Below are 57671 nucleotides of genomic sequence, written 5' to 3'. Positions count from 1 at the left end.
AACAAGCTTTAGCAACCACTTTGGTAACCCCAACATTGATGTTTACGAAACTGAAAATGAGGTTGTAGCAACCTGTGATATCCCAGGTCTAGAAAAGAAAGAAGACGTAACTATTGACATTGACAACAATTTGCTCCTCATTAGCGGTGCTGTAAACAAAGTTAACGAAATGAAGGAAGAACACCTCCATAGACAAGAACGTTTTTTCGGACGTTTTCAACGTTCTATCAGCCTGCCAACTCGTGTTTCATCAGAAGGTGTTAAAGCCACTTATAAGAATGGTGTCCTTGAGATTCGTATGCCTAAATTTCCATCCGATACTAAAAAAAGAATAGACGTTGATTTTCATTAAACGACTAAGCCTGTGCACAAACAGATCTTGCAATTCCTTAAATCAAGGGATCTTCTAGGAAGTAACATGAAACTATTGAATAAATTATAAAACAAGGGATAACTGTATGCATAAAATACTCAGTTATCCCTTGTGATTTTTTAGTACCCTACGGATGATGATCCGCTCCTTCTTATTATCTTGCGGTCAAGCCAAACTTTTTCATCTTGTTAATCACAGTAGTATGGGAAACACCCAGTGCTTTAGCAGCTTTACGAGCCGTACCATAGGTTTTGAGTGCTAATTGCAATACATCTAACTCAGCCTGGGCCGCAGTTGCTTTTAGGCTGGTAGCAGTCAAAACTTCTTCCATCTGACGTCCCGTTCTGGAGCTAACCAGGCGAGCCTCGTCCAAAACAATATGCTCTTGCCGAATTTCACCGTTCTCTACCAGGTTAATGGCCCTCTCGATGACATTTTCTAATTCCCGTACGTTACCTGTCCAATGATTTTTGGTAAGCATACGCAGAGCCCCGGCAGAAATGCCGGTAATTTTTTTATCCTGGTAGGAATGATATTTTTTCAAAAAATGCTGTACTAAAAAGGGAATATCCTCTGGACGTTCTCGCAGAGGCGGTAAGCGAAGGGGAAAGACATTCAGTCGATAGTATAAATCCTCCCGAAATTGTCCCTGCAACATCATTTCTTCTAAATTGCGGTTGGTGGCAGCTATGACTCTTACATTAACCGGGGTTTCATGACGATCGCCAATTCGCCTTACCTTACCATCTTGCAGAACACGAAGTAACTTTGCCTGCAGGTGAGGTGAAAGCTCACCTATCTCATCCAGAAACAAGGTTCCTTCATGGGCAAATTCAAACAGTCCCTGCTTTCCTCCCTTTTTAGCTCCGGTAAAAGCACCGTCAGCATAACCAAATAATTCACTTTCCAGCAGGGAATCGGGTAAGGCAGCGCAGTTCAAAGGGACAAAGGGCTTGTGCCGCCGCATACTTTCCATATGGATAGCCCTGGCAAACAACTCTTTACCAGTGCCACTTTCACCACGGATCACCACCGTGGAATCGCTCTTAGCCACCCGCCGGGCCATCATTAAAACCTTTTCCAAAACTTCGCTGCCATAAATTATATCCTCAAAAGTAAACATTGAGGGTTTGGTTACAGAATACACTAAATCTCGAACCTGGTTCATATCCTTAAGGGCAGATACCATACCAATGATCCTACCCGACTCGTCTTTTACCGGGCGACCAGTACTTAAATAATGATGCCTGCCCCGGGTAGTTGTAATGATTATTTCTTTGTTATCGTAGCCTTCGCCATTTTCCAAGCTTTTGATCATGGGAATATCCATTGAAATTACTTCTGCCACATCACGTCCTATGGCCTGCTCTGCAGATAGTAAAAGAATTTTTTCGCAGGCCGGGTTAAATACGGTGATCCGCCTTTTGTGGTCCACAGCAATAATACCATCGCTGACAGAATCGAGTACGGCTTTTAGCTGTCTTTCTCGCTCTTCATAGGGCATTACTTCAATTGTCTCTACTTGCTTTACGCCGGCGATACTTCTAAGTTCCCCGAGCAGTGCCAGCTCTTCCCTCTGGCCCAATGCCTCTATCTCCAGAAACATATGATTCGGTAAGACCTGCAGGGAAACGATGTTAATATTCTTTGGCGAAACCACCTGGGATACATCGTAGACAATCCCCACCCGATCATGAAACTCAATCCGCAGGCGTAAAGTTTCCAAGAGCACCACCCCTTCTGTCATTATTCTTAGATTCGACACCTGTATAAATGCATCCTGCTAGCGAAAAATATTCCACCGGGAAATTGACATTCCAACTAGTAAAGCATATACTAAAAATAGATATGATAATGATTTTCATTAATGATTGCAGTAACAAATAAAGAGCTTTTACTAGCTAATACAGACAAGGAAATTGAACTTTGCTTTGCTAATTTATTGATAACGATTTTCATATTCAAAAGGAGTGTATTTCTGATGACATTAGATCGTATTAAAAGAGGCCAAAGCTTTAAGATAAGCCATATTTTGAACGATACCGTGCGCTCTCAGGCTATTCGTTTCGGCATTGCCGAAGGAGAATGGCTCACCTGCGAAGAGGTAGTGCCTGCTGGTCCCATCGTAATCCGCAAAAACCGTCAGCAAATTGCATTGGGTCGCCAATTAGCTAAAGAAATTAACATTAGCCTTAATTAAACCTGATTAACTTTGACTGACTAGCTAAGGAGTGACCTTATGTCTCACTGTCATGGATGTAGTATTCAAATAAATATTCCCGAAGGAGCCCGGCGAATTGTTCTGGCTGGTAACCCCAATGCCGGAAAGTCTGTATTTTTCAATTATCTCACTGGTATGTATGTAGATGTTTCCAATTATCCCGGGACCACCCTGGAAATATCCCATGGTCGTTATAAAGGAGATGTTGTTATCGACACTCCCGGGGTTTACGGCATTTCTTCTTTTAATGATGAAGAAAGAGTGGCGCGGGATGTTATCCTCTCGGCAGATATGGTGATTAATGTCGTCAATGCAGTTTATTTGGAACGGGATTTATTTCTCACCCAACAAATTATTGATACCGGGGTGCCAGTATTGGTGGCCCTGAACATGGTGGATGAAGCAGCTAGACAAGGCCTTCATGTAGACCATCAGTTGTTAAGCCAGCTTCTAGGTGTTCCGGTAATCCCCACGGTAGCCGTTAAAAAACAGGGGTTAGAAGAGGTCAAGCAACAGCTCTGGCAATCCCGCCGGGGTCATGCCGATGAACTTTTACAGCAAGAATTAGACAAGCTACTAAGCAAGGTGAGCAATCCAGGAGAGGCCCTGCTTATTTTAGAAGGAGACGCCGCCGTAGCGGAAAGACATGGTCTACAGCCTTTGGATCGGCGGGAAGAAATTTACCTACAGCGTCGCCAAAGAGTAAACCAGCTGGTAGGGCAAGTTGTAAAGGATAGTAGTAAAACCGCCTCCTTGACCAATAGCCTTAGCCGCATGATGATAAAACCCCTGACAGGGATACCTATCCTGCTGCTGGCTCTTTATGCTATGTATCAAATTATTGGTGTATTTGTAGCAGGGACTGTGGTAGGCTTAACGGAAGAAACGATCATGATTGGTCATTTTGAACCAGCCATCAGAAGTTTGGTGGGTAGTTTTATCAGTGAAGAAAGTATTCCAGGAACCATCTTAATTGGCGAGTTTGGCGTTTTAACCATGACCTTCACCTATGTATTTGGCCTTTTGATGCCCCTGGTGATGGGTTTTTACTTCTTCCTCTCACTGTTTGAGGACTCCGGTTATTTACCCCGTCTAGCTACCTTAGTAGACCGTCTACTAACCAGCATTGGTCTGAACGGGCGGGCTGTGATACCTTTAATTTTAGGTCTCGGTTGTGTAACAATGGCTACCATTACGACTCGTTTGCTAGGTTCTGAAAGGGAGAGGCGAATCGCCATTTTCCTCTTGGGTTTAACCATTCCTTGCTCTGCCCAATTAGGTGTCATTGCCGGTATGCTGGCAGCGGTGGGACCAGAATTTGTGGCCCTCTATACGCTGGTCATTCTGTCTGTGTTGGTGGTGACAGGAACTCTAATGAACACACTGCTGTCCGGGCAATCTTCGAACCTATTAATTGACCTGCCTCCCTTGCGGTTTCCAAGGCTGCCTAATGTGCTAACCAAAACCGGTATTAAATCTTACCAGTTTCTTAAAGAGGCTTTCCCCCTCTTTGCCCTGGGTGCTCTGATCATTAGTGTCTTTCAAGTAAGCGGTATCCTTACACTATTACAAAATTCCTTGGCTCCCCTTACAGTAGGTTGGTTGGGGTTACCAAAAGAAGCCGCTACTGCTTTTATTATGGGACTTATCCGCCGGGATTTCGGTGCCGCAGGTTTGGCAGACATGCCTTTAACATCGATCCAAACAGTAGTTTCTTTGACCACCATTACTCTCTTTGTCCCTTGCATCGCTTCTATCCTGGTTATGTTTAAGGAGCGCACCAAAAAAGAAGCTGCTATCATGTGGCTGAGCACCTGGGTAATTGCCTTCTTCATCGGAGGTATTGTAGCTCAGTTGTCTCAATGGCTGGGAGTTTCCACTCCCCTTGAAGTCGTTTCGGTAATAGGCGCTGTTTTAGCGTTAGCAGCCATCACAGTCCTGTCTGCTCGTTTTCTTAAAAAATCTCAGCTGCCCCGAAGTTCAAGATCAAAGGAAGTTGCCTAATGAAAGCACTGGAGAAAACTTCTTGCGACCATAGGAAAACTTGTCCTCGTTGTCATTGCCCTGTTGATATGCTGACACTGGTTTGTCCCAGATGCCGGGAACCCATTCCTAGCAGTTGTTCCGGTAATTGTTCGAAATGCGGGCAAACCAAGGATAAAAAATAATATAGCCGTATTAAAAAGGGACTTCTTCTTAGAAAAACTAAGGAAAAGTCCCTTTCGCTTACTTATAACCTTTAGCCAATAACAATATTTGCAAGGTATGGTGTTATCCATTATTTTCCTTAGGTTCTTGGGCCAACACGCTTTTGATAGCCTCGGTAATTTCCTCATATCCTGTACAGCGGCATAGGTTTGACTGTAGCCATTCCCGGATCGTTTCATCCCCGGCATCAGGATGAATTACTGATAGGGCATGGCAGTTCATAATGAAACCAGAAGTACAATAACCACACTGAAAGGCAAATTTATCTATAAAAGCTCGCTGAATGGGAGAATCTTTAAGACCTTCAATGGTTGTAATTTCATGACCAAGAGCCTCCACTGCCAGCATTAGGCAGGATTTTATCGGCTGTCCGTCAATCAGTACCGTACAAGCTCCGCAATCACCATTTTTGCAACTTGGTTTGCTCCCGGTTAATCCTAGCTGTTCTCTAAGGACATGGAGAAGGGTGTCAGCAGGTCTCGCCATCACTAACCTCTTTTCCCCGTTAACAGCAAGCTCTATTAAATCCATTTTGACCAAGTTAACCATCCCTAGCCCTCCAGCCTTTTTACGATATCGGAAAGCATATTTTTCAAAACAAATTCGCGGTAATCAGCGGACCCTTCCATATCGTTAATAATCTCTGCTGGAAGTTTTTCTGCCACTTGATGAATTTTTTCGTCCCAGGGAAGACTGGGGTTATTCAGGAATGACTCCACTTCTGTTGATCTGAAAGGAAAACTGCATACGCCACTGAAGGCGAAGTTAATCTGGTTCTTCTTTTTTAGTGCAGCAATAGACACCACAGGATAGCCTATTCGATCCTGGGGATAATGAACAAGGCCATCCATAGTCTGTTTCGTGCTGGTAAAAGGTACTCTTGTTACTTCCTGATCGATCACCAGCTGCACTACAATCTCGCCTGGCTCTAGAAGCAGTGTCTGGTGAAATACCTGATTTAGTCCAACCTTTTTTAGCCCCTGCTTACCCCATATAATAATTTCACTATCACTGACAAGGAGTGCTAGCACCGCTTCACGGTAAGGTATTCTCGAACAAATATTGCCCCCCAGAGTAATTTTATTTCGCATTGTATGGTCAGCAACCCGCCCACTGCACCAGCTTAAGAGAGGAAACACATTTGATTCCTGGATTTGACTTAAGGTTTTTGCCGCCCCAATTACTAACTTACCGTTTTTCTGCTCTAACATGTTACATTCCGCAATTTTCTTAATATCAATGACAGCCCGGGGAAAAAGTTGATAAAGTCTGGAAAAACTGATTATTTCCGTACCGCCAGCATAATACATAGGTTCTTTCCCCTGGGCTGCTAATTCAGCAAAGAGTCCTCCAGCCTCTGCTAAAGAGGAGGGTTGATAATAGGCAAAATCAAAGGGAATCATCTAGCTTCCCCCTTTTGGCTTGCCAAATAGTTTCCGGCGTCAATGGGGTTTGATTCAATTCAACCTGGGCAGCAGTGGTAAGAGCGTTGGCAAGGGCTGCCGGTATACCGATAATTCCATGTTCGGCAATACCACGTAAACCATAGGGAGCAACAATAAGAGGCGTTTCAACGAAGTCTACTAAATAAGTAGGATTTTCTCCAAACCGCATCAGATGATAGGTCCTTAATTGAGGATTTTTTCTCTCTCCTCCCTCACCATATAGACAACTCTCCCTACTGCCATAGCCCAACCCCATACACATCCCCCCTGTAATGGTACCTCGGGCCCCTTTAGGATTGAGCACTTTACCGGCATCAATCACAGTTGCTGCCTTTAGTATCTTATAGGTGTAATTTTGCGTATCAAACTCCACCTCCACTGCCTGTGCTCCAACAGTCCAGGCCGGACCAAGTTTACCTTTCCCAGTATCCTTATCCATATGTACTAGATGGTGCATAATAAAACTTCCCCGCCCGATGACCTGTCCCCCGATGGAATTGCCCTCGGGATATTCGTAACCATTACCGATTTCGTTAATCTCAATATAAATTTCCGGGTCCTCTTTTAAATAGACTTTACCACCACCAACCTCAAGGACTTCCGGGGGACACCGGAGAACTATGCTGGCAATACTCCTAAGTTGTTCTACTAAATCCTCAGCTGCATCTAAAACGGCATTACCAACCATGAAATTCGTCATACTGGCCACCGTTTTCCAATGGCTTGGGCTGATCCCGGTATTAACATCCATCACTACATGAATCTTATTTACATCCATGCTTAACTTCTCAGCGAGAATTTGGGCCAGACTGGTTTTAGAACCAGAGCCGATTTCCACCGTACCAACATTTAAATTTAATGTACCATCTTCATTAATGGTGATAATGGCACCGGAAGTAGCATCAGGTGGGCTACTGGAAGTTTTCCAGAGACAGCTGATACCTTTGGCTACCACTTTGTTGCTGCCGGTTTCTCTCCTTACTCCTTCCTGCCAGTTCATCATGCTTTTTATTTTGGTCAGGCAAGCAGGTAAATTTCCGATGCTACTTTTATTTAACCGAACCATGGTAGGTGTGGTATCTTCAGATTTTAGGGCATTTTTTAATCTCAGTTCTAAAGGGTCAATACCCAAGGCAAAGGCCAATTTATCCATTGTCCTTTCAATGGCGAAAACATAGGATAACCTGCCAAAACCCCTGAATGCTGTAACATAGGTGTGGTTCGTATAGACACCATAAGCATCACACCAAACATGATCAATGTGATAAGGGCCTGTACAATCCGCCGCCATAGCACGGGTCATCTGGGAACCAGAATCAACATAGGCACCAACATCTACCTCCAGAGTAATTTCCAGGGCTTTCATTGTGCCATCTCTGGTAGCACCAATTTTTACCCGGGCCTCAAGTCCCAAATGGCCGGGTGAACTGGTCATGTCCTGTTCCCTTGATTCAATAAGTTTTACTGCCCTACCGTGGACTGCCTGGGAGGCAAGGTAAGCAATTATTTCCAATTGGACGTTGGTTTTCCCGCCAAATCCGCCTCCCACCAGGGGGGTGTTAACAATAACCTGAGTATCAGCAAGGTTAAAACAACGACAAAGTATTTTTCGGACATCAAAGGGTGCCTGGGTAGAAGCATGGATGATCACCTGACCATCTGCTTTAATCTCAGCAATAGCGTTTCTGGGTTCCATAGCAATATGATTGGACTGGGGCAGGGAGAAGTTTGATTCTACGATGACTTCGCTTTGTCTCCAACCCTCTGGCAAATCTCCCTTGCGGATCTTAACGTGCTGGGCAATATTGGTACCTGCTTTAGAAAATATTTCATTTGGCTTTACTTGTTTATAAAACGCTACATTTTCATGTACCAGCGGTGCCCCCTCTTTTAAAGCAGATGCAAGAGAATTAACTACCGGCAAAGGATTATACTCAACTTTTACCTTACCGGCTGCTTCTTTGGCTACTGCTTCACTGTTGGCAATGACAACAGCAAGGGGTTCGCCAAAATATCTGACCTTTTCCTTGGCCAGTGGTGGATGATCCTCAATAACCGGCCCGCAAAGTAGATGATAGGAATCCCCGGTGATAACTGCCTGAACCCCAACAACCTTGAATGCTTCCGAAGTGTCAATAGACTTAATTTCTGCATGTGCATATAGGCTTGTTACCAGCCAGGCATAAAGCAATTTGGGGGAAAGGTAATCTGTATTGTATATTGCCAAACCAGTCACCTTGTCTTGCGATTCCTTTCTGGGGACACTGACACCAATACCAACTTTTTGCAAGAAACTCCCTCCCATTATTGCCGGATCAACGTTATTTTTTAAGGACCCCATCCAGATTTTGATTATAATCCGTTTTCAAAACAAAGGTCTTACAACAGGATTCATCAGCTTTTCCTGCAGGTGTTTCTTTTATCTGAGTTGCATAGGGAGCATCAATCATATCTGACAGGTTCTGGGCCATTGTATCTGAAGTAATTAAAATTTCCGTAGCCTTACACTGGTTTCCCTTACTCCAATAATGGCAGTTACTGATACTGCAACAAATAGTATAGGTCATATAGCTCTTCTCCTATGAAGTATTTAATAGTTAGGCAACAATTTTTTGTATTATTTACCAAAGGGACTAGGAAAATTCACTTCTTCTAAAAAAATATTGTGGGAAACCCACACATGACATATCTGGCAAGCCTTTATATTCTCGGGAGTCTGCCATTAAATCATGGCAGAGTAGCTTACCCTGCACAGCCCTCAAGATATTTTCTAGTAGTTACTTACATAAGAAACCTCTTATTGCTAAAAAACCCAAAGACAGCAGGTTTCCCTACTGTCTTTGGGTTGTCCGTTTTTAACAGTTTAGTCTCAAATGATGGGATGATTTTGAGCGGTTTGACTGCTCTCATTGGTTAAGTCAATATGAATCACTTTATTTCTACCGGAATTTTTGGCTTGGTAAAGTCCCTCATCCGCTACCCTGAGAAGTTTTTCTGCCACCCGTTGGATCGGTTCATCCCGTGAGGGAATAAGGGTAGCTGCACCAATACTAACTGTTATCTGGATTTTGTTATTTTTTGCATCAAAGAGGAAAGTACTCACTGCTTGCCGGATTCGTTCTGCAATTTCCTTTGCCTGCTTACCATTGACAAAGGGAATAACAACAATAAATTCTTCTCCGCCAAAACGCCCCACTACATCGCTCCCACGTTTGCAATAGCAAAGTAGATCAGCAAATTCCTTCAGCACTACATCTCCGGCGGCATGTCCGAAGGTATCATTGACTCTTTTAAAACGATCTAAATCCAAGCTTAGAACAGAAACACTCTTTTGCAAAGAACCACCTAAATGAATCAGTCGATACAGTTCTTGATTAATATATCTTCTATTATATAATCCAGTCAATTCGTCAGTAATTGAGATTCTGGCCAACTTATCTTTTTCTTTATGGAGATGTTCTGCATCCAACTCTAACTGTTGTATTAGGTGATTTAACTGGTTATTTTTCTCCAACAAGCTGTTAGACATATGATTAATTGACTTGGCCAGTTCTTGGAATTCCTTGTTGGCTCGGAGATCGATAATAGATCTAAAATTCCCCTCTGCAATGTGGTTGACTTCATTTGCCAAACGTTCCAAGGGTTGGCTCAAGCGCCGGGAGTAAAACATGGCGTATAGAATAAATAAGCCAACAATCGCAACGGATGCAGCAGCTACTTTTAGGTAGGTTTCCAATCCGTACTCCAGCAGCGCCGTATGGTATTCCTTTTCCACCACCAAGCCCATTTGTATTTCCGGCAGCCAGCGATAAACACCAAATACCTTTCTATCGAGATAATTTTTATAGATAGACTGACCGCTGATACCTTTAGAGATCCGTTCAATTGGATCTTTTTTCATCTCTAGCTTTAATGCCGTGGCCTGCTGAGCAAATTTAGATTGGCTAATCATCAATCCTTTTTCGTTAACTAAATAGGATTCCCCGTGATTGCCTGGGAAATTTTGCTCTACCAATTTGGTGATAACCTCAATATGGACAGTACCAATTAATACGCCAACAATTTTATTTTTGCTTTTAACAGGAGTGGCAAAAACCAGCACAGGGTTATTTTTATGACGGCTAATTAGCAATTCACTGACATAGGTTTTTCCTTTCATTGCTTGTTGGAAATATTCCCGGTCAGTAACTGAAATGCTTTTTCCTATCCCTTGATTTGTCGGTTCAACCTGAACTACACCCTTCGGATTAACTAATACCAGTGCCCGAAAGTTTGAGTCCATTTTTAAAGCATTACGCAATAAACCTGTCGTAGCTTGATATTCCACAGTATCTAACAAATCATTTTGGGCTAAACCCTCAATAAAATTTTTGCGGCCAATAACCCAATTATCAATAGCCTTTTCCTGGGCATCAGACAGATACTCCAGTGTATTAAAGGTCGATTGTTCCACTACTTGCTTAGTTTGGACAAAACTAAAGAAACCTACCACCAAAGCAGGCACGATAATAAACACCAAAAAACAGCAGAGCATAGAATTACGTATGGGCTGATTGTAAATCAACTTTTCCAACATTGGTATTACACCTCTTAAAGTACCTGTCAATTTATTATACCATTGTATACGAACTTGAAGGAAGAATTGATCGAGTTTTGGCAATAAATGCTGCAAAAAACTAAGTCTCTGCCTTAGACATATCTATAGAATACATATCGGCAGAAACTTAGTTTTTCTTTTGCACAAAAAAGGACTGCAGAGCAGTCCCTTAGCTGATTACCTTTTTTCTTTACATTCTCCACAGTAGCCATAAATCTTTAGTTCGTGGTCGGTAACTATAAAATTATAGTCTATACCTACTTGTTTCTCTAGATCTTCTAACAAATCTTCATTTATCTCGGTAATTTTGCCACAGGAAAGACAAATGGCGTGATGGTGGTGGTGCCCGTCGGCATTATCTCCGTACTCGTAGCGCTTACGCCCATCACCAAAATCAACACTATGAATAATTTCGTGTTCCAAGAAAAGTTCTAATGTTCGATAAACGGTTGCTAAGCCCACATCTGGTGCTTTTTTTTTCACTAGTGAATAGACATCTTCTGCACTGAGGTGTTGATCTTTACTCTCCAGCAAGACTTCCAGGATTTGTTGTCGCTGGGTTGTTAATTTATAATCCTTAGCCTTGAGCTTGTCTGCAATCTCGTTAACAATTTTTTTCACCCCAACACCCCCGCAACTTTTTTCCAGTATATTACTTTCTACGAGGGGTGTCAATTAGGTTATTTTTTGCAAATAATCAGCATATTGACGACGTCTGGCTTGTCTTTGCCGACGGATTTTTAGTAAACGTCTGCGCCGTCTCAACCAAAGCAAAAATAAAAACGGCGGCAACCCCCAGGATAGTATTGGCTTAAAAACGGCAAACCAATCACGTTGTACATCCTCTGCCGCCACTAAATTTATTGCGGCCACGGGTCGTTCTCCATCTTTTAAAACAACTTTGCCCAATATTTGTCCCTTAACCACTGGTGCTAAAATCTCTTCCTGAGGCTCAAAATTAATTTGTAAATCACTAGCCCCCTGTTTAGGAAAGGTGTGGAAGTAGTTTTCACTGGCCACCAAATTAACGGAGGTTTTGCCATATTTGACAGGCAAATTAGTCATTACTTTACCGGCATAAACCAATTGGCGGTTTTGGAAATTGTTAAAACCATAATCCAATAGGATCTTGGCATCGGTCCAAAGGTTGTTTCCTTCGGTGCGTAGTACTACGGCAATTAATTCTCTGCCATCCCGCTCTGCAGATGCAATAATACATTGTCCAGCCTCCACGGTATAGCCGGTTTTTAATCCCGTAGCACCCTGGTATCCAAATACCTTGCTCCAAAGCAATTTGTTATGGTTAAATAGATATTTTTGTGCTTCAGGGTCTGTTCTGGGAATTTCATGGTGAACGGTGGTGACAATTTGTCGCAGTTCTTTGTTCCTCATAGCCTCTCGTCCGATGAGAGCCATATCGTAGGCTGTGGAGTAATGGTCTTTATTGGGCATCCCATGTGGGTTGGTAAAATGGGTGTTTTTGGCCCCCAGTTGCTTCGCTCTTTCATTGGAGATTTTGGCAAACTCTTCTACAGAACCTGACACATGCTCCGCAATGGCCACACCGGCATCATTGGCGGAATTTAGCATCAAGGCATACAACAGTTCTTCCAAAGTAAGTTTTTCACCCTCGGCCAACCAGATGGAGGTCCCCCCCGCATGAATAGGATTGGCCCCGATGGTTACTACATCACTAGCTTTTGCCTTTTCCAAGGCTACCAAAGCAGTTAATACTTTGGTGGTACTGGCAGGGTACATCTTTTTATGTGCATCTTTCCCATAAAGCAGCATCCCGGTCTGAGCATCAATGAGAGCCGCTGCTTCACCCATCACCTGAGGTTCTTCCGCCTCGGCTTGGGGAGGCAGAGCAACTAACAACATTACAGAAAGTAACAGATAGACAAGTCTTTTACGCACAACATCACCTTGTAAGCAATTATATTCAATGAGCGCTTGCGCATTCTGTGTGATCGCGCCACGCGCTCGTTTGTCAAACTCCACCAAGGGCGTTTATCACTTCTCACCCCTTACACTGAATCCCAACATAGCAACCATTGCTAGTAAAATAGTACCGGCCAACATCATAAGTGGAAAAGCTGAAGATAAGTTGTTGCTAAAGAAGTGTAGCAATTGATTAATGACTCCCCCAATGAAAAAGGCAATGCAAATGACTCCTACCCAAATGGCAGTGCCTTCTTTCCAACCCCGCTCTTTATAGATTACCATAGCCGAGGCAATACAGGGAACAAATAATGTAATCGTAGTGAGAGCCACTAGCTTTTGTACATCTCCCATGGGAAAAGAGAACAAGCCCGCAGTACCAAATTCCCTCCGAATAACTCCCATGATAAAACCACTAGCTGCTTCTTTGGGCAATCCCAACCAATACACCGTCAGAGGCTTCAAAGCATTCTCGATTTTGCCTAAAGAACCGGAAATATCCAATAAACCTAGACACAGGGTTCCCAAGGCAAATAATGGGGCTGCTTCTTTAATAAATTCAGAGCTTTTACCCCAACTCTTTTTCAAGACATTCGATATTCGTGGCAATCTTAACGGAGGTAAATCAATCCAAAGAGAGGAAGATTGACCCGGTATCAACCTATTTAATAGGGTACCACCAATAACAAACACACTAATAATGATCAGTGCATAAACCACAGCAAAATCTGCTCCTAAGCCAGCTAACATACTAGCAATAATCGCTAACTGAGCGGAGCAGGGAATCGTTAACGCTAAAATAATGGTAGCAATGCGCCGCTCTCTATCAGTAGCCAGCAAGCGGGTGGACATCAATGCCATGGTAACACAACCAAAGCCTAACACCAAGGGAATTACAGCTTGACCATTTAAGCCAAAGGACATTAACACCCGGTCCAGCAGGGTAGCAATTCTCGGCAGGTACCCGGTATCCTCCAAGACAGCCAGCACCAGGTTAAACCCCAACACCAGTGGAAACAACAGACCAAATAAATAAGTCACTGTCATGGTGATCACACCAAAATGGCCCACCAAAATTTGACTTACCGTAGAATCCGGAGAGACAAAATGGCCCACCACTGCCCTAACAGTAGGCTCGTAGTACTGCCCCATTAAGACCTCTTCGGTAAAACCTACCACCGTCTGAGCCACAAAAACACCAATTAACAGGTAAAGTCCCCACAGTGTTAAAGCTAGCAAGGGGATACCCGTAATGGGCTGAATCATCCAGCGTCCCAGAACGGCGTTCCAGACCTCTTGCCTGCTAGTTTCCCTTACAGACAGGGCAATCACTTCATTGATAAAGCGCCGTCTGGCTCCATAAATCTGTTCCCGGTATACTCCTGGCGCCAGACCATTTCTGGCTGCCACAAGCGAGTCACCTTCCAAAATTAAAAGTTTTTCCGAACGCGCTATATGAGTGGGGAGTTCTGCCAACTTTTCCTCTACTAAAGGAAGCACCCGACCCACTTTGGCCTGGCAGATAGCTTCTTTTAGCTTATCCATCCCCTTACCATCCACGGCCACCGTGGACAAGACTGGTACACCCAACAGTTCCCTTAATGCCTTAAGATCTACCTTAATACCCTGCTGCAAAGCCTCGTCCATCATATTCAAAACCACCAGCACAGGGAGTCCGGTATCAATAAGCTGCTGTGTCAAGAATAAATCCCGCTCCAGGTGAACAGCATCAACGATATTAACCAAAATATCTCCATGCAAAACAATATCCCGGGTAATCTTCTCCTCCTCATTAAAGGAGGAGATGCCGTAAATACCCGGGGTATCTGTGATTGCATCATCGCCGCAGCGTCCGCATATGACATTGGAGGTGGTACCGGGGAAATTCGCCACATCAACATATCGCCCGGTTAAATAATTAAAAAACACGGATTTTCCCACATTGGGATTTCCCACCAGCACAATGTTTTTGCCGGTAATACAACCCCGATGAGAATTTTTATGTTCCATGCTGTTACCTCTTGAATTTTTATTGGTAAGTAGTATATTAAATAACTAGCAAACAGTCAATGGTTATAAGTTAATTGGTTGAACGGCTATGCTTTTGGCTAGTTGCCGTCCAATGGCAATTTGTTGCTTAAACATACCTAGCACCACTGGCCCTGCCGGGACAACCTCTTCGCAGGTAATAATAGTGCCTTCAGCAATCCCAAAACGAATGGCCTGAGCCCTTACCACATCATCGGGAATACTTGTAATTTTTAGTTTTTGTCCCCTCGTGCATTTGTCCAGTGTCATGACAATCCCCCCAAAGATAATGGTTCTCAGTGTCAAACCAATTATATATTGGCTTTGTTACTATGCGCAAGAGATTTTTGTTTAAATTATGCTTTAGAGGGGACAATAGGTGCAAAAGGAGAATCAAAATGAGTGAAATAAATATAGCAGGTTTGACCGTAGCGTCTTTGTCCGAGGAACAATTGGCAACTCTTAATAGTACGCAAGCACAACTTAATCAAATGGCTACTACTGATAAAGAAATTTATTTATTGGCAGTTACTCAGGACAAGGTGTAATTAATTGTTAGTTGTCAGCCTATAGCTTATGAAACTGTAGCAGCTAAGAGGGAGGCTTGCCGCCTCCCTCTTACTCTATAGTTTACTCTGGACAGTATTCCAGAAGTCTTGATCTTCAAAGCCCATGCGCCACATGCCCACACCGGCTAGATTGTAGGATTTTACCAGACCTAATTTAATACCCAAACTATATTTGTTTTCAAACCACACCTCATGTTTTTCGGTACCCTTCCAATAATAAAAATAGGGTGTAGAACTGGCATTGTCCCAACGCACTTGGGCACCGGTGCTTTGAATTATTTGGTTAACTGAATTCCATTTTACAGCGCTACACTTAGCAGCAGACCAATCATAACCGTAAGCTGCCAAACCCAGTAAAATCTTTTGAGAAGGCATTTGGCTTACCGCATAGTCTAAAACATTTTGCACCCAGGGAAGAGACGCAATAGCACCCGCTTTTCCACCAAACCAGTGTTCATCATAGGTCATCAGCATTACATAATCGCATACACTACCTAATTCTTTGTAGTCGTAAGCGCCAGACCAATTATCATTGGGTAAATCACTGGTCTTGGCCGGTACTGCTGCGGTAAGCAGGTAGTTGCCGGATTTCAGGAGTCCTTTTAATTCCCAGAGGAATTTACTATAATCCCCTCTGTTCCAAGCAGGAACGGCTTCCATGTCAATATTTACCCCGGCATAGCCATATTTTTTAACTAACGAAACAATATTTTGTGCCAATTGCCAACGTTTTTGTGGATTGCTAAGAACTGCTGAAGCAGAGGCGGAATCCATTCCGTTTTGCATGTTATGTACAACTAATAGGGGTTTAACTCCCTTCTGATGGGCTAGCTTGATTCCCTCGTCAGGTGAGTAATCAACAATTAATCCACCGTTGGCATCCATGCGAGCCGAAAAAGTAGCGACATAATCCAGATGCTTGTAATAATTGTTCAAGGAATTATAGGAGAGATTGTCTATATACCAATCTTTCGTATAATAGCCCAGAACGATCGGCTCTTTTTGTGCGGCATCCGCCGGAGCAGGCAGCAACACAAATACTGTAGTTACAAGGTACAGGATCAGGAAACTCCAGGTTGTCCAACGCTTTTTCGTCATAACTCCTCCTGCAGATTCATTTATTAAGGACCTAAGCCCTTTATAAATGATACCAGGAATTGTTTTCATCAGTGAAGACCAATATTTTTACCATTGTTGTTAATAATTGATATAAGAAAATTTATTTGGTAAAAATCCGATTTCTGACTATTACCTTTTTACAAGGATTTGTCTACAACCATAGAGAATATATAATCTTTATAAATGCAACTTAGGAAAGTAACAAGTGCCCGGATAGACTGACGAATTCAAGGCAGTGAAGAGTTCAGTTAGATAAATAACTCACTACAAGAGCGCAGCGTAGATTTGTTGGATTATCTTACAGATTTTTACTAGTTTTAAATATTTTTAGGAGTGAAAAGTTTGTCGGAAATATATTACTGGTTATATTTAAATAAGATACTGTTTGCCCCACTATCTGCTTTTTTAATTGCCCAACTCACCAAGGGCTTGCTGGATACCCTGAAAAGTCGCACATGGCAATGGCAAAGATTTTTTGAAGCAGGAGGCATGCCGAGTTCCCATTCGGCTATGGTAACCGCCTTAGCAACAGCCGCTGGCCTGATGTATGGTTGGTCTTCTTCGTTATTCACTATTACGGCTATCTTTTCTATCATTGTTATGTATGATGCCATGGGAGTGCGTCGAGCTGCGGGTATCCATGCCAAAATCCTTAATCAAATTATGGAGGAAATGGGACGACAGGACGGTAAACAAAATGTCAGCGCCTTACGGGAACTTATTGGTCATACACCGTCTGAAGTGGCAGTCGGAGCGATCCTGGGAATTATCATGGCTGCGGTAGTGTTCTAAGGAGAAGATTTCATTTGTTTAAGACCCTGAATATAACCTTACGGGAATTTATTTTTATTCTTTTACTGTTTGTTGCCGAACTTAGCAGAAGTGCCTTTTTCCTTACCTTCTGGCCGCTATATGCGGCTGATATTTTGCACTTTTCCACTGCCCTGGCAGGAGCGATGGTTTCTGCCCATTACTTATCGGAGACCCTTTATAAAACCTTTGCCGGGTACCAACTGGATCGCTTTGGACGCCCTGTTTTAGCATTTGGTTTGTTGATCAGCTTATTGTCTCTGGTTGGGCTTTATCAACAACCAACGGGATGGCTTACAGTTCTATTAGCAGCGATCTTTGGACTGGGCTTTGCTCCAGTTTGGTTAGCAGTCATTAGTAATGTTGCCCCGGTAGATCACCCCAAGCGAGCAACCAAAATAGGTCTTGTTTTTTCTGCCTGGTTGTTAGGTGCTGGGGCAGGGCCGGTGGGAGTTACTTTTTTACTTCCCCTTGGCTATGAGCAAACCTTCTTGTTGTTAATTCTGCTTTGGGGTGTTGCGTTAGTCATAGGATTATCCATTCCCTTTAGTGCCAAGACTAGCTCTACTAGCATTTCTATTTCCCAGCAGCTAAAAAAACTAGCCTCGGATAAAATGGTGATCAAGGTTTTACTGCCGGGTATGTTTCTACAAACGATGGCTGCCAGCTTATTATTACCGATTCTACCTCTGTATGCCACAAAAACATTGGGTCTTACTTCGGAACAATACGGTTTACTGCTTACGGCAGGTGGTGCAGCAGCGGTACTTTGTCTGGTACCTATGGGCAAGTTGGTAGATCGTCTGTCTTTAAAAAAGGTTTTGACTACAGGATTCTGCTTAAGCGCATTTTTTCTCTGTATGCTACCTTTCGCAAGTGATTTGCGGTCTCTATTCGCTATCGTTATGCTGGTGGGTTGCTCCTATGCCCTCATCTTACCTGCCTGGAATACTCTGTTGGCCAGGGCTATTCCAGCCGAACACCAAGCCACTGGCTGGGGGATTTTTACTACCCTAGAGGGGCTCGGCATTGCTACCGGTCCACTGCTGGGGGGGGCTATTGCCAACTGGCTTCATCCAGTGGGAGCCATTTATTTGAGTGCAGCTATTCTGGCAGGTATGGGCATCTTTTACCTTTGCTACTCTTTTGAAGGATTCTATAATACCAGGAGTGATAAAAAATGTGGTTAGACATTTTCAAGCTCGCTGGCCTACTCTTGTTTATTTACGCGTTATTACCGACTTTTTTGGCACGCTATCTCAGGCTGGGGGTTTTCTCCAAAGGAAATAAAAACTCTGGCTTGGTAGCATTAACCTTTGATGATGGTCCAGACCCCCATTACACTGCCCAGGTTTTGGATATTTTAAAATACCATCAGGCCAAAGCCAGCTTTTTTCTAGTAGGTCAATACGCTAAAAAACACCCTGAGTTAGTCAAGCAAATAAAAGCCGCTGGCCATACCATAGGAAGCCACGGCGAAGCCCACCGCTTCTGCTGGCTACAGGGACCCTTTGCTTCCTGGCGGGAAATTCGACAGGGTCTAACCAGTATAGGGGACATCATCGGTGAAAAATGTCATTTTTACCGCCCCTCCTGGGGAATATTTAACCTATTCACTCTGCTCTATCTCTGGTCTCATCAACAAGCCACGGTGCTCTGGTCTTTTATGAGTTGGGATTGGTATGCTAAATTTAACTCGCCCCGCATTGTGGAATTGGTTACTCGAAACATAAAATCAGGCTCAATTATTGTTTTTCACGATCGCAGTACTGGCCCTGGTGCTGCAACAGAAGGCCCCCGCCATATGGTAGAAGCTCTGCCCCAAATTTTGCAGCACCTCAAGGCCCAGGGGTTACAGCCCGTTACTTTGGAGGAACTTCTACAGCACCGTGAAGTGGGTTTTGTGAAGAAACTCCTGCAACATCTCTGGCAAATTTGGGAACTTTGCTTTGATCGGCTAGCAGGCTTAAAACCGATGGGAGAGGGAGATAATCAGCTGTTTCGCCTAGCTATCCGGAATTACCGGGGTGATGAAATGAGGTTATCAGACGGTACGCTGTTAACCTCAGGGGATAAGATAGTGGAACTGCACTTTAATAATGAGTTGCTGCAGCGTATAAATTCCACCGCCCGTTCTTTAGAATTGGTAGGCATTAGATTATTGCGAGAAACCCGACACGCCTTACCCCTGCTGGCCAAGCTTATTTCTTCGGACCCTCATTATCAGGAAATTAAGGCTCTTGTCGGTGTCACAATAATTCACCGGGGTACTAAACAATTAGGATTTTCCGTTTACGACCTCCCTCCCCTGCTCCGTTCGCTGGTGACCTGGTATCAGCGCTGGTTAATGTTTCTACTCCACCCTGGCGGTCTCTCGCATATAAGACGCCAGTGGCATAAATTAGTGCCTAAAAAGGTGGTTATCTCTAAAAATGAACTTCTACAACGTTACTTATTAGAAGGTATCTCTTGGCCCGACAACGGAAACACCAGTCCGGCTAAGGGGAGTATCAACGCCCGGTAATCGGGGCCATGTTTTTGGATAAGTAACTTTGCCGCACTTTCCCAATTTCGTACATTTTTTAGAAGTGGTACTTGCTGATCTGTAGCTGCCAACTCGGATACAAGGATCACTTCTTTTCTTTGGAGAATTTTACAAAGAACGTAGGCTTTATGGGCCCCCAAGCGAAACCCCTTGGCTTCAAAGCGTTCCACTATTTCTGCAGGATTTTTAGCCGCCAGCATCCACTCTTCAAAGAGAGGTTCCCCCATGCCCTCCTGACATTTTGCCAATAAAACGATCGTTCCTCCCTCTCTTAGAAAACGCCCCCCATTAACCAAGGCCTTGACAGCTTGGTAAAGGTTAGCATCTCTGGGGTAGCCCCCACCACCAACAATTACCACTTCTGCCGGTTCCGGTAAAGGTAACTGATATAATTGCCTGCAACTCTCGCAGCCAGCCCGCCAGGCTGCTTCGGGATGGCCCGCAAAGGATTGGGTAATTTGATTTTGAGAGTTTAGAATCACATTAATGCTAAAATCAACCCCAGACAATTGCAAAGCCTCAAGCATTTGTTGTGAGATAGGATTATTTCTCACTTTTCCGGGCCCTACTTGAATATGCTTCATAAGACTGTGGTTTTCTTCGATGGTTTTTCTGCCAGCTACTCCAGGTAGAATCATTTTGGGCCCACCAGAGAAACCGGCCAGGTTATGGGGCATGATGCAACTGGTAATAATTAAGAGCCCTGCAGCGGCTACGTCTGCATTGATCTGCAGTTCTACTCCTCCGGTTAAATTTCCCAAAACCTTGAGATTGGTATCACAATTGTGATTTTCAAAAAAGTATTGATCTACCAGTGAACCAAATACTTCTCGATTTTCCGCCGCTTTATTCGGGCGATGGGCACCGGTGGCAATGATAAATTTTAACTCCTCACCGGAAATTCCACCCTTTTTCAGTTCTTGGATAACGGGTGGCAGTAATTCTTGGTAGGGAATGGGGCGGGAAACATCGGTCACCAAAATGATAACTGACCCTTTCCTTTTTTGCTGAACTAGCTCTTGCAGGGTCAAGCTTTTGATAGGGTTACTTAGCGACCTTTCAATAACTCCTTTTGAGTGGACAGTTGAACTTATCGTAGGGTTAATATAGTCTGCAACATTTTCTTCCTTTAGGTTAATGATTAGTTGCTCTTTGCCATAGGGTACTAAAAATTGCATAGTGCACCTCCAGCTTTAGTTTGCCCAAATTTTTTCTTTCATCTGTGCTATTTTATTCTCTTACTCGGTTAGAAAAACTTGTCTTGTTTACTTGCCTGTGACCTTACAGGTTATGACCTTTAAGGTACGATCCTTATGCATATCGGAAAGTATAAAACTTTCCGATATGCCAAAAAAATAAGCAGGACACAATATCCTGCTTTATCCTGCTCTCTTCATTTACTTTATCTCACTGGGTCTCTCGGCTGTCTTTACTTCTAATTTGATGGTTTTTCCATGCCGAAATATCTCAACTCCTATACCTACTCCTATTTTCTTTTTCTGTAAGATTGCGATTAGATCATCCGGCGATGCAACCTTACTCCCATCGATTGCTAAAACAATATCCCCTTCTTTCATGCCCGCCTTTTCCGCTGGGCCACCGGGTACAACTCCGTAAATTACAGCTCCCTCAGAACCTTCGTAACCGAGGAAGTTAGCAATATCTGAAGTTACAGGTTGAATTTGTACACCTATCCAAGGACGTGCCACTTTACCCTTTTGGATAAGTTCATCCATCACTTGTTTTACTGTGCTGGTTGGAATAGCAAAACCAATACCCTGGGCCTGAGCATTAATGGCTGTATTAATACCGATTACCTCACCATTAAGATTTAATAAGGGGCCTCCGCTATTGCCAGGGTTAATAGAAGCATCGGTCTGCAGTAAATGTTCAAAGGTTCGGCCATTAATCTCCAAGGGGCGTTCCTTGGCACTAATAACTCCAATGGTTACCGTATCTTCTAGGCCAAAGGGGCTGCCGATGGCAATTACCCAATTACCTACCCGAATTTTATTGGAGTCTCCTAAAGGTAAAGTAGGGAAATCTTTCCCTTCAATTTTTAACACAGCGAGGTCCAAAGAGGGATCTGATCCTATCAGTTTTGCCACGTAAGGCTTTTTGTGATTCTTGATTAGAACGCTAACTTGTCGGGCCCCCTCAACTACGTGTGAATTTGTTAGAATATAGCCGTCCTTTGATACTAAAAATCCAGAGCCTAAGCCATTTTCATATTGGGGTTCCGCTCTCATACCAAAAAACTGACGAAATAGTGGATCATTAAAATATGGGTTGTTCTGAAACCCACCAACTTCTACTACAGTAGTAATTTTGACTACAGCAGGGCTGGCCTGTTCTACAATATTGGCAATGCTATCAGGACCAACACCTGGTAAATTAGCATTTGCACCCCCGCTTTGTTGTTGCTCGGTACTCTTTTGCTGTGGTTCAATATCTTTGATCAGTGAACAGCCTGATGCCAACATAAATGCTGATAAAACTGTTAAAATTACCATCAAACGTCCAATCTTATGCCACCTTTTCATTCTATCATCCTCCGTATCTACTAGTATTACCTTAGTTTATTCTTGAAAAACTCATGATCTTCCACCAAGTCTTTAAACGCCGGCGGAAACTTAGTTTGCCCTTATGCATGTCGGGAAATTTTATACTTTCCGATATGCTAAAGAAAAACACCCTGGTTAACCAGGATGTTTTATCTTTCAGTGTTGTTAAAGGCCTCCTGGTTCTCAATCAATCCATCCAGTTCGTATAAGACCCGAGAGATAACTATGCTACGATGATCCAAAAGATCGATTTCAGTTACTGTGGTAACTGGACATTTCTTTTTGTCGTATAACAACCTCACACGCGGGTATAGGGAGAATCCCTTTTTTGTGCTTATTACCACCGCTATATCACCACTGCTTAACTCAACCGGTGTACCAGCTGGATAGGCAGCAATATTTGAAAGGAAGGGTTCAATTAAATGGTAAGAAAACAAATAATCTCCTGCCCCTGATATCATCTCATAGGCTTCGTGAGGTAAAAATGCCTTCCGATAAACCCTGTCAGCTGTAAGGGCATCATACATATCCACCATGCCGGTAATTTGAGCAAATTCGTGTATTTCGTTATCCTTTAAACCTCGTGGATAGCCTTCTCCGGAGTAGCGTTCATGGTGTTGATACACGACTAACTTCGATAAATTGCTAACCTGTGAATTTTTGTTTAATATTTGTTGTCCAAATTCCGGATGTTTCTTGACAATTTCATACTCCTCCTGTGTAAGGGGGCCAGGTTTGTTTAAGATCTCCTTAGGAATTAATATTTTGCCAATATCATGTAATAATGCTCCCATGCCCAGGTGATGCAGCTTAGGGCGCTCATAACCTAGGGAAATTCCTGTCATTAAGGCCAAGACGCAAACATTTACCGAATGGGCAAACACATAATCATCCATCGAACGAATATCAGTTAATTCAACAATAAGCTTTGGGTCATTCAATAATTGATCAATCATTTCACTGATAGTGCCATATAGTTTCTCTGTTTCCGCAAGACTTTCACCCATAGAATGAGAATGTTTTTGTAGTGTATTTCTAACTTGCTTAATCGCTTTAATCCTGACTTGATCTGAAATAACATCCTCAACAAACAGATCCGGTAAGAAGCCATCATCGATATATAACGATGGAATTCCCATCAGCCTCAGGCGAGCTATGTATTTATCATTCAGGATTACTCCAGCATGTAAGAGCGTGTGTCCATTACTGTTTTGAATGGCACGCCCGACTTTCATACCGGGCTTTAAGTTATCGATGGAAACCCGCCGCATGATAACCTCCATAGACATATTCGAATTATAAAATATTCTACTGTTACCTTAAAATTCCTGCCAAAAAGAATGTTTCCAGTAAACTTTCGTCAAATCATTATAGATTTTGTAGCAGCTGCAAGGTCTTCTCATAACTTTAGCGAATTAGTCATTCATATAATAGGGTATGAGAGGAGGGGACTCTTATAAACAGCCAAAAGTTACGTAATATTGCCTCGATGGTAGTTTTAATAACTGTTTTTATCTGGTTTACCATAGTAAATCCTTCTGGACTAAAAACGGCTTTAGGACACAAAGCCATTTGTCGGGTTGATGTAACAGATAAGGTAGTTGCCCTAACCTTTGACGACGGTCCTGACCCTCGATATACTCTACCTATTTTGGATACTTTAAGGCAATATCACGCTCATGCCTGCTTCTTTGTAGTCGGTAAAAATGTAGAAGCATATCCCAACATCGCAAAAAAAATAATTTCAGAAGGTCATGAAATTGGTAACCATACCATGACCCACCCACAGATGCCCGATTTATCCGCTCGGGAAACACATCAGGAGATTTCCGGTTGTCAGCAAATTGTCGAGAAAACCATTGGTCAACTTCCGATGTATTATCGCTCCCCCAAAGGTCTAAGCACAGATTACGCTAAAACCAGTGCTTCAACCTTTGGCTTACAGGAAATACTCTGGACCCTAACGATTGAAAATCGCAATGCTCCCACCCCTGAGAAAATGGCCAACAGAGTTCTGGAAAAGGTCCAACCCGGTTATATCATCTTACTGCATGACGGCAGACTGAACCGAAGTAAAACCGTTCAAGCCCTTCCACTTTTATTAAAAGGACTTCAGGATCGAGGCTTTCGAGTGGTGTCTCTCTCTGATTTATTGTCTATGCAAAACACCAATTACGATGATATATCTTAAATTATAAAATGTATTTATTTTAGCTACGCAAAACCCCCTCATTTTTTATAAGATAAAATGAGGGGGTTTTGCCTATTTTTTACTACTTTTCATTCAATGTATATGATTTTTTATTGTATATCGGCAAATATAAAACTTTCCGCTATACCTAATGACAAACTACTCTTCCACCAACATCTAAAAACCCGGTGTACCTAATGGGCATAACTATAGGTTACGGGTAGGTAGCAATCTAAGTTTTTTCAAAAACTAACCATTTTGGCATAAAATTCTTTACTTATTCTTTGCCAATTGCGATTGAAGTAATTAACAATTTGTGCTAGTATCATGACAAAACCTTACCAAAACAGATATAACCAAGACAAAAATTGCCTCGGTAAATAAAAATATATAGTGTTTATAATAACACCTGTGACAGCCACGCAGTTGTCACTACCTTCATGGTTATTGTAGCACTAACGGGGCATATTCGCAAGGGGGTTTCAGGTGATTTTTCAATAAATTTAGGAGGTGTTGCCCTACTCGGTGAAAAATCTCATATATTTTGTCACCAGACCTGGGTATAATTCATCATCACTAAGTGTAAATGCCTAGATTTATTTACCTAAGGGTCCCATTTTAGATGCCCCGAAACTATAAAAATCATGGAGGGATTAGTATGACTATGAATGATTTTGCTACCTGGGCTCAGGAGGAAATGGATAAATGCAATGTTCACAATGAAATTGAAACTAGTAAAATGATTGTAGAAATCATGAAAAAATTTTTTGCCATAGGTCGGGAAGAAGAAAGTAACTAGGCTTATAGATAATTTACTTTTAGGTCCTAGCTGGGCTTCGTGGAATTACTCTGAGGTCTAGGGGAAAGTTAGTTTTATTATAGAAGGAAACCCCCGCATCGGCGGGGGTTTCCTTATTAATTCATCTTATTTGAATTAGAAGCCTTTCATCGGGTTGGGGCCGTATTCCTCAAGGTCCTCGGCAAATTTGTCGATGATCTTGGGTAGTTCAGCATAATCCATAATATTAATCTGCATCATGCGAACACGATCTGATTCCAGACCTAAGCGGTCGAGAGTTTCAGACACCTTGGACAGACGGATCTCGGCCAGTTCGGAACCCTTCATGAAGTGGCACTGGTAGTCATCTCCATGTTTGCAGCCCAGCAGCAATACGCCGTCAAAGCCCTTGGACATGGAATCAGCAACCCATACCAGGTTCAAAGAGCCCAGGCATCTTACAGGCAGGATACGCACCCAGGAATTGTACTTCAAACGGTTGATACCGGCCATATCCAGGGCAGGCATAGCATCGTTTTCACAGGCCAGAATAAGAATTCTTGGCTTTTCTTCATCTTCTTCGGGAACCTCTACAGCCTTAACCATGTTACCGATCATGGCCACAGAATAGTTCTTGAAGGAGATAATACGCTCTGGGCAAGCTCCCATACAAGTACCGCATCTTCTGCAGCGAGTGGGGTTGGGTAGCGGATTACCTTTGGCATCTTCGTTAATGGCACCAAAGGGACACTCTTCGGTACATCTCTTGCACTGGGTGCAGCGTTGTAAGGCAAATTCGGGATAGGATAGGTCACCACTTCTGGGATGTACAGCAGCACCACCAGCAGTGACTTCTACACACTGGATTGCCTTTAAAGCAGCACCGGTAGCATCACCAACAGCCTTGGCCATATCCATAGGAGCTCTTACACTACCACAAGCATAGATACCAGTCCGGCGTGTTTCGTAAGGGAAGCAGATAAAGTGGGAATCCGGAAAACCATATTTCAGGTTAGGTAGTTCGGGACCCTGTCTGTATTGCAGGTTCAGGATCTTCTCGGCAGCTTCCTGAGTAGCTGCCGCTTCACCAGCAGCATCTCCCTCAGCGGCTACAATGGCCTCTGTAGCCTTGTTAGTGGGAATCATACCGTTGGCCAGCACTACTAAATCAATATCTTCTACCTTGGCGTTACCGCCTAGCAGAATATCTTCGGATTCTACAATTAGCTTGCCGCCAGCTTCGGAAATACCGGTAATATCACCTTTAATGAAAACAGCACCCGTTTCCTGTGCAGCTTTATAGAAATGCTCATATTGGCCGGAACTGCGGATATCTTTATAGAAAACGTAGGACATAGCTTCGGGAGCCAGTTCCTTTAAAATAATGGTTTGCTTTAAGGTCTCGACGCAGCAGGCTGCAGAGCAATAGGCAAGACGCTCGGCATCCCGGGAGCCGGCACACTGAATAAAGGCAACCTTCTGAGCACCAATTTGACCCGCCTTAGCCTTTGCCTCAAATTCAGCATGGGTAATAACGTTAGGATATTTACCATAGCCCAGGTAATCTAAATTTACATCATTGGGCTTAGAGCCAGTGGCCAGGATAATGGCCCCTACTCTTTCAGCTACAATATTGCCACCTTGATTAATTTCCGCATCAAACATACCGGGACCACCAGCAATTTTCTCAATCACAGCACCAGTGTATACCTTAATGTTAGAATTCGCTTCAATTTCAGCAATACGGCCGGCAACATTGGGATCTTCCGGCACTGCAAAAGGAGCAGCCATGGGAGTGGTTTTGTAAACTTTATTCAACCAACCACCTAGAGCAGCTTCTTTTTCTACCAGTACTGCAGGATAGCCAGCTTTGGCTGCTTCTAAAGCTGCTGTCATACCAGCTAGGCCACCGCCCACAACGAGAACAGTTTTGGACAGGTTTTCACCCACGTAAGGCGCAGGAGCTTCACCAGCTTTAATCTTTTCTAAACCCATACGGATCTGATCTTCAGCCAACATTTGAGTATCTTCATCGTCGGCTTCGTGTACCCAAATCACTTGTTCACGTAGATTTACCCGATCCACAAAAACGCCGGGGAATTTGAAGACATCGCCATTTACACGGTTGGAGCAAGCAGCGATGACAAAACCGTCGACGCCCTGAGCTTCGATTTCAGTTTTAATTAACTCTACACCTTCTGCGGAGCAGAGGTAGCCGTGTTCTTTGCAAACAGGCACCTTATATTCTTTGGCTGCTACTTTCGTTAAAGCCGCTGCATCGAGGGCTTCGCCAATGCCGCAACCTGTGCAAAGGAAAAATCCAAGTTTTTTAGCCATTGTCTTACCCCCTCACTGTAGATTGAATGGCTTTAATCACTGCGGCAGTTGCACCCTGTACAGAGGAAGCAACATCACCAGGCTTAGCAACACAACCGGCAGCGTAAATACCGGGCACAGAGCCACTCAATACAAAGCCGTCTACATCATAACCAACGGCAGCAGGAACTTGTGCTGCTGCTGTAGCAGGAGCCATACCAGTGGCCAGAACCACCAGATCATACTTCAATTCGGTAATTTCTTGGGTAATCTGGTTTTCGGCCAATACGATAACATCCTTGGTTTCGGCATCTTCTTTAATTTCAGAAGGCTTACCTTTAATCATGGTGATATCATATTCTTTGATCTTATTATAGAAGTCTTCATGCTTACCCATAGCGCGAATGTCCATATAGTAGATGGTAACTTTGGCATCGGGATACTGCTTTTTCACATAACTAATGTGCTTTAAGGTAGCCATACAGCAGACGGAAGAGCAAGCCTTTTGATGGCTTTCGTCCCTTGAACCAGCACATTGTACGAAGGCAATGTTCTGCGGCTCTTTGTTGTCTGAAGGACGAACAATTTTACCACTGGTAGGACCAGTAAGGGAAGCCAATCTTTCCATCATAATGTTTGAGATGGCGTTGGTAACAGTACCGCTGCCATAGTTGGCCAATTTCTCTACAGGGTAGGAATCCCAACCGGTAGCCCAGATAACAGCACCAACATTCAGGTTCATGGTTTTAGCAGTCATACCCAAATCCACAGCCTTCACTTCACAAACTTCTGCACACTTACCGCAAGAAGCGCCAGTACAGGCTGTGTTATCAATGACATACTTCATGGGGAAGGCAAAGGGCTGAGGCAAGTATGCAGCCTTGGTTTTATTTAAACCAAAGTTAAATGCATCTGCTCTTTCAACCGGACAAACTTCGGCACACTTGCCACAACCTGTGCAACCATCGGTAGTATAACGGGGATTCAGTTTAACAGTAACATCAAAGTTACCTTCCTGACCGGAAATGCCTTCTACTTCAGCCAAAGTCAGCACTCTGATTTTGGAGTTCTTTCTAATTCTTTGGAAGTTAATTTCCAAACCGCAGTTTGGTGGACAAAGCTTGGGAAAATACTCATTGATTTGAGAAACTTTACCGCCCAGGTAGGCATTCTTTTCTACTAAGAACACTTCATAACCCACTTCGGCGGCTTCCACAGCAGCGGTAATACCACTAATCCCGCCACCAACCACTAATATGCTTTTATTTGCCATTTTCTCACTCCCTAGTCCAGTTGTGGGTAAACTGTAGCCTTTGGATAGGTGTTTAACAAAATTTATTTTAGAAAGGTTTCGTTAATAATAATCTATAATTACTAAAAATGTAAAAAATGTTTTTCCCTGCCAGGCATAAAAAGTAAAAGCCAGGCGCCTTTCAGGCCACCTGGTCTAATGGGCCCTAAAAGGCCTTTACATCTAAATGAAAGGCCCGTGGCCGTAGTTGCCACGGGCCCGCTGTTACATCAGCAATTTATATTGTCTAGATTGTAATTAGTCAACCAGACGGATGATGGGGCGCTTGATCATTTCCCATTCGCCGTTAGCAGCATCGTACTTGCAGTTGCAGAATACTTCCCACTCAGGATTGATAGCGGGCATATCAGCACGGAAGTAGTAACCAGGGAAACGGGTTTCTTCACGGAACAGTACAGTGCGAATGTGGGATTCAGCCTGTAGGGTTCTGTGGATGTTTTCCCATGCTCTCATCAGTTCATGCAGGTTGCGAGCAGCCAGTTTCTGACCGTCTTCTTTCAGCATGAGCAGATATTCTAAACCTTTTTCTAACAGAGCCTTGGAGGTAGTAAAGTTAGCTACAACACCGCCAGCATACTCGTCCATCATCTTCTGCAGACGGAACATGTACATTTTGGGCAGAATGTAGTTGGGGTTCACATCGGCATCGGTAGTGAAGCCGGAGAACTCTTCCCAAACAGCCATAGGCTTGAGAACTTTAGCAGTTAATTCAGCAACCTTAGCATCGTCGAGAGCGGGTTCTTGGTTGTTTTCTAATACGAAACGAACCATAGATTTACCAGCAATACGACCTTCAGCGTGGGAGCCGGAGGAGAACTTGTGGCTGGAAGCACCGGAAGCGTCGCCAGCAGCGAACAAGCCTTTAACGGTGGTCATGTTGGTGTAACCCCACTGGTATTCAGCAGGAGCTAAGTCAGCAGGACCGGAAACCCAAGCACCGGAAGCACCGGAGTGAGAACCGATGAAGTAAGGTTCAGCAGCAGCGATTTCGGAAGCTTTTTCTTCAGGAGCGATGTCACAAGCTGCCCACAGGATAGCCTGAGATACAGTCATATCGAGGAAGTCTTCCCAAGCTTCGCTTTCTAATTCCTTCATTTTCTTCTTGAAGGCTTTGGGATCGTCTTCGTATTTCTTAGCTAGGTTAGCAATAGCTTCAGCAGTCTGCATATACAAGGGGCCTTTGCCATCGCTTACGTCTAACATACCGAGGTAGTTACGCAGGTTAGCAGGGATAGGCTTAACAGCACCATAGGGACCCCAGTTAGCTAACTCTTCGCGACGGGTAACCATGTACTCTTCGCCAAAACCGTTGGTAGCACGGGATTTGAAGAGTAGGAACCAAGCGCCTACAGGACCGTAAGCATCTTTAAAACGTACAGGGATGAAGCGAACTTCTTGGCAAGTCATTTCAGCGCCAGCAGCCATTGTAAAGTAAGCGGAAGAACCGGAGCTAAAAGGAGGATACCAGGAACGGCCTAAGCCTTCACCGGTGGAACGAGGCTTGAATACGCCTACTGCGCCGCCCATAGCAGCCAGAACAGCTTTAGCCTTGAAGACAAATACTTTCTCTTCACGGGTGCTGAAACCAATAGCACCAGCGATTCTGTCGCCATCCATGATGGGTTCAGTGATGAAGATACGCTCGTAAATGTTGTCGGTGCCCAGAGCGTTTTTAGCAGCTTCAGCAACGATAACCTTATAGGATTCACCGTTTAACATGATCTGCCAGCGACCACCACGTACATAGTTACCTTCTTCGTTAGTCCAGATGGGGAGGCCCCACTTTTCAAACAAATGAACGGAAGAGTCAACGTGACGGGCAATGTCAGCGACTTGGTCATCACGAGCGATGCCCATTAAGTCGTTTTTAACGTATTTTACATAATCTTCAACGGTGTTGTCGCCTTTAGCGATACCGAGGTACTGGTTGATAGCGGACAGACCCATAGCAACAGCACCGGAACGGTCCATAGCAGCTTTGTCAACCAGAGTAACTTGTAAACCTTGTTTCTTGGCCCAGTAAGCTGCTTCAACGGCTGCGCCGCAAGCTGCCATACCACCACCGAGGATTAGAATGTCGGTACTCACTACAACAGTTTCAAAATTCGGCATTATATTAAACCTCCTCCGATAGTTGATTAACTGAAATTACTTCTTCAAGGCAGGCAGTTCAGGAGTACCTACAGAGTAGGGCTCGGTGAACAGAAGTTGATTGTTCAGATCTTCTTGGTCTACAGTATAACCGCCAGCGGGTTCTGCAGCACCTTCAGCAGTGGTACGGATGGGGAATTTGAAACGCTTCAGCATACCATTACGGAACTTAACAGTCCACATAATGCTGTCGGAGCTTCTGAGAGGTACGCAGCTAGCGCCCATGGGAACAAAGTCAGCATAACCACGAACGTCGATAGCCTGTTGAGGGCAAATCTTAACGCAGCAGTAGCATTCCCAGCACTGGGATACGTCACGGTTGGTGGCTTTCATTATTTCTCTGTCCAGAACCATCAGGTCGTTGGGGCAGATGTACATGCAAGCGGTTTTGTCCTGACCCTTGCAACCATCGCACTTTTCAGCAATTACAAAACTAGGCATTTTTTTACCTCCCTATTGCTAATTTTTAAAGACTATCGTCTTTAAGCCAAAATAATGAAGTAAGAAATAAAGTAGATGATGAAGAAAAATATATGATGTCTTTGTAACAGAACTTGTCTCCCCGCTACCGGCAAATTCATTCCTAGTATTTACTTCGGAAGACTCCGAATGGGTTTTATTGACATAACCTTAGTGTAAGTCTCAGATAGATAACTTATTGGATCTAACCACCTCCTCTGATCTGGTTATTAACAGCCAGCAGTTAGGGGGGGTATCCTGTTGATACAGCGCGGTTATCAGAACCGACACTGTATCAACGAAGTTTTACCTGTTTTTACTATGCCAAGATCATATTGTCAACTGACAGACAGAACTTTTTTGTCGTTTATTGTAGAATGATGAAGATAATGTTCTTTATTTAATTTTAAAGCATTCTACAAACTAGCAGGAGTCAAGAACAATTACTTACCGCTATCCAAGCCTTGGTAGTACTTGGTGAGAATTTCCAGAACTTCTTTACGTCCGAATTCGAGCGGGGGCAGTTCGCCTTTACCAAACATTTCACGAACCTTGGTGCCGCTGATGGCGATACGATCTTCTGGACCGTGAGGGCAAGACTTTTCAGTAGCCATACCTTGGCACTTGGTGCAGTAGTAAGCGGAGGTAACTTTGATGGGCTGGCAAAGGAGTTCGCCGGGCTTAAAGGCATCAAAGATTTCCTGAGCTTGGTAAGAAGTATAGTAGCTGCCTACGCCAGCATGGTCACGACCAACGAGGATGTGGGAGCAACCAAAGTTTTGACGGAATACAGCGTGCAGAATAGCTTCCTTAGGACCAGCATAGCGCATTTCCATGGGATATACGCGCATTTCAATGGTTTTTTCGTTGAAGTAATATTTCATGTGAGCTTTGTAAGCTTCGAAACGTACTTCAGCAGGGATGTCACCCTTCTTCAGTTTACCAACGATGGGGTGCAGGAACAGGCCATCACAAACTTCGTTACCAATCTTGCACAGGAACTCGTGGGAGCGGTGCAGGGGGTTACGGGTTTGGAATGCACAAACGGTGTTCCAGCCTTTAGACTCAAACAGAGCACGGGTTTCAGCAGGATGAGCATAGTAACCAGCATACTTTTCATCGTAACCTAATTCAGAGAAGGTTACAATGTCGCCACCAACATAGATTTCACCTTGGGACATAACTTTTTGTACGCCAGGATGATCAGCATCGTCGGTGAAGAAAGCAGATTTGCACTCTTTCACTTTGTCATAGCCATACTTGTCAGCAACGGTGATGATACCAACATATTCGCCAGACTCGTCGTCAACCAAAGCCATTTCTTGGCCAGCAGCGATGCCTTCGGCTTGTTCTGCGGTAACTGCCAGGGTTACAGGCAGGGGCCAAGCTAAGCCGTTTGCTAAGTGCATGTTTTCGATAACGCCTTCATAGTCGGCTTGAGACATAAAACCTGTCAGAGGGGAGAAAGCACCCATACCGAGCATTAAGCAGTCGGAAGTTTCACGAGAACTCATGCGGATAACTGGTAGGGATTCAGCTTTGGCTTTCAGTTCGGCCCACTGTTCTTTCGGGGCCAATACAGGGGTTAATTTTCCACCATGCGGTTGAACTAATGCCATAGTGCAACATGCCTCCTTGTTTTTTTTAAAATTGGACTATGTCCTGCTTTGTGAATACAAACACTTATAGTTTCATACCACTTAGCTGGTACACTGTTTACATCAGATTGTTAATTAGCCATAACCCAAACCCTGCCAGGGTTTTATTTTATGAAACGAATCCAAGTGTGTCATATTTTGTAAAACTATACGTGATCATATTCACTTGGATTATCTGATGTTAACAGGCACCCCCACTCTCTCTATCTAAGCAGGTGCCAGTTGGTATTGCAAGGCCTTGTTACTTTTGTTACTTGTGATTAATACTACATATTCTAGCTGGTTTTTGGTTTTCCTGCTACCTTTTATAAATTTATTAGAATTTGTGCAAAAAAGTATTTGCAATAATAATTGCTTTTTGCTACTATTTCTAAGCCCATTGCTTAAGAGCATTATTGGGAGATACAATACAATAATCCAGTCCAGCGGCCTTGCGATCTAAACCATAGGCAAGGGCCATTAGTTGAGTAAAGAAAAGTACAGGTATATTATATTTGGTACCATAGGCTTTGTTGACCTTAATTTGAAAAGCATCCAGGTTCATCTGGCATAGGGGACAGGGGGTAACGATTAAATCTGCCCCTGCTTCGTAGGCACTCTTTAAAATCGGGTATAAGGCCGAAATGGTTACTTCGGGCGAAGTCATTGCCATGATGCCGGTACAGCATTTGAGTTTATGGGAAAAATCAACCGGCTCTGCGCCCAGGCACTCAATCACATTGTCAAGAAACGTCGGGTTTTCACAATTGTCGAATTCCCTTAGTGCTCTGACAGTTTGGCAACCTACATAACCGGCTACCTTAAGTCCCTTTAAAGGCTTGACTACTTTGGCGGCAATTTTTTCTAACCCCAAATCGGAAACCATAACATCCAGCAGCATACGAACCTTTAGTTTGCCATCGTAACTAAGACTATCCTTACTAAGTGCATCATTGGCGTTATATTTAAACTTGTCATCAGCAAATTTTTTATTGACGTTGCCCAAAATTGCATAACAGGAACTACAGGTAGTAACTACATCCTCCTGGCCCATCTTTTCAGCCAGTGCCAGGTTTCTAGAGGCCAATACATCCGCAGCAAATTGGCCGGTGACACTGGATAAAACGGTGGAGCCACAGCAGTTCCAATCTTCTATCTCTTTAAGCTCTATTCCCAATACTTTAGCCACTTCCACTGCAGAGTGATGGTAACTAATAGCAGTTCCTTCACTTGAACATCCGGGATAAATTGAGTATTTCATACTAGTGACCACCCTCCTTCTGAGCAATTTCAGTAGCTCGTTTTAAAACCTCACGCAGTTTGGCAGGGTCTTTAACACCTTTAGGCGGTAATAATGGTAAGCGGCGGTGGAGCATTAAACCCTTACCCACGTCCTGCATATCAAGTGCCATTTTAATGGCATTCCCTAGCCCTATTTTTAAACCATAATTTAAGGTAAGTCCGCCTTCCCAAATACGTCCACGCTTAGTAACATCTTTCTCATAAACTTCGGCCATAGACTGGGAGTTATGTTTGATTCCATTCTCCACAGCCAAGTGACGGAGGTCATGCATTACATCCATCATGGGAACCCCACGGGGACAACGACAGGCACAGGTGTAGCATGAAGTACATAACCACATAGTATTGGCCTTTAACACTTCATCCTTGCGACCGGCCCGGATGAGCTGAATAATGCGTCTGGGTGAAAGATCCATTTTCTCCCTAAGTGCACAGGTAGTAGGACAAATCCCACACTGCATGCACATTTTTACCCATTTGCCATTTTCCATCCCATAAACCTTTTTAGTAAATTCCGAATCGTATTTTACTGTTGCCTTTTCCTTTGCCTCAGCTTCAGACATTTACTCTCTCACTTCCCTTCGGGCATTCTTCCATACAGCCTGGCAACTCTCCAACTGTCAAACCGACATTCACTAACCGAACGGCTTGTGAATGTCCGCACACGAACTAACGCAATGCTCCCCTCGACACCCCCTTATGTTTAGGTATAAAGTTTATATTTATAAAGTCTTAGGGATTTAAAAATGAAATAGCCAAGAATTTTAGTCAACTATCTGACAAATTATAATATTAAATATATCATTACTATTTTTAGTTGACAAGTAGTATCGTTAATTTGACATTTTCCACCAAAAAAGTTTCATTTTTCACATTAAATGGGCTAATCAACCTTGTTCTGCCGCACCCATTGGTTGTTATTTCGACAATCGCTTGTGCTTGTTGTAACTTTATTCGCTATCTTGTCCTATAATCCTGCACCGTTGCTCTGAAATATTTATTTTTTATAATGACAAACTCCTATTATCAATTTATACAGTTCCCCTCTTTATTATGCCGTTATTTTTTGTTTCCGAATCTGTCGCCAGCTAACTGGATATTTGTTATAATTGGTACTAGCTAATAGTTATTACCTTGAAGGAGATGAGCTTAAATGTTGCAACAGGTCGAACTTTATTCTGCTCTGGGAAGGGCTGAACAGAACGAGCTTTTTGTCAAACTTGAAAAGGCTTACGCTATGTTACCCGAAAGCACCTGTGCCAGTTGTGCAACATGTTGCAAATGGGGCAGTCCCCCGGCTTTCTTTATTGAGTATTTAAATATGTATAAATACGTTCGTGACAATATGAAAGACAGTTGGCAGGAACTCCTAAAGAAGGCTACTGAGTACTATTATCTGGAACTGGTGGATACCGAACAGACCTGTCCCTTCTTAGGACAAGACAACAAATGCTCAATTTACCAAGTACGCCCCTTCTCCTGTCGGGCTTACGGATTATTATCCAAAGAAGATTTTGAGATTGGCGATCGTGGTCTAAAACACTTAGCCAAAAAATTCAAGGAAGAATACGACATTACGATTCCCGAGGAAATTGTAAATTATGATTTAGCCTGGTGCGATAAGGTGATTTCCCCGCAGGGCTACCAAGACAAATCCTCAATGGCCGGATTGGCTGCTCAAATCGGTACACTGGATTATAGTTTTTTCCCCCAAGAACTGGTGGATCAGGAGGGTACCCTGCTGCCCTATCCTGTTCACTTATGTAACACCGTGTTAGGCAGCGGTGCCAGGTCACGGAAAATTAAGGTGATGAAGCAATTTACCGATGCCAGAGAGAAGGAACTGTTAAATGGCTTTATAGAAAAGGCCACCCTTTTCCAATTTTAAGGGTTTTTCTAAGTTGAAGGATTTTGTTATATTTTGGAGAAGATATGGATAGGAGGTGACAACTGTTGGCAAAAATTGATGAAGCATTAGATCTCTGTATTCAACTGGGTAAAATTCTCTCCGAAACAGAAGAATACCAAAACATGAAAAACGCTGAAGCTGCTCTTCTGCATGATGAAAATGCCCGCCAACTGGTAGAAGGACTTCAACAACTGCAGATGGATATTCAAAAGAAAAAGTTAGCCGGTATTCCCTTATCCGATGTAGATAAGAAAAATATGCAAGAAGCCGAAGCTAAAGCTATTGAAAATCCCGTCGTTAAGGCTTCTTTCGAAGCCCACGGGAAATTTCAAGGAGTTATGTCCCTAATTAGCACTAAGATTCGGGCAGGCATTCGTGCATCCGAGGAAACACTCCCTGCTGATGATGAAGGGGAAAATGCCGAGTAATGTAGATTAACAATCAAAAAAAAGAGACTTCGTTAAAAATGCGAAGTCTCTTTTTTGCACTTCAAAAAGTATAAAAAACTAATATTGTAATTTTGCCCTTGGCTGTGACCAAAGCCTATTTGTTTACTCTTTGGGCGCCTCAAATTTATAACCCACACCCCAAACGGTTTTTATAAGATCTGGATTGGCGGCATCTTGTTCAATTTTCCGCCGTAACCTTCTAACATGTACTGTAACGGTGTCTTCATCACCTTCATAATGGCTCTCCCAAATTTTTTCTAATAGCTGTAAGCGGGAGAAAATTTGAGAAGGATGAGAAGCCATGAGCCAAAGCATATCAAATTCTTTAGCGGTAAGACTGATTTCTTGTCCCCAGATACGAACCAAGCGAGTTGCGTATTCAATGTACACATGGGGGTATTCTAAAATTTCTTTATTTCTCTTTTGTTCTTGGCTACCTTTACTCCGCCGCAACACTGCCTTTACCCTTAGGGCTAACTCTGCTGGACTAAAGGGCTTGGTTTGATAATCGTCAATACCCATCTTAAACCCGACAATTTTATCCACTACATCGTCCTTTGCTGAAAGGATAATAATAGGGACATCAACTTTGGCCTTTATCTTTTGTGATGCCTCTAAACCATCCAGTTTAGGCATCATGATATCCATAATTACTAGATCTGGGTGCAAGGTTGTTGCCAATCTCACAGCTTCCTCGCCATCTTGGGCAGCCATTACTTTGTAACCTTCCTGTTCTAAACTATGGGTGATGATTTTAACAATACGCCGATCATCATCTGCAATTAAAATTGTTCCATTTACCATGACTACCCTCCAAAAAATTTTTTGCATGCGATAACTAAGTAATTTTGACATTTCCCTCTAAACTCCTGCTAAATCTTGCGATTTAAGGGTTTTTTCTTTTAAAAAATGTTTTAAACAACAGGGTTTTTAAAATGATTAGAGAAATATATTTACTCTAATCATTTTAAAACTTTTTTAAATTAGTGTAGAGGGTGGTGAAAAAAGTATGGCAAAGGGAAAGGAGATAATCACTCCCAAACAAAAAATCATACTCCAAGCCGATATTCAGCCACCATTTAATGCCATGGTAACTGAAGTGGAGTCGGATTACTTTTGGATTAACCTGCCTAAAGAAGGCAACCAAGTGTTGGTCTTACAAAAAGACCAACGGGTTAAAGTAGGTATTTCTTTACCTCAAGGATTCTATCAGGCAGAAACAATGGTAGACATACTAGGGACACAAAACGATAAATTTTACGGCCTACATATGCCAGAAATTCTATTGGATTCCCAGGAAAGAAGGTTTCTCCGCGCCCATCATTCTACCAATGTACTCTTTTGGTCTGGATCTTTACAGGCACAAAGTGCCCTGGTAAATTTCTCCGCCGGAGGTATGATGGTGTATCTGGTTCCCGAACTGGAAGAAATACTTCATTCTAAACAACCAATTAAGGCGCAGATGCAAATTGACGATTTCCCCTTTGAGCTAGATGTAAAATTAGCCTGGCGGAAGCATTACGATAATATCCCCTTTGCAGGTTTTCAGTTTATCAATCTGAGTTCCCGTTTGCAGGGCTCCTTAACACTCCTGTCAGTCAGACTTAATAAGTAATGTTCTTACAATTTATGGAAAATTAGCACTTATAGCCGCAATTATCCACACATATTGTAGCTTATCCACAGGGTTATACACAATTTTATCCACTAAAGTTGATTTGTTTCGGGACTTTTTTCCTATCCAGTGTTATTAAAAGAGCTAAGGCCAGTGCCATGTTTTCAAAACACCGGCAAAAGCCTTAGTTTTTCATTACAGTTAAAAGTGCAAAACAATCTTTCTTTGTGGAAAACTGCTTGTATTTTTGACACCATGTTAAACAACAATCGTTCGCTATTTTTCTTGAGATCTTGTAAGCAAGTAGATTAATTCCTTGAATTCCTTAGATGACATCCAAAGGACAATTGTGGCAATCAATATAAAGGCAATGAGATTTAGAAAAAGAATTAATAAAATACTTGATTCAAATAAGGTAAAAGAACTTTGGGAAGCCCTTTGAGCCTCCTTGTTTTTCATATCTATTATCTGGTTAATGGTATTATTGGCGTCCTGCCAAATTGGGTAAGTCTCTTTAATCATCCGGTTAGCAACATCAAATTTATTTTCTTTACCCGCCGCAACGATGGACGGGAGATGGTTTAGATAAAGAACCCATTTCTCTTTAAAGTGCTCATATAAAATTGCTTCTTCCTTATTACTAATATATTGTTTTTCATAGATGACAAGCTTTTCCTGAATTTGCTTTAATAAGGGCTTAAGTTCCTCCTTCTCCAGTTCAGTCATTTCCTCTGTCTCAGTTTCTAGAGTTATTTGCAGCACGAGTCTCGGGACATCTGATACCGCTCCATTCATCCAACCCATTAGTTGGATACTGGGCACCCATGTTTGGGCAATTTCCCTAGCATTTGAATTCATAGTAAATAATTTAGAGATGGTTACTGAACTTGTGGCAAGCATGACTATTATAATAACCAGGAATGTCCCGAAAACCCTTCTGCTCATCTTTTTATTCCCTTCTATAATAAACAACTATTTTTACATATTTTTCGAATGGAAAAGATATATTCAATAATATAACATACAAAAAAACGGGGTTTTATCAAATTTATTGTTTCCTAAACTTTTTGATAAAAGAAAAAGCCTTGGTTGCCCAGGCTAATCTCTAGTCCTCATTTAGAAAGTAAAATGGATAACAGTCCCAGTGGATTATTAAGAACCAAAACATCCGTAATGTTGAAGGTTAAAGTAACATCCTTTTTTATGTCTAGGGGAATCACTTCCAGGGTAACAGTGGCCTGGGCTGTGGTGCCTTCAATAGAGATATCCCTTACATTGGATAACGTAATGTTATTTTTAAGCTTGTCCACTAATTGTTTAGCAACAGGACCAGCCTTACCCACATATTTTTCAACCACTTCCACATTGCCACTATTGATAGCGTTTACTAGTTCGGTCACCGCCTGGCGCACCTCTTGCTCGGTAACTTTTTTATCTGCTGCAGGGCCGTCCTGAGAACTACAACCTGTAATAAACATGGAGAAAAGTAGAGCAAGCATGAATAGTCTTTTCAAGGGGTATCCTCCTATTGTTTTTTCTAATTATATCACAAAGTGGAGGAAATTTTTTCACACACCTGCGGGGGATTTTATTGTCTTGCATTTGAGGTTGCATTTTAAACTCACTATCACTACAATTAGTTTTGTAGAATAAATATATATTGTGGAGATAAAAAATGAAACTAGATACATCGAACAAACAAGGTATGGGTATCATTGCCGCCACTTTTGCTTACATCTTATGGGGATTGCTACCCGCCTATTGGAAACTAGTTGAGAAAGTACCCGCCTTTGAGATTTTGGCTCACCGTATCTTGTGGGCCTTTGTCTTTATGATAGCTTTGTTATTGGTCACGGGAAAGGTTAAGAGCTATTTGACTGAGCTAAAAGAAATTATCCAAGATTGGAAAAAGCTTGTTAGCATGATACTAGCTTCTATTTTAATAAGTGTTAACTGGTGTACTTATATTTGGGCAGTTAACAATAATCATATCATTGAAACTAGTCTCGGATACTATATTAACCCGTTAGTAAGTGTTTTACTGGGAATTGTAGTTTTAAAAGAAAGGTTAACCTTTTGGCAATATATGGGCATTTTGCTAGCCCTAATCGGTGTTTTAAATATAACCCTTCATTTCGGAACAGTCCCCTGGATAGCCTTATCCCTGGCGATTAGTTTCGGTCTATACGGCCTGGTTAAGAAAACCGTTAAGCTGGGATCCGTTACGGGTATTACTACAGAAACTCTCCTAGTCTGTCCCATTGCCTTACTTTATCTTGGTATGTTGCATAATCAGGGGAGTGGTTTCTTTGATTTTTCTGTGTCTGCTATACCTTTTCTTTTAATGGGTGCCGGTGTTGTAACAGCAGTTCCTCTGATCTTGTTTGCCAGCGGCGCCCAGCGGCTTCCCTTAACCATTGTGGGATTGCTGCAATATATTGCTCCAACTATTGCTTTAATCTTAGGTGTTTCCCTTTATAAAGAATCTTTTACTTCTGTACATTTGGTTTCCTTTAGCTTTATCTGGTCTGCCTTGATTCTTTTCTCTCTGGCTAAGACCAAACCCTTACTGCAATTGGAAGCTTTGCTGTTTAAAAAAGCATTTTGGAAAACCAAAGAACCGCATAAAAACTTTTAGCAACCAGGTTCTAAAACCTGGTTTTTCTTTGGCAAATCAGAAAGTATAAAAACTTCTGATTTGCCAAAGGGCAAACTAAGCCTCCGCCGGCGTCTAAAGACTTGGCGGAGACAAGTTTTTCTAAGCATAAATCACATCTTTTGAGGTTAGATAATGGTATAGTGTTTTCCAATACCTTGGGAGGGAAAAACATGTTTAAATACCTGCTTGCCGTGGATGAATCGGAGAATGCTGCACGAGCTGCTCAGTATCTGGCCAACCTTGCCGGGATATGGCAGGATCTAGATATCACGGTGGTTCATGTAGTAAATTTCAAAAAAGAGATCCATAAGATGGCCAATTCTTCCACAGAAATTCCAGAGATTGAAAAGGAAGTTATAGCACAAGGATGGCAAGTTCTTAATGAGCAAACTGTTGCTTTTGATAAGTTCGGGGTTACTATCAAGAAACAACTTATTAACGGCCATCCCAGCGATAAAATAACGGAGTTTGCCAAACTGAATGATTTTACCCATATTGTGTTAGGCTCTCGGGGGTTAACAGATTTACAGGGTCTCGTTATGGGAAGTGTGAGTCATCGGGTTCTGCACCAAGCACATTGCCCGGTGACACTGGTAAAATAGTATTTGGGCTTGTCTCTACCCTTGGTACAGACAAGCCCATTTTTATTGCATTTTTCTTCCTGCCTACCTTAGTCGTGAGATAAATCACTCTCCGGCCCACCTCCCTGTGCTATATTTTTAGTTAATAATCGCATGAAAGAGAGGGATATAGATGGGTTATCAGCTTTCACGTGATAACATGAACCAGCTTCTATTGGCGCTAAAGAAAGATTACAAGATCTACGCACCGGTACTTTTGCCCGGTCAGGGGCGCTTCTCCAATACGGATCTAATTGGCTATGGCGAAATTAATCGCATCGAAGACGTAGTGTTTCAGCAAAAATCCTATTTCTCCCCCAAAGAAGTCTTTTACCCCATTACGCAAACTCTATTTTATTTTACCGAAGATGAATACCGGGAACCCCAAATGAACCCTAAGGACATTATCGTCTTGATGCGCTCCTGCGATATCCATGCAGTAACCCGCTTGGATAAAATTATGCTGGAAAACGGACCTCATCCGGATTCTTATTACTTACAGCTAAGAAGTAAACTGAAGCTTGTTCTGTTAGACTGCCCTACCAGCTTTGATAATTGCTTTTGTATATCCATGGGCACTCAGCGAACAGAGAATTATTCTTTCTCCCTCCGTCCGGACAACGGGGCATATCTATGCGACGTAAAGGAAGACTTTGCCGGCCTCTTCGCTTCCCTGGGAAAGCCGCTGCAGGTTAGCCCCCAATTTGCGCAGCAAAACAACCAACGGGTTTCCCTCCCGGAAATATCGGAAAATCTCGTTTCGTCTCTCGCTTTCCATAAACTCTGGGATGAATATAAAACCCGCTGCATTGCCTGCGGACGCTGTAACACCTCTTGTCCCACCTGTAGCTGCTTTACCATGCAGGATTTATTCTATGAAGATAATCCCCAGTGTGGTGAAAGACGTCGGGTCTGGTCCAGTTGCCAAATTGATGGTTTTACGGACATGGCCGGAGGGCACAGTTTTCGTCAGGACAAGGGTCAGCGAATGCGTTTTAAGGTACTGCATAAGGTTTATGATTTTAAAAAGCGCTTTGGATTGCCAATGTGTGTGGGCTGTGGCCGCTGCGACGACGTCTGCCCAGAATATATTTCCTTTGCTAACTGTGTAAACAAACTGAGTGATGCCTTGCAGGAGGTGCAGCAGCATGTCTAATAACCCATATCTTCCCTTTAAAGCTAAAATACTCAGTGTAGTGAAACAAACAGACATTGACTGGACCTACCGGCTGGCCTGTGAGCTCAAACCCCAGTGGGGACAATTTGTGGAAGTCTCTCTTCCCGGCATTGGTGAATGCCCCATTTCTATTAGTGATTTTGGTGAAGGCTATATCGAAATGACCATCCGCCGGGTGGGTAAAGTAACCAACGTGATCCATCTCTTGGACGAAGCGGATCACCTGTTCCTGCGTGGACCCTATGGTCATGGGTTTCCGGTGCCAGACCTTACCGGTAAGCAATTAGTCATTGCTGCCGGTGGTACAGGATTAGCCCCGGTAAAAAGTATTATTAATCACTTTTATCGCCAACCGGAGCTGCTAAGTCGGCTGGATGTGCTTGCCGGTTTTAAAAGCCGCAATGATGTCCTCTTTAAAGAAGAGCTTACCTCATGGTCTAAGCAATTTAATGTAATAATAACTGTCGATAAAATGCAAGGCTGTGATAGTTCCCTTCCCTGTCGAGAGGGCTTGATTACCCAATGGGTACCGGAAATCCCCCTGACTAATTTAGATGACCTTCGGGTGATTATCGTCGGACCGCCAGTAATGATGAAATATACTGCTCAGGAGTTCTTAAAGCGAGGAATCACGGAGGAACACATTTGGGTTTCCTTTGAGCGGAAGATGTGCTGTGGCATTGGTAAGTGCGGCCATTGCAAAATAGATGATACGTATGTTTGTCTGGAAGGTCCGGTGTTTACCTATACTCGAGCTAAGAGCCTATTGGATTAACGGGGGTGCTAACATGTCTATTCATACCAAGAAAGTGATGAAAAATGCCTGGCGCATTACCAAGCACCGGGACCTTACTTGTCTGCGTATCCGGGTGCCCGGAGGCCACCTGCCGGTAAAGTTCTTGCCTTTGGTGCAAGAAATTGCCGAACGATATGGTAACGGCACTGTTCATCTCACCACCCGTCAGGGTTTTGAGGTGCCCGGTATTTCCTTTGCCAAGATGGCAGAAATTAATCATTTGTTAGCTCCCCTGCTTCAGGAGCTGGAAATTAACAGAGGTGTCTCCATTGATGATCCCACCAAGGGCTATCCTGCCGCAGGTACTCGTAATGTTTCTGCATGTATTGGCAACCGGGTGTGTCCCAATGCCGTCTTTGATACAACCACTCTGGCGTGGGACGTGGAAAAAATCATCTATCCTAACGACCCTCATGTAAAGGTTGCCATTACCGGCTGCCCCAACGACTGTATCAAAGCCCACATGCAAGATATCGGTATTATCGGACAGGTGGAACCTTTGTACGAATCCTCTCGTTGTATTGGTTGCCAAGCTTGTGTGAAGAATTGCCACAAGGTTTCTACCGGCGCCCTTACCTTTGAAAACCATCGAGTAAAACGAGATCCTAAGCGTTGCATTGGCTGCGGTGAGTGTGTCCTGAAATGTCCCACAGCAGCTTGGACCCGGGGAGATCAATATTTCCGGGTGATTATCATGGGTCGCACCGGTAAGAAAAACCCCCGCATTGCCCGCAGTTTCTTGGAATGGGCTGATCGGGCTACCGTCTTAAAGGTCTGCAGCAACCTTTATACCTATATTGATAAATATATTGACCGATCCTTGCCCAAGGAACACGTGGGATATATTGTGGATCGAACCGGATTTAGTATTTTTAAAGAAGAAGTTTTAAGGGACGTTACCTTACTCCCTAAGACAAGAGTAGCTCATTTTATTGATTTCGGTGGCTACATGTACGATCGAAATATCCATCTAGAATAAGAAAGAAAATACCTAGGTTTAGGGGTTTTACAAAAAACAGTCGCATCTAACAAAGATACGGCTGTTTTCTTTTTAAAAAAGTAACACAAAAAGTTGGTATGGATATTTCGCTACGCATGAATACTAATGAAAACGATACAAGGGGTGTTATGTGGTGTTTGATAAAATATTTGGCCGAGAAAAGCCGGAAAGTAAACCGGAAGTTGAAAAAACAACTAAAATGCACTGCCACCAGTGTGAATACGCGCCACCGGGTGGTTGTACTCAAATTGGGGTATGTGGTAAAGATCCCACCCTTGCCAGTCTGCAAGATACCATTATTCTTGGTTTAAAGGGTGTCTCTGCTTATGCCGTACACGCTCGGGAATTGGGACACGATAGCCCCGAAGTCAATGCCATTACTCACGAAGCGTTGTTTTTAACGTTGACCAACTCGAACTTCCATCTGCAAGATCATATTGAGATGTGCCTGAGGGTGGGTACCGCCTGCGTTAAGGTAATGGACCTGTTGGATCAAGCTCACACCTCGGAACTGGGAATCCCCAAGCCAGTTCGTGTTTCCAATAACAAAATAGAGGGCCATTGCATCCTGGTTACCGGCCACGATTTGTTAGCTCTAAAGGAACTGTTAAAACAAACGGAAGGCAAGGGTATTAATATCTATACCCACTCAGAAATGCTGCCTGCCCATGGTTATCCCGAGTTGCATAAATTCCCTCATTTGAAGGGTAATATCGGTAAGGCCTGGTACGATCAGCGGGAGATCTTCGAGAAATTTCCCGGTGCCATCCTGGTCACTACCAACTGTGTAATGCCCATACGCAATAAGACTTATGGTGACCGGATGTTTACCTACCTAGTAGCCGGTGTAGAAGGAGCTACCAAGCTGAAGAGCAAAGATTTTAAGCCTCTTATTGATAAAGCCCTCTCTTTACCCAAGGCCAATATTGACTCCAGCGAGACCCTGCTTACTGGCTTCCATCACCAGAATGTCTTACCGCTGGCCCCCCTCATTGTGGATGCCGTTAAGGCCGGTAAAATTAGACGCTTCTTTGTGGTGGCAGGCTGCGATGCTCCCACCAAAGGTAGAGATTACTTTAGGGAACTGGTAACCTCCATTCCTAAGGATTGCATAATCATTACCACTTCTTGTGGAAAATTTAGATTTAATGATGTGGAATATGGCAACATTGAAGGCACGGATATCCCCCGTTATATTGATCTAGGGCAGTGCAACAACTCGGTATCCTCGGTTCATATTGCTCAGGCTTTGGCTGAAGCCTTTGGTGTAACCGTCAATGACCTACCTTTGAGCATTGTATTGTCCTGGTTCGAGCAAAAAGCTGTGGCCATACTGCTGGGTCTTTTAAGTCTGGGGGTCAAAAATATTACCATTGGTCCAAAACTACCAGAATTCATGCATCCCAGCGTAGTAGAAGTACTACAGCAGAACTTTAATCTAAACCTCATCAGTGGTGATCCCCAGGCTGACCTGGCTCGCATGTTGGGTGGCAATAAGTAACCTGCACAGTTATAGAGTAGGAATATCACATTTAAACTAATCAAGCCGATGGCTCATAACCCAAAAAGGGAGCGACGCAAAAAAGTAGGTTTTGCCCCGCTCCCTTTTCTATTTTATTTAGCATTCATCCAACAGCTTCTTGGCTTCTACATAGGCTTCAATACCTTTGGCTACCAGCTTGGCTTCCTTCATGGCCAAGACCACCGTAGCAGGCTGATGGACCACATCTCCTCCGGCAAAAACCCCCTTACGAGTGGTCATGCCGTAAGGACGGTCTTTGGTAAGGACATAACCCGCAGGATTTACTTCAATGCCTGTGGTGGTTGAAACAATCCGAGCTGCCGGACGAGAACCTATCGCCAGGAGAATTTTATTGGCAGCCAAGATGCTTTTGCCTTCAGTGGTTGTCACCTCGAGGCCGGTAATTACACCATTTTTACCGACAAAGCGGGTAGGTGATGTCTGCCAGCGAAATGTTACCCCTTCAGCAACAGCACCTTCATACTCCGCTCGTAAGGCTGTAATTTCACTTTCTAACCGGCGATAGACAACGGTTACCTTGCTGGCTCCCAGGCGTAAAGCTGTCCGGGCTGCATCCATGGCCACGTTGCCGGCACCAATTAACAGTACCTCATCCCCTCGGTTAACAGGCACTTCCTTACGATCAATTTTCCCTTCATTATATAGTGTTGCGGTACGTAGAAAGTATGCTGCCTGAACAATACCCTGCTGTTCCCTACCCGGTAAAATTAGATCCCTGGCCAAGGCAGTGCCTGTACCGATAAATATTGCATCAAATCCTTGTTCAAACATTTGATCTAGGGTAATAGTCTCCCCCACCAGGCAATTACTCATAAAGGTTACCCCGAGACACGCAATGCGTTCGGTTTCTTGCCGCACTACTTCTTTGGGTAATCGATATTCTGGAATACCATAAAGCAGCACGCCACCGGGTTCACTTTCTGCTTCAAAAACCACCACATTGAAACCCTTCTTGGCTAGATCACCAGCCACTGTTAATCCTGCAGGCCCGGACCCAACAACGGCTACTTTTCCTTTCGTTTTGGCAGGCATTTTATCCTTCGAAAGATGCATTTCGGCATCGAAATCAGCAATAAATCTTTCTAATTTACCAATGTTAATACCTTGCTGTTTTTTCGCTAAAACACAATGCCCTTCACATTGTTTTTCGTGGGGACAAACACGACCGCATACCGCAGGTAAGTTGCTCCGCTCGGCAATAATTTCCCTTGCTTCACCAATATTTCCTTTGGACAGTGCCTGGATGAAGGCAGGAATATTATTCTCGATGGGACAGCCTGTACGGCAGTGGGGTTTAGCACAGTTTAAACAACGTCTGGCTTCTGCAATGGCTTCTTTGGTGGTAAAGCCAAGATCTATTTCGTCAAAGGTAAGCTCTTTCTCATCAAAATTGCTATTGCTGTTAATAATCATCATCTATTCCTCCAAATTACCAAGAGCTAATTATAATAGTATTTTCTGCTGATCATAGAACCACAAAGAAAATTCTACTATAAAAAAAGTGAAATATACAGCACTCCATGGTAATTTAGAATATTCACATTCATTGGCAATTTACCTTGATCAGTCTAAATGATACAATAGCACTAGCTCGAAAAAACGATTATTACGTCGTTAACAGTAGATATTTGTCTTTTTTGCTAGAAAAAGTGTTTTTAGGGATTCAACTTTATACGAGGGGGATTGTTTTGGACAACTTTGTGATCTTAACAGATTCTTGCTGCGATCTTCCGCAAAGCACCATTATCAATAGAAATATTGGCTACGCGACTCTTACTTTTCAACTGACGGGTAAAGAGTATCCCGATGATTTTGGCCAATCCCTTTGCCACACTGATTTCTATCAAGCGATGAAAGAAGGACATGTAATAAAAACATCGCAGGCCATACCACAGGAATTTTATAATTTATTCCTGGGCTTTGTCCAAAAGGGCATAGAAATTCTCTATATTGGTGTTTCCTCGGGGTTAAGCGGTACCTATAATAGTGCCAATTTAGCCAAGAAAATGATTCTAGATCAATATCCCGCTGCTAAGATTACGCTCCTCAATTCTTTAACAGGCTCTATGGGTGAAGGGCTGTTGGTGTTAAAAGCTCTGGAAATGCAACAGCAAGGGAAATCGATTCAAGATATAAAGACTTGTCTGAAGAAAAGCATTAAAGCCTTTAAAACCTTTATGACTGTTAATGATTTAGACTATCTAAGAAAAGGTGGGCGAATTAATACTTTGCAATATGCACTTGGTTCACTCCTAAAAATAAACACCATGCTTTGTTTGGACCAAGAGGGTAAAGTAGGAATCCTGGACAAGGTCCGGGGAAGAAAAAGAGCCATCCAGCATTTAGTCCAGTCAGTTAAAGAGAATATTATCAACCCAACAGAACAGACCATTGCCATCTCACATGGGAATTGCCTTGAAGATGCACTGCTATTAAAAGCAGAATTACTGAAGGAAGTAAAAGTAAGGGCTATTCAGCTGGGAATTATCGGACCTGTGGTGGGAGCCTATGGCGGCCCAGGAGCACTTGCCGTTTTTCTCCCCAATGAAATATAAATAAATAATTATTTTTTCTTGATTTCTTCATATTTTTGAAACCACTCCGGGAAAACCTTTTTAAATTGGACTGGTTTAAAATCCTCTTTTCTAACAACAATATGTGTGGAGGTGCCCTCCACACATATCTCTCCCTTCCCATTTAAAATATGATAGCCGTAGACTGTGCGTAGTCCATTATTTTCATCAACCCAGGTCCTTACCACAGCCTTTTCACCATAACGAATCGCTCTCTTGTAGGTTATTTCAACTTTATAAACCGGTGCATAATAACCTAGTCTTTCCATATCCAAATAGTTATAGCCGATATCAATAATCAGTTGGGTTCTTCCTAACTCAAACCATTTGAGATAGTTAGCATGATAAATGACACCCATCATATCGGTATCCGCATATAAGATTTGTATTTCTTTTTCTGAAATATACATGCTTTCCATTGCCAGTTTTTTATTCATTTTAATTACGTCACTCCCAAAGTCTGCTGCCAAAGGTGCAGTTCCTTTGCCAGTTGTTGATGGAATTAAAGAATATCCTACAGGACATTATACCATTCTATTGAATATAGCAAACTAACAATATTGAATTGTGAGGTATCTGCCATTGAAACAAACTAACGAAATTGAACCAACCAATCCTTGTAATAAATCATCCTTTGCCACAAAAAAAGTGGGGCTTGGCCTGGTTATTCTTTCATTTATTCTATACGGTGGGATACTCCTAGTACCAGCCATGCCTTTCAGTTTTGGGGTAAAGGCCTTGGTTACATCTGCCCTCGTCTTCCTCGGAGAGGTATCTTTTTGGGTAGGTGGTTTTATTCTCGGTAAGGATGTCATCAAAAAGTATAAAAAACTTCTAAATCCCCTTAATTGGTTTAAGAAGGCTTCTTAGATCTAGAAAAACAGCTCAAAACTCTGCATACCGCAAAGGATATGCCTGATACATTATTAGCGATCTCCCAGAAACCGTAATTCCCTGGCTCATTAGCAAACTGCTTCCACTGAAGAAATTAGTGCCTCTACGGAAACGTAAGTTCTAGAAATGGCTAATGAACTTAAAAGAGGGCTACAAAAACCCCTGCAAAGCTCTTGCAGGGGTCTTATTTCTGTGGCAAATTAAAAGGTATTTAGGGCTTTCTTAGAGTATCTATAGTTTTATACGTTTTACCATGGGAGGTTTTATGATGGGTTTTGCTGGTTTTTTAATTGTTATCTACTGGACTTGGTTACTCGTAGCCTTTGCAGCCCATTTAGCACTATCGTTAATCGTTTTTCAGGATGCAAAAACACTTTCACAGCCCGCTTTGGGTATTTCACCCTTCCTTTGGTTTTCAGTATCCCTTATCTTTCCAGTTGGTGGCATGTTTATTTACTGGCTAATGAACCACTCTAGCCTTAAGAAAGATACTTTTAGATTTTAATTCATTAGAAGAACTTGGCTTGTTTACCTGCCTGTGACCTATAGGTTATGCCCTTTAGGGGGTATGCCAAGTCTTTAGACGCCGACGGAAGCTTAGTTTGCCCTTTGGCATATCGGAAAGTATTACACTTTCCGATATGCCAAAATAAAGCTTTAGTTCTTCGTAGTGGTAAGTGTTATCGTTATTTTAAACAAATCACCGTCTACCTCAATATCTAAATTTCCGTTGTGAAGATCAACAATGGATTTAGCGATAGCCAGCCCAAGCCCCGAGCCCTCTGTATGACGGGAGGTATCGCCCCGTTTAAAGCGTTCGAACAGTTCCTCAATATCTTCACCCAATTCATATTTCGTCACATTTTTAAAAACAATAACCGCTTGGCCAGGTAAAGATTTTAGAGAGATATATACCCTGGTATTCTCTAGCGAGTATTTTAGGATATTACCAATGAGGTTATCAAAGACGCGCCATAACTTTTGCCCATCGACAACGGCATAAACGGGCTTGTCTGGGTTGCTTACCCGAAATTGCAGGGTAGATTCAGTGATAGCCTCGTTGTGTTCTGCCAATGTTTGCTGCAAAAGCTGAACAAGGTCCACCCTTTCTTTGGACAACTCAATACTGCCACTGGCCATTTTAGAGGCTTCAAACAGGTCATCAATAAGTACCTTTAATCGTTTTGATTTCCGATCGATGATTTGCACATAGGATTGCCGGTCTTCCTCGGACAAATCCGGTTTCTTCAACAGTTCTGTATAGGTAATAATCGAGGTTAATGGGGTTCGCAGGTCGTGGCTTACATTGGTAATAAGTTCTGTTTTTAAGCGTTCACTTTTGGCCTGTTCCTTGCGAGAGGTTTTAACACCGTACTTTAGGGTATTTATATTACCGGCCAGGGTTGCTAAGGCTGATTTCCCTAGTACCGGTAGATCTGGCTCCAGATTGCCCTGGGCTAATTCACTGGTATTGTGAACAATTTGGTTAAAATATCCCGTACGTTTAACAATTACCAGGAGAATTGGCATACCTATTACCAAGAATGCCGGTGCATAAAGCAGAATAAACTCCGGTTCCACACCTACGATAGCCGCCCCAACACCAAAGGCAAATACCACCATCAGAAGAAGCAATACTTGCGTACCCATTCTTCGATTCAGAAAGGCTACCCGCATCCCTCCATTGACTCTAGCGAGTATACTGTTGGGCCATTCTGCCTGAAGGCTAGGCCAATCCTTGACTCTCGCTAACAGCAATCTCCCCTGTAAAAAGGTGACCACCACGAAAAAGGCAGTAAAAAATACCTCAAAAATGGTTTCTTTAATTAAGGCATACGGATATTTATACAAGTGCAGGTTATCATAACTGAATAATAGGATTAGGGTAATAAGACTAAAAAAGGCAAAGGTTATGACACTTATATCAATGGGAATACGATTATAGTAGCTTTGCCATTGCTCTAGGATGTTTATTTCTACAAGGTCCGTTTTTTTATAGATATAAATGCTTAGCAGCAACGCTGCCAGGGCACTCAGCGTATAGATGATAAAAAGTTTTTGTTTTTCTTGATAATCCTGGTAATTGCCCAAAACCAAACTCGTAGCGGCTATTGCTTTAGGCACCGCAATTTTGCCTTCAAATGCCTTCGCGTTTTTCCCCAGAATGGTATCTACAATATCCGAATTTTCCAGCTTATAATAAGTCCTCTCACGGGAGAGATAGCCCTCCTTTGCCGTTGGAAAACTACGAATAAACAACATATTTTTACTATTGATGAGTTTGTTTGCCTCAGCCTCGTTGGCGGCAGCTATATTCGTATAGATGTCCCCGGTGGTGGTATCTTTTAAATAGTAGACAAACCCTGTTTTTAAATTGGCATATTGGTTACGGTAATTTTCCAGGTCACGATAATAGGTGTCAATCTTCTGCTCTTTTTCTTTAATTACCTTTGCTTGGACGTATTCGTCACTTTTAAAATTATTGGTGATGTCCTCTATTTTTTTATCTCTTTCAGCACTATAAAAATCCACTAGCTCTTGGTTTTGTGCTTGTATTGCTTGCTGAATTTTATCTTCATACTGCCCCTTGATATCGTTAATTTGCATCGCTAGATCCCCATAGCGATGACGATGTTCATCAATTTCTTCTGGGGTAACGGTAATCCCCTTTTTCACTTCTTCCGGGGACAGATAGTTTAGCTCAAACATACTTAGGAAGTCGGTAAATTCATTTAACTGGTATGCAAATTGTTCAGTTTGGAAATAATCCCGCTTCAGATAGTTACTCCCCTGGGAGAGGGCAGATAGGATGCCACTTAAACCAAAGGTAAATAGTATTACCCACGCCACCAATGAGGCTTTATTTTTCCATTTTGTAGCCAATACCCCACACCACCTTTAAATATCTTGGATTTTTTGGATCGATCTCAATCTTCTCACGAATTTTACGAATATGCACTGCCACCGTATTTTCCGGGTTATAACCGGGCTCTTTCCAAGCTCGCTCATAAATTTCATCAATCGAAAACACCCGACCGGCGTTGGTCATCAATAATTCAACAATTTTGTATTCGGTGGGAGTTAATTTCACCACTTCACCATTGACGGTAACTTCTTTAGCAGCTTGGTCTAGGGTAAGACCTTTCAGGTTAATTACCTTATTGCTTCCTTCATAAGTACCTAACGTAACATATCTTCTTAGCTGAGATTTAACCCGGGCAATGAGTTCCAGTGGGTTAAAGGGCTTGGTCACATAATCATCCGCCCCCACCTGCAAGCCAAGAATTTTATCCATATCCTCACTTTTAGCACTTAGAATAATAATAGGAATGTTTTGTTTCTCACGAATTTTAAAGGTAGTGGCTATCCCATCCAGTCGAGGCATCATGATATCTAAAATAATGAGATGAATGGTATGCTCATGCAATTTTTCAATAGCCTCAATACCATCTTTAGCTTTAATAACCGTAATCCCCTCATTTTTTAGGTATATCTCAATAGCATCTCGGATCTCTTTTTCGTCATCTACTACTAATACAAAATAGTTATCCATTTTTCACAACCCCTCGTTTCAATACTAGACTAACCACATTATAAAGTCTAATTCTTAATAACCAGCCAACATAATACTTAAGACTTTCTTAAAGTTTAAGTGTAACTCCCCAAATTAATGAAGCCTCTACCCGGAGGTCGAGGCTTTCGTTAAAAAACTATCGGTTTGGAGGTAAACCACTATTCTGGAAGCGTAGACTTTAACGTTTTATCCTGCTGCCCCTGTAATAACAGCAGCGAAGAGATCGCTCCCAGTAAGGCAAATAACATATCCCACTGGGTATCCCAGACATCCCCTTGGGTCCCCAGAAATGCTTCGGCACTTGCTCCGGTTAACAGCGCCACGGCAAATTCAATGAGTTCATACAGTGCACTAATGGATAGGCAAATACAGACAGTAATAAAAAATAACCAGCGGTTGTTTTTTATTATCTTTTTTCTCACTAATATCTCCCTGGCAACCATGGCCGGCACAAAACCCTGGGCAAAGTGGCCAAGTCGGTCATAATAGTTCCTATCTAAATTAAAGATTTCTTGCAACCAGTTAAAAAGGGGTACTTCCGCGTAAGTATAATGACCACCGATAGTTAAAATGATGGCATGAAAAAAAATTAGGACATAAACTAAATTGGTAAACCTAAACGTAGGATAAATAATAAACAACAGGATTAACCCGATAACAGCCGGCAGTACTTCTAAGAACCAGGTAAAATAATCGTGGGGATTTATCATTGACCAAACAAATACAGCTAAGTAACTAATGACTAACAGTAAATGAAATTTCTTTGTATCCATTTGACCTCCTTGGGTTTGGTCTATTAAGACTACAATCTATTTTAGCATATCTAAAACGGACTGTTGTCCAGCAAAATAAAAACTGCCCCGCCCGGCGTTAACTCCTTTTGGCGAGACAGTTTTTATTAAATTTAATTACATAGTTATTCCGCTGTTGTGGGATCAATTACTCTTTTAACTTCAGCCACAGAATTGGCCGGAAACCCACCTTTGGTGGCATGTTGCCTAACCATTTCTTCATTAGGGGCAATGTACACACAATAAATCTTATTATCGGTAACATAACTTTGTACCCATTGAATTTCAGGCCCTAACTGGCTTAAAACACCGCAGGACTTTTGCGAAATTGCTTGCAACTCGTTAGTTGTTAGATGACCGGCACCGGGAATTTCTCTTTCAATTACATACTTGGGCATTGCCAGCCCACCCCTTTCGTGGTTTTATAAGTAGTAATTATGCAATAACCATTCCCATAAAACAGACTATTCAAAATACTGATGCTGCTAATAGTGGGCACTTAAACGAGTCCCAAAACAGAACGCCCCTTGTTCGAAAATAGAGCAGCAGCCATAATACTTCCAAAAATACATTACAAACTAGGAAAAGCCGTCGGTATTGTAACCTAACAATCCGACGGCTTTTCCTAGATTACTTATTTACTGGGTTTTTCTACAGCCTCTACAAAATTTGATCCCCCACAGATTGGGCAAACTTCTGGAGCTGTATCTCCTGGCCGTAGTGCACCACAGCCTTTACACTTCCATTTTTTCATATATTGCTGCACCTCTTTTCCTAAATTTTTTAGCTGACACTATTTAAACATAATTAGTACCCAAATAGTATCCTGCTCCTGCCAAATTAAGATTATTGTAAGATTGATCTAACTAAACCCTAAGACAAGTAAGGCTACCCATCTAGTTTAGTGATCACATTTCAATAATTAGTCAACTTTTTCGTAAGGGTTTTGCAAGATTGTCCTGATATTATTAGTTTCAACAACCGGATTGGCTTCCAATCCATTCGTAAGAGGTGAAGTAGGATGACAAAATGGAGATGTAAAGCCTGTGGCTATGTCCATAGAGGTGAAGCCCTTCCCCCAGTCTGTCCCTTATGTGCTCTGGACAACTCGGCCTTTGAAGAGATCCTCCCCAAGAGTAGTAAAGAAAATAAATCTAAAATGAAAGAAGGAAAGCTTACTATGAAGAAATTTGTTTGCTCCGTTTGTGGCCATATGTATGAAGGTAATGAAGCACCAGAAAATTGCCCCCTCTGCCAAGCTCCCAAAGATAAGTTTAATGAAAAACAAGAAGGTACCCTACAATGGGCCGATGAACACAAAATTGGTGTTGCCCAGGGTATTGATTCTGAAATTATTGAAGGTCTAAAAGCCAATTTTGTTGGAGAATGCACCGAAGTGGGGATGTATCTAGCAATGAGTCGCCAGGCAGATCGGGAAGGTTTTCCTGAAATTGCTGAGGCCTACAAAAGAATTGCCTTTGAAGAAGCAGAACACGCCGCCAAATTTGCAGAGTTACTGGGTGAAGTTGTTCATGCAGATACCAAAAAGAATCTTGAATTAAGGGTGGCCGCCGAGTTTGGGGCCTGTCAGGGCAAAAAAGACATTGCCACCAAAGCAAAGCAATTAAATTACGATGCCATTCATGACACCGTTCATGAAATGTGCAAAGATGAAGCCAGACACGGCAAAGTATTTAAAGGTTTGTTGGACCGTTACTTTAAACAAAATTAATTAACTGCGCTTACTTGCTTTAGCAAAAAACCTAGCGGACAAAATGTCCGCTAGGTTTTTTGCTGATTGAATTTGAATCTTAAGTATTGGTTTTTATTTTTTGTAATATTACATTACTCCACTCACCAGGTAAACGAGAGGGCGCAGTCACTAGTTTGGTGTCTGCCCCTAAACCTGCCCTGGCAGTATCTAGAGCAATGTCCGGTTGATTATCCTCTTCACTTAGGTGAGCCAATACTACCAGTTCGCATTCTTTTAACCCCATTAAATGTAAAGCCTCCCGGCATTGAGCGTTAGACAAATGGCCCTGGGGCCCGAGGTTGCGCTTTTTGACAAAATAAGGTTTACGAGAACTTTGATACATTTGCACATCGTGATTTGATTCTATGTATAAATAGTTAACTGATTGAAAGGCTGCCAAGCATCTTTCAGGTACAAAGCCGGTATCCGTCAGATAACCAAGGGTTTCCCTGCCATCACTTAGGAGGAACCCAATAGTTTCAACATCATGCGAAAGTTTGAAAGGGGTTACCTTAATGGTATTGATGGTTTCTGCCCGTTCCTGATGTAGAGCTACCAGGTTTGGTGTCTTTTTAAAGGCATATCCGATAGATAGTTCCCTCAAAACACCGGTAGTGGAATATACAGGGATATCTTTTTCTGCCAGTAGGTAATTTAGACCGTATGAATGATCTACATGGCAGTGAGTCACGAGAACCGCATCGATATCACTTGGTGTTAATCCTACTGTATCTAGAAAGGGCTTGATGTCTCGTTTCCTTAAACCACAATCAACCAAAATACAGGTATTATGATCTTGAACAACAACACTGTTTGCATAACTGCACGAAGAAAGAGTGCAAAATCTCAATGGGCTAAGCCTCCCGTTTTATTCTCCTTCTACTATTGGCTCTTTCTCTCAAAGATTCCTCTAAATGCAAAATGGAATCTATTTTGACAACCGGAATTATTTAAGCTGGATCTTCCTAGCAAAAACCAGACAGGCCTTTCCTGTTGCTCTCAATACTTCCAGGGCTGGTGGATATTTTGATTTTATACGGTATGCCCTGCAGCCATTGGGAAACTGCTTGTCCCAGGTAATATAAAAATGCTTACACTTCGGGCACAGCGGTTTTTGATTGGTCATTTATGAGATTCCTCTCGCAAACAAAATTAGACAACGGCTTTAGGGGCATAATAAGGCTGGAGGTGATTATTATGTCAGGTCGAGGAACCAGCAACAGCCCAAACACCAGATATCCAGACCGTCCCGCCAGCAAACCAGCCAGACTTGATCAATTTGCCGGTGATGTTAGTCCAAGGCTGGTAAAACTAGAAGAAGATATGGGTGTGACTTCACGCAAAGAAAAGAAAACCCTCTAGTAATTAGCCGATCCTCTGGATCGGTTTTTACATTCATTTCTTTTATCGGTTATAATTAATCTAAGGTCACAACTACTTTATTAAAAGGCAATATGTAGACATCACGGGTAAGTAATTGTACAATACAATAATATGCTTTGTTACTATATTAGGAAAAGATACAAATAGCAAATTTATTTTTTATCTAACTGATTTTTTAACTTAAAACCGATATGATAGGAGAGATACGTATGCAAGCTCATGAAATTATGATTAACGAAGTTTATAAAGTTAAGGAAAGTGACACCGTACGGTCTGTCATTGAAAAATTTATTCAGCATCGCATCAGCGGCGTTCCTGTGGTCAATGACAAAAACGAAATTATTGCCTATGTGAGTGACGGGGATATTA

General features: G+C 42.6%; 56 protein-coding genes and 1 pseudogene (2 of these 57 cut by a window edge). 25 read left to right on the top strand and 32 right to left on the bottom strand.

The genetic code is table 11. The features are described from left to right. Positions 1 to 352, top strand: partial view of an Hsp20/alpha crystallin family protein gene (locus BUA78_RS05925; protein ID WP_072911876.1) — the 3' portion only. The gene continues 92 nt to the left of window position 1, outside the view; the window shows 352 of its 444 coding nt (coding positions 93–444); its start codon lies off the left edge, out of view; its stop codon occupies positions 350 to 352. A 175-nt stretch (positions 353 to 527) separates the two neighbouring features. Here the strand turns inward: BUA78_RS05925 and BUA78_RS05920 are convergent, their stop codons facing one another. After that, positions 528 to 2138 (bottom strand): sigma 54-interacting transcriptional regulator, encoded by a 1611-nt coding sequence (locus BUA78_RS05920; RefSeq protein WP_238456737.1) that lies wholly within the window; start codon positions 2136 to 2138, stop codon positions 528 to 530. A 216-nt stretch (positions 2139 to 2354) separates the two neighbouring features. On the opposite strand from BUA78_RS05920, the gene BUA78_RS05915 reads away from it, so the two are divergent. Both BUA78_RS05915 and feoB (BUA78_RS05910) read left to right on the top strand, forming a co-directional pair. After that, on the top strand, positions 2355 to 2573 hold the full coding sequence (locus BUA78_RS05915) for a FeoA family protein (RefSeq protein WP_072911874.1): 219 nt from the start codon (positions 2355 to 2357) through the stop codon (positions 2571 to 2573). 39 nt (positions 2574 to 2612) lie between these two features. Further along, positions 2613 to 4598 (top strand): ferrous iron transport protein B, encoded by a 1986-nt coding sequence (feoB, locus tag BUA78_RS05910; protein WP_072911872.1) that lies wholly within the window; start codon positions 2613 to 2615, stop codon positions 4596 to 4598. 267 nt (positions 4599 to 4865) lie between these two features. Here feoB (BUA78_RS05910) and BUA78_RS05905 read toward each other — a convergent pair whose 3' ends face one another. The 9 genes from BUA78_RS05905 to BUA78_RS05865 form a co-directional block, all read right to left on the bottom strand. Then, complete coding sequence (locus tag BUA78_RS05905) at positions 4866 to 5351, bottom strand: (2Fe-2S)-binding protein (RefSeq protein ID WP_072911869.1); 486 nt, start codon at positions 5349 to 5351, stop codon at positions 4866 to 4868. A gap of 2 nt (positions 5352 to 5353) precedes the next feature. Further along, positions 5354 to 6205 carry an FAD binding domain-containing protein gene (locus tag BUA78_RS05900; protein ID WP_072911867.1) on the bottom strand — a complete coding sequence of 284 codons (852 nt, stop codon included), beginning with the start codon at positions 6203 to 6205 and terminating at the stop codon, positions 5354 to 5356. Then, entirely contained in the window at positions 6192 to 8552 is a 2361-nt protein-coding gene (locus BUA78_RS05895) for a xanthine dehydrogenase family protein molybdopterin-binding subunit (protein ID WP_072911865.1), read from the bottom strand. Before BUA78_RS05895 ends, BUA78_RS05900 begins: the two co-directional genes overlap by 14 nt. A 16-nt stretch (positions 8553 to 8568) precedes the next feature. Further along, positions 8569 to 8814 (bottom strand): DUF1540 domain-containing protein, encoded by a 246-nt coding sequence (locus BUA78_RS05890; protein WP_072911863.1) that lies wholly within the window; start codon positions 8812 to 8814, stop codon positions 8569 to 8571. 302 nt (positions 8815 to 9116) lie between these two features. Then, the gene (locus BUA78_RS05885; protein WP_072911860.1) at positions 9117 to 10823 is read right to left on the bottom strand and encodes a sensor domain-containing diguanylate cyclase; all 1707 of its coding nucleotides are present in this window, start codon (positions 10821 to 10823) and stop codon (positions 9117 to 9119) included. Positions 10824 to 11021: 198 nt separating this feature from the next. After that, positions 11022 to 11465 (bottom strand): Fur family transcriptional regulator, encoded by a 444-nt coding sequence (locus tag BUA78_RS05880; RefSeq protein ID WP_072911858.1) that lies wholly within the window; start codon positions 11463 to 11465, stop codon positions 11022 to 11024. Between the two features lie 54 nt (positions 11466 to 11519). After that, positions 11520 to 12761, bottom strand: coding sequence for a D-alanyl-D-alanine carboxypeptidase family protein (locus BUA78_RS05875; protein WP_175548977.1), 1242 nt, complete (start codon positions 12759 to 12761; stop codon positions 11520 to 11522). Positions 12762 to 12857: 96 nt separating this feature from the next. Beyond that, positions 12858 to 14795 carry a ferrous iron transport protein B gene (gene feoB, locus BUA78_RS05870; protein WP_072911855.1) on the bottom strand — a complete coding sequence of 646 codons (1938 nt, stop codon included), beginning with the start codon at positions 14793 to 14795 and terminating at the stop codon, positions 12858 to 12860. A gap of 63 nt (positions 14796 to 14858) precedes the next feature. Then, on the bottom strand, positions 14859 to 15083 hold the full coding sequence (locus BUA78_RS05865) for a FeoA family protein (RefSeq protein WP_072911853.1): 225 nt from the start codon (positions 15081 to 15083) through the stop codon (positions 14859 to 14861). Positions 15084 to 15211: 128 nt separating this feature from the next. On the opposite strand from BUA78_RS05865, the gene BUA78_RS20160 reads away from it, so the two are divergent. Next, positions 15212 to 15361 (top strand): hypothetical protein, encoded by a 150-nt coding sequence (locus tag BUA78_RS20160; RefSeq protein ID WP_175548976.1) that lies wholly within the window; start codon positions 15212 to 15214, stop codon positions 15359 to 15361. Positions 15362 to 15436: 75 nt separating this feature from the next. Here the strand turns inward: BUA78_RS20160 and BUA78_RS05860 are convergent, their stop codons facing one another. Beyond that, positions 15437 to 16480, bottom strand: a complete 1044-nt coding sequence (locus BUA78_RS05860; RefSeq protein ID WP_072911851.1) for a glycosyl hydrolase family 18 protein — start codon at positions 16478 to 16480, stop codon at positions 15437 to 15439. A gap of 363 nt (positions 16481 to 16843) precedes the next feature. On the opposite strand from BUA78_RS05860, the gene BUA78_RS05855 reads away from it, so the two are divergent. Genes BUA78_RS05855 through BUA78_RS05845 form a run of 3 tightly spaced genes read left to right on the top strand, consistent with a single transcriptional unit; the run spans position 16844 to position 19835 of the window. Continuing rightward, the gene (locus BUA78_RS05855; RefSeq protein WP_072911849.1) at positions 16844 to 17293 is read left to right on the top strand and encodes a divergent PAP2 family protein; all 450 of its coding nucleotides are present in this window, start codon (positions 16844 to 16846) and stop codon (positions 17291 to 17293) included. Between the two features lie 14 nt (positions 17294 to 17307). After that, positions 17308 to 18501, top strand: a complete 1194-nt coding sequence (locus tag BUA78_RS05850) for an MFS transporter (RefSeq protein ID WP_072911847.1) — start codon at positions 17308 to 17310, stop codon at positions 18499 to 18501. Next, a complete protein-coding gene (locus BUA78_RS05845) occupies positions 18492 to 19835 on the top strand; it encodes a polysaccharide deacetylase family protein (RefSeq protein ID WP_072911845.1) in 1344 nt (447 codons plus the stop codon). The genes BUA78_RS05850 and BUA78_RS05845 overlap by 10 nt, the downstream gene beginning before the upstream one ends. Here BUA78_RS05845 and BUA78_RS05840 read toward each other — a convergent pair. The 3 genes from BUA78_RS05840 to BUA78_RS05830 form a co-directional block, all read right to left on the bottom strand. Further along, positions 19760 to 21034 (bottom strand): nickel-dependent lactate racemase family protein, encoded by a 1275-nt coding sequence (locus BUA78_RS05840; RefSeq protein ID WP_072911842.1) that lies wholly within the window; start codon positions 21032 to 21034, stop codon positions 19760 to 19762. The two genes, BUA78_RS05845 and BUA78_RS05840, sit on opposite strands and share 76 nt — an antisense overlap. A gap of 219 nt (positions 21035 to 21253) precedes the next feature. Continuing rightward, a complete protein-coding gene (locus BUA78_RS05835) occupies positions 21254 to 22399 on the bottom strand; it encodes a S1C family serine protease (protein ID WP_072911839.1) in 1146 nt (381 codons plus the stop codon). Positions 22400 to 22569: 170 nt separating this feature from the next. After that, complete coding sequence (locus BUA78_RS05830; RefSeq protein ID WP_072911837.1) at positions 22570 to 23691, bottom strand: HD-GYP domain-containing protein; 1122 nt, start codon at positions 23689 to 23691, stop codon at positions 22570 to 22572. 218 nt (positions 23692 to 23909) lie between these two features. On the opposite strand from BUA78_RS05830, the gene BUA78_RS05825 reads away from it, so the two are divergent. Together BUA78_RS05825 and BUA78_RS20155 are read left to right on the top strand one after the other, a co-directional pair. Further along, positions 23910 to 24611, top strand: coding sequence for a polysaccharide deacetylase family protein (locus tag BUA78_RS05825; protein WP_084082327.1), 702 nt, complete (start codon positions 23910 to 23912; stop codon positions 24609 to 24611). A gap of 658 nt (positions 24612 to 25269) precedes the next feature. Next, positions 25270 to 25410: a hypothetical protein gene (locus BUA78_RS20155; protein ID WP_175548975.1), complete on the top strand. Its 141-nt coding sequence runs from the start codon at positions 25270 to 25272 to the stop codon at positions 25408 to 25410. Positions 25411 to 25545: 135 nt separating this feature from the next. Here BUA78_RS20155 and BUA78_RS05820 read toward each other — a convergent pair whose 3' ends face one another. The 7 genes from BUA78_RS05820 to BUA78_RS05790 all read right to left on the bottom strand — a co-directional run bounded on the left by BUA78_RS05820 (position 25546) and on the right by BUA78_RS05790 (position 35129). Further along, entirely contained in the window at positions 25546 to 27726 is a 2181-nt protein-coding gene (locus tag BUA78_RS05820) for a hydrogenase iron-sulfur subunit (protein ID WP_072911832.1), read from the bottom strand. Positions 27727 to 27730: 4 nt separating this feature from the next. Further along, positions 27731 to 28978 (bottom strand): CoB--CoM heterodisulfide reductase iron-sulfur subunit A family protein, encoded by a 1248-nt coding sequence (locus tag BUA78_RS05815; RefSeq protein WP_072911829.1) that lies wholly within the window; start codon positions 28976 to 28978, stop codon positions 27731 to 27733. A gap of 276 nt (positions 28979 to 29254) precedes the next feature. After that, positions 29255 to 31129: an adenylyl-sulfate reductase subunit alpha gene (aprA, locus tag BUA78_RS05810; protein ID WP_072911827.1), complete on the bottom strand. Its 1875-nt coding sequence runs from the start codon at positions 31127 to 31129 to the stop codon at positions 29255 to 29257. Positions 31130 to 31165: 36 nt separating this feature from the next. After that, positions 31166 to 31609, bottom strand: a complete 444-nt coding sequence (gene aprB, locus BUA78_RS05805) for an adenylyl-sulfate reductase subunit beta (protein ID WP_072911824.1) — start codon at positions 31607 to 31609, stop codon at positions 31166 to 31168. 461 nt (positions 31610 to 32070) lie between these two features. Then, positions 32071 to 33246 (bottom strand): sulfate adenylyltransferase, encoded by a 1176-nt coding sequence (sat, locus tag BUA78_RS05800; protein ID WP_072911822.1) that lies wholly within the window; start codon positions 33244 to 33246, stop codon positions 32071 to 32073. A gap of 409 nt (positions 33247 to 33655) precedes the next feature. Beyond that, positions 33656 to 34525: a CoB--CoM heterodisulfide reductase iron-sulfur subunit B family protein gene (locus BUA78_RS05795; protein ID WP_072911819.1), complete on the bottom strand. Its 870-nt coding sequence runs from the start codon at positions 34523 to 34525 to the stop codon at positions 33656 to 33658. A 1-nt stretch (position 34526) separates the two neighbouring features. Beyond that, complete coding sequence (locus tag BUA78_RS05790) at positions 34527 to 35129, bottom strand: 4Fe-4S dicluster domain-containing protein (RefSeq protein WP_072911818.1); 603 nt, start codon at positions 35127 to 35129, stop codon at positions 34527 to 34529. A gap of 590 nt (positions 35130 to 35719) precedes the next feature. Between BUA78_RS05790 and BUA78_RS05785 the strand changes: the two genes are divergently transcribed. Then, entirely contained in the window at positions 35720 to 36454 is a 735-nt protein-coding gene (locus BUA78_RS05785; RefSeq protein ID WP_072911815.1) for a YkgJ family cysteine cluster protein, read from the top strand. A 65-nt stretch (positions 36455 to 36519) separates the two neighbouring features. Next, positions 36520 to 36903: a YlbF/YmcA family competence regulator gene (locus BUA78_RS05780; protein WP_072911813.1), complete on the top strand. Its 384-nt coding sequence runs from the start codon at positions 36520 to 36522 to the stop codon at positions 36901 to 36903. Positions 36904 to 37026: 123 nt separating this feature from the next. On the opposite strand, the gene BUA78_RS05775 is transcribed toward BUA78_RS05780, so the two are convergent. Continuing rightward, positions 37027 to 37728, bottom strand: a complete 702-nt coding sequence (locus tag BUA78_RS05775; RefSeq protein WP_072911810.1) for a response regulator transcription factor — start codon at positions 37726 to 37728, stop codon at positions 37027 to 37029. A gap of 205 nt (positions 37729 to 37933) precedes the next feature. Between BUA78_RS05775 and BUA78_RS05770 the strand changes: the two genes are divergently transcribed. Beyond that, positions 37934 to 38539 carry a PilZ domain-containing protein gene (locus tag BUA78_RS05770; protein WP_072911808.1) on the top strand — a complete coding sequence of 202 codons (606 nt, stop codon included), beginning with the start codon at positions 37934 to 37936 and terminating at the stop codon, positions 38537 to 38539. 276 nt (positions 38540 to 38815) lie between these two features. Here BUA78_RS05770 and BUA78_RS05765 read toward each other — a convergent pair whose 3' ends face one another. Together BUA78_RS05765 and BUA78_RS05760 are read right to left on the bottom strand one after the other, a co-directional pair. After that, complete coding sequence (locus tag BUA78_RS05765) at positions 38816 to 39484, bottom strand: MCP four helix bundle domain-containing protein (protein WP_072911805.1); 669 nt, start codon at positions 39482 to 39484, stop codon at positions 38816 to 38818. Positions 39485 to 39651: 167 nt separating this feature from the next. Further along, complete coding sequence (locus BUA78_RS05760; protein WP_072911803.1) at positions 39652 to 40053, bottom strand: hypothetical protein; 402 nt, start codon at positions 40051 to 40053, stop codon at positions 39652 to 39654. A gap of 161 nt (positions 40054 to 40214) precedes the next feature. On the opposite strand from BUA78_RS05760, the gene rarD reads away from it, so the two are divergent. The 6 genes from rarD to hcp all read left to right on the top strand — a co-directional run bounded on the left by rarD (position 40215) and on the right by hcp (position 46292). Continuing rightward, positions 40215 to 41177 (top strand): EamA family transporter RarD, encoded by a 963-nt coding sequence (gene rarD / locus BUA78_RS05755; RefSeq protein WP_072911800.1) that lies wholly within the window; start codon positions 40215 to 40217, stop codon positions 41175 to 41177. Between the two features lie 191 nt (positions 41178 to 41368). Further along, positions 41369 to 41800 carry a universal stress protein gene (locus tag BUA78_RS05745; RefSeq protein WP_072911796.1) on the top strand — a complete coding sequence of 144 codons (432 nt, stop codon included), beginning with the start codon at positions 41369 to 41371 and terminating at the stop codon, positions 41798 to 41800. 151 nt (positions 41801 to 41951) lie between these two features. Beyond that, on the top strand, positions 41952 to 42974 hold the full coding sequence (gene asrA / locus BUA78_RS05740) for an anaerobic sulfite reductase subunit AsrA (RefSeq protein ID WP_072911794.1): 1023 nt from the start codon (positions 41952 to 41954) through the stop codon (positions 42972 to 42974). After that, positions 42967 to 43770 (top strand): anaerobic sulfite reductase subunit AsrB, encoded by an 804-nt coding sequence (asrB, locus tag BUA78_RS05735; protein WP_072911792.1) that lies wholly within the window; start codon positions 42967 to 42969, stop codon positions 43768 to 43770. Before asrA ends, asrB begins: the two co-directional genes overlap by 8 nt. Before the next feature lie 13 nt (positions 43771 to 43783). Beyond that, positions 43784 to 44770: a sulfite reductase subunit C gene (asrC, locus tag BUA78_RS05730; protein ID WP_072911790.1), complete on the top strand. Its 987-nt coding sequence runs from the start codon at positions 43784 to 43786 to the stop codon at positions 44768 to 44770. 220 nt (positions 44771 to 44990) lie between these two features. Beyond that, on the top strand, positions 44991 to 46292 hold the full coding sequence (gene hcp, locus BUA78_RS05725; protein WP_072912042.1) for a hydroxylamine reductase: 1302 nt from the start codon (positions 44991 to 44993) through the stop codon (positions 46290 to 46292). A gap of 117 nt (positions 46293 to 46409) precedes the next feature. Here the strand turns inward: hcp and BUA78_RS05720 are convergent, their stop codons facing one another. Then, complete coding sequence (locus BUA78_RS05720) at positions 46410 to 47747, bottom strand: NAD(P)-dependent oxidoreductase (protein ID WP_072911788.1); 1338 nt, start codon at positions 47745 to 47747, stop codon at positions 46410 to 46412. Between the two features lie 275 nt (positions 47748 to 48022). On the opposite strand from BUA78_RS05720, the gene BUA78_RS05715 reads away from it, so the two are divergent. Further along, positions 48023 to 48889: a DegV family protein gene (locus tag BUA78_RS05715; RefSeq protein ID WP_072911786.1), complete on the top strand. Its 867-nt coding sequence runs from the start codon at positions 48023 to 48025 to the stop codon at positions 48887 to 48889. An 8-nt stretch (positions 48890 to 48897) separates the two neighbouring features. On the opposite strand, the gene BUA78_RS05710 is transcribed toward BUA78_RS05715, so the two are convergent. Further along, entirely contained in the window at positions 48898 to 49344 is a 447-nt protein-coding gene (locus BUA78_RS05710) for an acyl-CoA thioesterase (protein WP_238456736.1), read from the bottom strand. A 145-nt stretch (positions 49345 to 49489) separates the two neighbouring features. Here BUA78_RS05710 and BUA78_RS05705 point away from each other — a divergent pair, with 145 nt between their 5' ends. Further along, a complete protein-coding gene (locus BUA78_RS05705; RefSeq protein ID WP_084082325.1) occupies positions 49490 to 49777 on the top strand; it encodes a transporter suffix domain-containing protein in 288 nt (95 codons plus the stop codon). Positions 49778 to 50069: 292 nt separating this feature from the next. Next, positions 50070 to 50306, top strand: coding sequence for a hypothetical protein (locus tag BUA78_RS05700; protein ID WP_139257265.1), 237 nt, complete (start codon positions 50070 to 50072; stop codon positions 50304 to 50306). Positions 50307 to 50458: 152 nt separating this feature from the next. Here the strand turns inward: BUA78_RS05700 and BUA78_RS05695 are convergent, their stop codons facing one another. The 5 genes from BUA78_RS05695 to BUA78_RS21035 form a co-directional block, all read right to left on the bottom strand. Then, a complete protein-coding gene (locus tag BUA78_RS05695) occupies positions 50459 to 52684 on the bottom strand; it encodes a sensor histidine kinase (RefSeq protein WP_072911781.1) in 2226 nt (741 codons plus the stop codon). After that, the gene (locus tag BUA78_RS05690) at positions 52662 to 53354 is read right to left on the bottom strand and encodes a response regulator transcription factor (RefSeq protein ID WP_072911780.1); all 693 of its coding nucleotides are present in this window, start codon (positions 53352 to 53354) and stop codon (positions 52662 to 52664) included. The genes BUA78_RS05695 and BUA78_RS05690 overlap by 23 nt, the downstream gene beginning before the upstream one ends. 179 nt (positions 53355 to 53533) lie before the next feature. After that, entirely contained in the window at positions 53534 to 54148 is a 615-nt protein-coding gene (locus BUA78_RS05685; protein WP_072911777.1) for a DUF2238 domain-containing protein, read from the bottom strand. Between the two features lie 143 nt (positions 54149 to 54291). Next, entirely contained in the window at positions 54292 to 54564 is a 273-nt protein-coding gene (locus BUA78_RS05680; protein ID WP_072911776.1) for a DUF4242 domain-containing protein, read from the bottom strand. 236 nt (positions 54565 to 54800) lie between these two features. Continuing rightward, on the bottom strand, positions 54801 to 54920 hold the full coding sequence (locus BUA78_RS21035) for a rubredoxin-like domain-containing protein (RefSeq protein ID WP_420795493.1): 120 nt from the start codon (positions 54918 to 54920) through the stop codon (positions 54801 to 54803). 267 nt (positions 54921 to 55187) lie between these two features. On the opposite strand from BUA78_RS21035, the pseudogene BUA78_RS20955 reads away from it, so the two are divergent. After that, positions 55188 to 55274, top strand: a pseudogene (locus BUA78_RS20955) (rubredoxin-like domain-containing protein); the annotation flags it as partial. Positions 55275 to 55346: 72 nt separating this feature from the next. Then, positions 55347 to 55898 carry an NADH peroxidase gene (locus BUA78_RS05675; RefSeq protein ID WP_072912033.1) on the top strand — a complete coding sequence of 184 codons (552 nt, stop codon included), beginning with the start codon at positions 55347 to 55349 and terminating at the stop codon, positions 55896 to 55898. A 79-nt stretch (positions 55899 to 55977) separates the two neighbouring features. Here BUA78_RS05675 and BUA78_RS05670 read toward each other — a convergent pair whose 3' ends face one another. Beyond that, positions 55978 to 56769, bottom strand: coding sequence for an MBL fold metallo-hydrolase (locus tag BUA78_RS05670; protein ID WP_072911773.1), 792 nt, complete (start codon positions 56767 to 56769; stop codon positions 55978 to 55980). A 347-nt stretch (positions 56770 to 57116) separates the two neighbouring features. Here BUA78_RS05670 and BUA78_RS20150 point away from each other — a divergent pair, with 347 nt between their 5' ends. Together BUA78_RS20150 and BUA78_RS05660 are read left to right on the top strand one after the other, a co-directional pair. Next, a complete protein-coding gene (locus BUA78_RS20150; protein ID WP_175548974.1) occupies positions 57117 to 57281 on the top strand; it encodes a hypothetical protein in 165 nt (54 codons plus the stop codon). A 230-nt stretch (positions 57282 to 57511) separates the two neighbouring features. Then, positions 57512 to 57671 carry the beginning of a CBS domain-containing protein gene (locus BUA78_RS05660; RefSeq protein ID WP_072911768.1) on the top strand. 296 nt of this gene lie beyond the right edge of the window, so only the first 160 of its 456 coding nucleotides appear in the window; it begins with the start codon at positions 57512 to 57514; its stop codon lies off the right edge, out of view.

Origin of the sequence: Desulforamulus aeronauticus DSM 10349, assembly GCF_900142375.1 — a bacterium.
Lineage (GTDB): Bacteria > Bacillota > Desulfotomaculia > Desulfotomaculales > Desulfotomaculaceae > Desulfotomaculum > Desulfotomaculum aeronauticum.
Note: the sequence above shows the minus strand (reverse complement) of the source record. Positions and strands in the feature narration are given on the sequence as shown.

Excerpts from the sequence above, each read along its gene's own strand:
- BUA78_RS05915 (WP_072911874.1), top strand. The coding sequence starts at position 2,355 with ATGACATTAGATCGTATTAAAAGAGGCCAAAGCTTTAAGATAAGCCAT.
- feoB (WP_072911872.1), top strand. The coding sequence starts at position 2,613 with ATGTCTCACTGTCATGGATGTAGTATTCAAATAAATATTCCCGAAGGA.
- BUA78_RS05905 (WP_072911869.1), bottom strand. The coding sequence starts at position 5,351 with ATGGTTAACTTGGTCAAAATGGATTTAATAGAGCTTGCTGTTAACGGG.
- BUA78_RS05900 (WP_072911867.1), bottom strand. The coding sequence starts at position 6,205 with ATGATTCCCTTTGATTTTGCCTATTATCAACCCTCCTCTTTAGCAGAG.
- BUA78_RS05895 (WP_072911865.1), bottom strand. The coding sequence starts at position 8,552 with ATGGGAGGGAGTTTCTTGCAAAAAGTTGGTATTGGTGTCAGTGTCCCC.
- BUA78_RS05890 (WP_072911863.1), bottom strand. The coding sequence starts at position 8,814 with ATGACCTATACTATTTGTTGCAGTATCAGTAACTGCCATTATTGGAGT.
- BUA78_RS05885 (WP_072911860.1), bottom strand. The coding sequence starts at position 10,823 with ATGTTGGAAAAGTTGATTTACAATCAGCCCATACGTAATTCTATGCTC.
- feoB (WP_072911855.1), bottom strand. The coding sequence starts at position 14,795 with ATGGAACATAAAAATTCTCATCGGGGTTGTATTACCGGCAAAAACATT.
- BUA78_RS05865 (WP_072911853.1), bottom strand. The coding sequence starts at position 15,083 with ATGACACTGGACAAATGCACGAGGGGACAAAAACTAAAAATTACAAGT.
- BUA78_RS20160 (WP_175548976.1), top strand. The coding sequence starts at position 15,212 with ATGAGTGAAATAAATATAGCAGGTTTGACCGTAGCGTCTTTGTCCGAG.
- BUA78_RS05860 (WP_072911851.1), bottom strand. The coding sequence starts at position 16,480 with ATGACGAAAAAGCGTTGGACAACCTGGAGTTTCCTGATCCTGTACCTT.
- BUA78_RS05845 (WP_072911845.1), top strand. The coding sequence starts at position 18,492 with ATGTGGTTAGACATTTTCAAGCTCGCTGGCCTACTCTTGTTTATTTAC.
- BUA78_RS05840 (WP_072911842.1), bottom strand. The coding sequence starts at position 21,034 with ATGCAATTTTTAGTACCCTATGGCAAAGAGCAACTAATCATTAACCTA.
- BUA78_RS05835 (WP_072911839.1), bottom strand. The coding sequence starts at position 22,399 with ATGAAAAGGTGGCATAAGATTGGACGTTTGATGGTAATTTTAACAGTT.
- BUA78_RS05830 (WP_072911837.1), bottom strand. The coding sequence starts at position 23,691 with ATGCGGCGGGTTTCCATCGATAACTTAAAGCCCGGTATGAAAGTCGGG.
- BUA78_RS05825 (WP_084082327.1), top strand. The coding sequence starts at position 23,910 with ATGGTAGTTTTAATAACTGTTTTTATCTGGTTTACCATAGTAAATCCT.
- BUA78_RS20155 (WP_175548975.1), top strand. The coding sequence starts at position 25,270 with ATGACTATGAATGATTTTGCTACCTGGGCTCAGGAGGAAATGGATAAA.
- BUA78_RS05820 (WP_072911832.1), bottom strand. The coding sequence starts at position 27,726 with ATGGCTAAAAAACTTGGATTTTTCCTTTGCACAGGTTGCGGCATTGGC.
- BUA78_RS05815 (WP_072911829.1), bottom strand. The coding sequence starts at position 28,978 with ATGGCAAATAAAAGCATATTAGTGGTTGGTGGCGGGATTAGTGGTATT.
- aprA (WP_072911827.1), bottom strand. The coding sequence starts at position 31,129 with ATGCCGAATTTTGAAACTGTTGTAGTGAGTACCGACATTCTAATCCTC.
- aprB (WP_072911824.1), bottom strand. The coding sequence starts at position 31,609 with ATGCCTAGTTTTGTAATTGCTGAAAAGTGCGATGGTTGCAAGGGTCAG.
- sat (WP_072911822.1), bottom strand. The coding sequence starts at position 33,246 with ATGGCATTAGTTCAACCGCATGGTGGAAAATTAACCCCTGTATTGGCC.
- BUA78_RS05795 (WP_072911819.1), bottom strand. The coding sequence starts at position 34,525 with ATGAAATACTCAATTTATCCCGGATGTTCAAGTGAAGGAACTGCTATT.
- BUA78_RS05790 (WP_072911818.1), bottom strand. The coding sequence starts at position 35,129 with ATGTCTGAAGCTGAGGCAAAGGAAAAGGCAACAGTAAAATACGATTCG.
- BUA78_RS05785 (WP_072911815.1), top strand. The coding sequence starts at position 35,720 with ATGTTGCAACAGGTCGAACTTTATTCTGCTCTGGGAAGGGCTGAACAG.
- BUA78_RS05775 (WP_072911810.1), bottom strand. The coding sequence starts at position 37,728 with ATGGTAAATGGAACAATTTTAATTGCAGATGATGATCGGCGTATTGTT.
- BUA78_RS05770 (WP_072911808.1), top strand. The coding sequence starts at position 37,934 with ATGGCAAAGGGAAAGGAGATAATCACTCCCAAACAAAAAATCATACTC.
- BUA78_RS05765 (WP_072911805.1), bottom strand. The coding sequence starts at position 39,484 with ATGAGCAGAAGGGTTTTCGGGACATTCCTGGTTATTATAATAGTCATG.
- rarD (WP_072911800.1), top strand. The coding sequence starts at position 40,215 with ATGAAACTAGATACATCGAACAAACAAGGTATGGGTATCATTGCCGCC.
- BUA78_RS05745 (WP_072911796.1), top strand. The coding sequence starts at position 41,369 with ATGTTTAAATACCTGCTTGCCGTGGATGAATCGGAGAATGCTGCACGA.
- asrA (WP_072911794.1), top strand. The coding sequence starts at position 41,952 with ATGGGTTATCAGCTTTCACGTGATAACATGAACCAGCTTCTATTGGCG.
- asrB (WP_072911792.1), top strand. The coding sequence starts at position 42,967 with ATGTCTAATAACCCATATCTTCCCTTTAAAGCTAAAATACTCAGTGTA.
- asrC (WP_072911790.1), top strand. The coding sequence starts at position 43,784 with ATGTCTATTCATACCAAGAAAGTGATGAAAAATGCCTGGCGCATTACC.
- hcp (WP_072912042.1), top strand. The coding sequence starts at position 44,991 with ATGCACTGCCACCAGTGTGAATACGCGCCACCGGGTGGTTGTACTCAA.
- BUA78_RS05720 (WP_072911788.1), bottom strand. The coding sequence starts at position 47,747 with ATGATTATTAACAGCAATAGCAATTTTGATGAGAAAGAGCTTACCTTT.
- BUA78_RS05710 (WP_238456736.1), bottom strand. The coding sequence starts at position 49,344 with ATGAATAAAAAACTGGCAATGGAAAGCATGTATATTTCAGAAAAAGAA.
- BUA78_RS05700 (WP_139257265.1), top strand. The coding sequence starts at position 50,070 with ATGGGTTTTGCTGGTTTTTTAATTGTTATCTACTGGACTTGGTTACTC.
- BUA78_RS05690 (WP_072911780.1), bottom strand. The coding sequence starts at position 53,354 with ATGGATAACTATTTTGTATTAGTAGTAGATGACGAAAAAGAGATCCGA.
- BUA78_RS05685 (WP_072911777.1), bottom strand. The coding sequence starts at position 54,148 with ATGGATACAAAGAAATTTCATTTACTGTTAGTCATTAGTTACTTAGCT.
- BUA78_RS05680 (WP_072911776.1), bottom strand. The coding sequence starts at position 54,564 with ATGCCCAAGTATGTAATTGAAAGAGAAATTCCCGGTGCCGGTCATCTA.
- BUA78_RS21035 (WP_420795493.1), bottom strand. The coding sequence starts at position 54,920 with ATGAAAAAATGGAAGTGTAAAGGCTGTGGTGCACTACGGCCAGGAGAT.
- BUA78_RS05675 (WP_072912033.1), top strand. The coding sequence starts at position 55,347 with ATGAAGAAATTTGTTTGCTCCGTTTGTGGCCATATGTATGAAGGTAAT.
- BUA78_RS20150 (WP_175548974.1), top strand. The coding sequence starts at position 57,117 with ATGTCAGGTCGAGGAACCAGCAACAGCCCAAACACCAGATATCCAGAC.